This is a genomic window from Cupriavidus alkaliphilus, assembly GCF_900094595.1.
Taxonomy (GTDB): domain Bacteria; phylum Pseudomonadota; class Gammaproteobacteria; order Burkholderiales; family Burkholderiaceae; genus Cupriavidus; species Cupriavidus alkaliphilus.
Genome location: NZ_FMAD01000002.1, coordinates 622,016 through 676,964, shown reverse-complemented (window position 1 = coordinate 676,964; position 54,949 = coordinate 622,016). Strand labels below are relative to the sequence as shown.

Genomic DNA, 54,949 nt, shown 5'->3' with positions numbered 1-54,949 from the left:
AGCCCGGCCAGGCGGCACGAATAAAAGCACAAAGACATGATAAGAACCCGTCAGGGACCCAGTACACAACGTTCCAAGCAGGATCAAAACCACGGAGGTCTAACAATGCAGAAGCAGTACAAGCCGGCGCTCAAGCTGGCGGCGGTAGCGGCTACCCTTTTTACCGGCGCGGCCATGGCCCAGTCCAGCGTCACGCTGTACGGCCAGGCTGACATGTTCGTCGGCGGCGTGAAGAGCCCCGGCTCGGGCGAGCGCGCCTGGGTGGCCAATTCTGGCGGCATGCAGACGTCTTACTGGGGCATCAAGGGCACCGAAGACCTGGGCGGCGGCACCAAGGCCATCTTCGACCTGAACGGGTTCTTCCGCACGGACGCCGGTCGCAGCGGCCGCTTCGAAGGCGACTCGATGTTCAGCCGCAACGCCTATGTCGGGCTGCAGAACGACAAGGCCGGCACCATCAAGCTGGGCCGCAACACCACGCCGTACTTCATTTCGACCATCCTGTTCAACCCGCTGGTCGACTCGTACGTGTTCTCGCCGACCATCTTCCACACCTACTTCGGCGCGGTCAGCGGCGCCGTCGCCGATCCCGGCATCATCGGCGATTCGGGCTGGAACAACTCCGTGGTGTACAGCACGCCGACCTTCGGCGGCCTGACCGCCAACTTCATCTACGGCTTCGGCGAGCAGCCGGGCGCCGCCGGCAAGCAGAAGTTCGGCGGCAACGTCCTGTACTTCAACGGTCCGTTCGCCGCGACCGTGGCCTACCAGCAGGTGCGCTTCAACAGCGTACCGACCGACATGTCCGACATCGGCCTGTCGCGCCAGGACGCCGCGCAGATCGGCCTGTCCTATGACTTCAAGGTGGTCAAGCTGTTCGCGCAGGGCCAGTACATCAAGACCCGCGCCACCACCGCGCCGTCGGGCGACATCAAGCACATCGACGGCCAGTTCGGCGCCTCGGTGCCGATCGGCGCCGGCAACCTGCTGGCGTCCTACGCCTACGGCAAGGTCGACAACTCGCTGGGCGACTTCAAGCGCAATACCTTTGCCGTCGCCTACGACTACAACCTGTCCAAGCGCACCGACGTGTACGCCGCCTACTACTACGACAAGATCACCGGCATCGAGCACGGCGATACCTTCGGCGTGGGCGTGCGCCACAAATTCTGATGCGCTGAACGCGTCACCGGCAGCACTGAAGCCCGCCTTTCCGGCGGGCTTTTTCATTAGGCGGCGAGGCGCAGCGCGCGCCACCCGCGCCCCGCCGCAATGCTGCGCTGCGCCACATCACGCGCGGTCCCGGGCCGGATGAGAAACAGCCGCCCCATAGGCGGATTCAATTGGAAGGCCTTCGGCGCGCTTCCTAGATTGGTGTTCCAGGCCTCAAAAACCCATGACAGCGAGGTGACACATGCGGCGATACGCGAAGACCCGGTCTGAACTCATGGCCATCCTGAACCAGTGCCTCGACAACAACCCCGAGTGCGGAGAATGCGAACTGCACGCGGTGCGAATGCACCAGCCTGACCATACCGGATGCAACTGGAGCGCCGAGGTCGATTTCCCGCAGGAGTCCGTCGACAACCTGGGCCACCAGCTCGCCGCGGCAAAATCAATTATCGTGGTCATGCGCGAGCAGTACAACGTGCTGCAATAAGCACCAACCCAACCGCCCCCTGGCCGCGCGAATGCGGCGGGGCAACAAACAAAAAGGCCGGGTCATTGACCCGGCCTTTTACATGGCGAAGGCTTCGCGGTGGCTCAGCGCACCGCGTTGCACTCGGCCACGGCGACGGCCGTCATATTGACGATCCGGCGCGTGGTGGCCTGCGGGTTCAGGATGTGCACAGGCTTGGCCGCGCCCAGCAGGATCGGGCCGACCGTCACGCCCTGGCCGCCCGTGATCTTGAGCAGGTTGAAGGCAATGTTGGCGGCATCCAGCGTCGGCATCACCAGCAGGTTGGCGCTGCCGGCCAGCTTGGTCGACGGCAGGAAGTGGCGGCGCACGTCCTCGACCAGCGCGGCATCGCCCTGCATCTCGCCTTCGACTTCCAGGTGCGGGGCCTCGCGCGCGAGGATCTGCGCGGCCTCGCGCATCTTGCGCGCCGACGGGCGCGTCGACGAGCCGAACATCGAGTGCGACATCAGCGCCACCTTCGGCTGCAGGCCGAAGCGCGCGATTTCTTCCGCGGCCAGCTGTGCGATGGCCGCGAGCTGTTCCGCGCTGGGGTCGTCGTTGACGAAGGTGTCGGTGATGAACAGCGTGTACTTCTCCAGCATCAGCGCGTTCATCGCGGCGAACACATGCGCGCCCGGCGCCAGGCCAATCACGTCGCGCACGTGCTCGAGGTGGGCCTCGAAGCGGCCCACGGTGCCGCACAGCAGCGCGTCGGCGTCGCCCATGTGCATCAGCATGGTGCCGATCAGCGTGTTGGAGCGGCGCAGCGCCACCTTGGCCATGTCCGGGGTCACGCCGTCGCGGCCGCGCAGCGCGTGGTAGGCCTCGTGGTAGGCGCGGTAGCGCGGATCGTCCTCGGGGTTGATCAGCTCGAAGTCCACGCCCGGCTTCAGGCGCAGGCCGGCCTTGTCGATGCGCATCTGGATCACGTGCGGACGGCCGATCAGGATCGGACGCGCCAGGCCTTCGTCGACCACCGACTGCACCGCGCGCAGCACGCGCTCTTCCTCGCCCTCGGCATAGGCCACGCGCTTGGGCGCGGCCTTGGCGGCCGAAAACACCGGCTTCATGATCAGGCCGGTGTGGTAGACGTAGGTCGACAGCTGCTGGCGATACGCCTCCAGGTCCTGGATCGGGCGCGTGGCCACGCCGGACTCTTCGGCGGCCTTGGCCACCGCCGGGGCGATCTTCTCGATCAGGCGCTGGTCGAACGGCGTCGGGATGATGTAGTCGGGGCCGAACTTCAGCTCGCGGCCACCGTAGGCGGCGGCCACGGCGTCGTTCAGCTCGGCCTCGGCCAGCTCGGCGATGGCCTTGACGCAGGCGAGCTTCATCGCTTCCGTGATCTTGGTCGCGCCGCAATCGAGCGCGCCGCGGAAGATGTACGGGAAGCACAGCACGTTGTTGACCTGGTTCGGGTAATCCGAACGGCCGGTGGCGATGATGCAGTCCGGGCGCGCGGCCTTGGCCACTTCCGGGCGGATCTCGGGCTCGGGGTTGGCCAGCGCCAGGATGATGGGCCGCTCGGCCATGGTCTTGACCATCTCGGCGGTCAGCACGCCGGCGGTGGAGCAGCCCAGGAAGACGTCGGCGCCGTTGACGATGTCGGCCAGCGTGCGCGCCGAGGTGTCCTGCGCGTAGCGGGCCTTGTTGGCTTCCATGTTGGCGTCGCGGCCCACATAGATCACGCCCTTGGAATCGACCACCGAGATGTTCTCGCGCTTCACGCCCAGGCTGACCATGGTGTCGAGGCAGGCGATCGCGGCAGCGCCGGCGCCCGACACGGCCATCTTCACCTTGCCGATGTCCTTGCCGACCACCTTCAGGCCGTTCAGCAGCGCTGCCGCCGAGATGATCGCGGTGCCGTGCTGATCGTCGTGGAACACGGGAATGTTCATGCGCTCGCGCAGCTTCTGCTCGATGTAGAAGCACTCGGGCGCCTTGATGTCTTCAAGATTGACGCCGCCCAGCGTGGGTTCCAGCGCGGCGACGATCTCGACGATCTTGTCCGGGTCGCGCGCGTCGAGCTCGATGTCGAACACGTCGATGCCGGCGAACTTCTTGAACAGGCAGCCCTTGCCCTCCATCACCGGCTTGCCGGCCAGCGGGCCGATGTCGCCCAGGCCCAGCACCGCGGTGCCGTTGGTGACCACGGCCACCAGGTTGGCGCGCGAGGTGTACTCGGCGGCGGTGGCGGGATCCTTGGCGATTTCCTCGCAGGCGTAGGCTACGCCCGGCGAATAGGCCAGCGACAGGTCGCGCTGGTTGGACAGCGCCTTGGTCGCGGTGACCTGGATCTTGCCCTTGGTCGGGCTGCGGTGGTATTCCAGCGCGGCGAGGCGCAGCTGCGCTTCAGGACTGTTCGGGGCATGTTGCGGTGCATCACCGCCGTTCTTGCTGCTCATTGGCTCGTCCGGAAAATGGCCCGGACCGGAAGCGCCCCTCTCCCGCCATGGTTCGACCCGGCTCATGCGACAAGCCGGCAGCGAAGGACAAGCTCTGGCAGCGAAACTGACGACTCCGGCAGCCAGGCCGGAAAAATCGAGCAGCTATTCTAGCCCACGCGCCCGCGCAAAGTACCACCGCGGCACGCCTGCAGGCCGGATTTTGCGCGGATTCCGGCCGTTAAACAGCTTTTACCATTGGGTATGCAATGGCGGTGCAGAAGCATGCTCCTGCATGCATCCGCACGCATCGGGCTGCCGGGCCCGGGTCGGCGGTGGTGGCTGGTTGCGGCCGCCCTACCTGGCGTTCTTTTCCACCTCCAGCGTCACCCGGCGCGGACGGCCGCTGTCGGACGGGAAGTCAGTGAAGGCGCTGCGGATCAGGTACGGCATCATCGCCGGCAGGCTGCCGCTCTCGGCCTGGTTCTGCGCGGTGACCTGGTAGACCCGCTTGCCGCTGGCCGCTTCCTTGAAATACACCCGCAGGCTGGAGAACGTCACCGGCACGTCGCGCACCACCGTCTGCGGCGGCCAGTAGCCCGGACCCCACGGGCCCCATGGCCCCCAGGGGCCCCACGGCCGGTAGTAGCCAGGGCCCCAGTAAGGAGGTCCCCAGGGGCCGTACCACGGGTCCGGATAGACCGTCTCGGCCACGCGCACCAGCCCCGGCGCGGAGTCATAGTCCATGCTGACCAGATAGCGTGCCTGCCGGGCCGGCACCTGCTCGAAGCCGACGCCCGCCAGCGTCGCCGCCAGCCACTGCTCATAAGTCTGCCGGTCGAGCTGGGCCGCCTGCTCGGCGCTGCGCTCGAAGCTGTAGGTGCGCGGCGCGTCGTTTTGCCAGCCGGGCTGGCGGAACGCCGTGACATCGGTGGTCACGGTGCTGGCGCACCCCGTCAGCAGCAGCGCCGCCAGCAGCGCCAGCGCGCCCCACATCCTGCGCAGCCCCGGCCACCGGCCCGCTGCCCCGTCATTGCCGACACCGCCTGCGCGCTGCCACATAGTGCTACCTCGCTCGTCTGTCCACTGAAACCCTGCGTGTCTCTGAGACCACGCCGGCGGCGCGGAATTCCCGCGGCGGCTTGGTGCGGCGCCCGTCAGACCGCACCCCCACCCCTTGGCTACAATGAGGACTTCAGCGCCATGCCTTGCTTGCACGCGCCTGGCCGCCCCCTTTTCCTAACGGTCTTCCGAAGACAGGATCCCCCATGCTGCGCACCGACACGCCCGTTACCGTCTATCGCAAGGACTATACCCCGCCGCCGTTCGCCATCGACCACGCCGCGCTGGTGCTGGAGCTCGATCCCCAACGCACCGTGGTCACCAGCACGCTGCGCTTCGCGCGCACGGCCGGCGCCCCCGACGCGCCGCTGGTGCTGGCCGGTGAAGAACTCGAACTGATCGGCGTCAGCCTGGACGGCAAGCCGGTGGCCAACGCCACCCAGGACGGCGGCACGCTGACGCTGCCGGGCCTGCCGGCGCAGGGCACGCTGGAAATCACCACCGCGTGCCAGCCCGCGGCCAACACCACGCTGTCGGGCCTCTATGTGTCCAACGGCAACTTCTTCACCCAGTGCGAGGCCGAGGGCTTTCGCCGCATCACCTATTTCCTCGACCGCCCCGACGTGATGGCGACCTACCGCGTCACGCTGCGCGCCGACCGCGCCGCCTATCCGGTGCTGCTGTCCAACGGCAACCTGGTGAGCCAGCGCGAACTGCCCGATGGCCGCCACGAAGCCGTGTGGGAAGACCCGTTCCCCAAGCCGTCCTACCTGTTCGCGCTGGTCGCGGGCAAGCTGGAATGCATCGAGGAACGGATCCGGTCCGCGTCCGGCAAGGACAAGCTGCTGCAGGTGTGGGTCGAGGCGCGCGACCTCGGCAAGACCCGCCACGCGATGGATTCGCTGGTCCATTCGATCCGCTGGGACGAGCAGCGCTTCGGCCTGGAGCTCGATCTCGACCGCTTCATGATCGTCGCCGTGGGCGACTTCAACATGGGCGCGATGGAGAACAAGGGCCTGAACATCTTCAACACCAAGTACGTGCTGGCCAATGCGGAAACCGCCACCGACACCGACTTCGCCAATATCGAGGCGGTAGTCGGCCACGAGTACTTCCACAACTGGACCGGCAACCGCGTGACCTGCCGCGACTGGTTCCAGCTGTCGCTGAAGGAAGGCCTGACGGTGTTCCGCGACCAGGAGTTCTCGGCCGACATGATGGGCTCGGAATCGGGCCGCGCGGTCAAGCGCATCGAGGACGTGCGCGTGCTGCGCCAGGTGCAGTTCCCCGAGGACGCCGGCCCGATGGCGCATCCGGTGCGCCCCGACAGCTACGAAGAGATCAACAACTTCTACACCGTCACGGTGTACGAGAAAGGCGCCGAGGTGGTGCGCATGTACCAGACCCTGCTAGGCCGCGAGGGCTTCCGCAAGGGCATGGACCTGTACTTCCAGCGCCACGACGGCCAGGCCGTGACCTGCGACGACTTCCGCGCCGCCATGGCCGATGCCAACGGCCGCGACCTGAGCCAGTTCGGCCTCTGGTACAGCCAGGCCGGCACGCCGGTGGTGACCGCGCGCACCGCGTGGAACGGCGACGACGGCAGCCTGACGCTGACGCTGACACAACGCTGCCCCAAGGTCGGCATCGAGACCCGCGCCGGCACGCCCGACAAGCAGCCCTTCCATATCCCGTTCGCGCTCGGCCTGCTGGGCGCCGACGGCAACGACCTGCCGCTGCAGCTTGAAGGCGAAAGTGCGCCCGCCGGCACCACGCGCGTGCTCGACTTCACGCAGGCCGAGCAAAGCTTCCGCTTCATCAACCTGCCGCGCGGTGCGCAGGCCCCGCTGCCTTCGCTGCTGCGCAATTTCTCCGCGCCGGTGATCGTCGATGCCGAGTACACCGACGCGCAGCTGACCTTCCAGCTGTCGCACGACAGCGACGCCTTCAACCGCTGGGAAGCCGGCCAGCGCCTGGCCACGCGCGCACTGCTGCAACTGGTGGCCGACGTGCAGGCCGGGCGCGAGCTCAGCCTCGACCCCGCGCTGGTGCGCGCCATGCGCGCGGTGCTGACCGACGATACGCTCAACCCCGCCTTCCGCGAGCAGGCCCTGGTGCTGCCGGCCGAAGCCTACCTGGCCGAGCGCATGGGCGTGGCCGATCCCGCCGCCATCCACCGCGCCCGCCAGTTCATGCGCGAAGGCCTGGCGCGCGCGCTGCAGGCGGACTGGCTGGCCGCCTACGAAGCCAATGCGACGCCGGGCGCGTATTCGCCCGATGCCGCCTCGGCGGCGAAGCGCGCGCTGCGCAACCTCGCGCTCGGCTACCTGGCCGACAGCGGCGACCCCGCGATGCAGGCGCTGGCCGACCAGCAATACCAGCAGGCCGACAACATGACCGACCGCTTCGCCGCGCTGTCGGCACTGGTCAACAGCTTCGCGCCCGGCCGCGAGCATGCGCTGGCGGACTTCTACCAACGCTTTGAAGACGATGCGCTGGTGATCGACAAGTGGTTCTCGCTGCAAGGCATGCAGCGCGGCAGCGTCGGGCCGCAGCCCGGCGGCCCGCACGCCGGCAAGCGCACCATCGACACCGTGCGCGCGCTGATGGAGCATCCCGCCTTCAACCTGCGCAACCCCAACCGCGCGCGCTCGCTGATCTTCAGCTTCTGCTCCGGCAACCCGGCGCAGTTCCACGCCGAGGACGGCTCGGGCTACCGCTTCTGGGCCGACCAGGTGCTGGCGCTGGACGCCATCAACCCGCAGGTGGCGGCGCGCCTGGCGCGGGTGATGGACCGCTGGCAGAAGTACGAACTGGCGTTGCGCGACCGCATGCGCGCCGAGCTGGAGCGTGTCGCCGCGTGCAGCACGCTGTCGCGCGACGTGCGCGAGATCGTCGGCAAGGCGCTGGCTGGCTGAGCGTGCCGGCGACGGGACCGGCAGCCCGGCCCACGCCCCCGATGCCCGGCCGCGCGCGGCCGGGCATGTAGAATTGCGGCCATCCAAGGAGAACCAACCATGACTCGCATCAGCCTGACCCGCTACCTGGTCGAGGAACAGCGCAAGCACAACACCATCCAGCCCGAACTCCGGCTGCTGATCGAAGTGGTCGCGCGTGCCTGCAAGGCCATTTCCAACGCCGTCAGCAAGGGCGCCCTCGCCGGCGTGCTGGGCTCGGCCGGCACCGGCAACGTCCAGGGCGAAACCCAGCAGAAGCTGGACGTGATCGCCAACGAAGTGCTGCTCGACGCCAACGAATGGGGCGGCCACCTCGCCGCGATGGCGTCGGAAGAAATGGAATCGTTCTACGAGATTCCCAACCGCTACCCGAAGGGCGAATACCTGCTGATGTTCGACCCGCTCGACGGCTCGTCGAACATCGACGTCAACGTCTCGATCGGCACCATCTTCTCGGTGCTGCACATGCCCAAGCCCGGCCAGACCGTGACCGAGGCCGACTTCCTGCAGCCCGGCACGCACCAGGTCGCCGCCGGCTACGCCGTGTACGGCCCGCAGACCACGCTGGTGCTGACGGTCGGCAACGGCGTGCACATGTTCACGCTGGACCGCGAGGCCGGCAGCTTCGTGCTGACCCAGTCCAACGTCACGATTCCCGAAGACACCAAGGAATTCGCCATCAACATGTCGAACATGCGCCACTGGGCCCCGCCGGTGCGCAAGTACATCGACGAGTGCCTGGCCGGCGACGAAGGCCCGCGCGGCAAGAACTTCAACATGCGCTGGGTGGCCTCGATGGTCGCCGACGTGCACCGCATCCTGACCCGCGGCGGCATCTTCATGTACCCGTGGGACAAGCGCGAGCCGGAAAAGCCCGGCAAGCTGCGCCTGATGTACGAAGCCAACCCGATGGCGATGCTGGTCGAGCAGGCCGGCGGCGCCGCCACCAACGGCGAACAGCGCATCCTCGACGTGCAGCCGGAAAAGCTGCACCAGCGCGTCTCGGTGATCCTGGGCTCGAAGAACGAGGTGGAGCGCGTCACGCGCTACCACCAGGAAGCGCAAGCCAAGGCCTGATCCCGGCCCGACTCGCTTGAAACGGGGCGCACTGCGCCCCGTTTTTCCATGCCGGCGCCGGTGGCACCGGCGACACAAAGGGCTTCACAAGGCCGGAAAACGCTGCTACTATTGCGGGCTGTTCCAGATCGCCGGAACATGTTGCCGAAGTAGCTCAGTCGGTAGAGCAGCTCATTCGTAATGAGAAGGTCGGGGGTTCGATTCCTCTCTTCGGCACCACCAGAATTCAGGGCCCAGCCCGCGCAAACCCGGACAGCGTCACGCTCTCCGGGTTTTTTGTTGCGCGCGTTCTGGAGAAGAAGGCGGCGAAGGCAGCGGCAATGGCACCGGCTGGCGCCCCAGCCGTTGTGCCCACCAGTAGCGGAAGGGGTGATCCAGATCGGGATAGAGCACCGGCTGGCTGAAGCAGCCGGCACGCTTCATCAGGAGATAGGCGGCAAGCATGGCCGCCCAGAAAGCTAGCAGTTCCACGATCACGGCCGCCGCGGATGTCGGGGTGGCCGTTTTCATTATAGGTAGCCGCTACAGCATGGGGCCGATGGCGCACCCCGTGGATACCCTAGGCGCCGGGCATCGCTCAGTACACCTCCGGCACGATCATCTCCCTCGGCACCGGCTGGCGCACGTAGTCCTCGTGGCGCTCGCGGCCGGGCAGCACGACGGTGGGGGCTTCCACTTCGGCATATGGCACCAGGCTCAGCAAGTGATGGATGCAGTTCAGGCGCGCGCGCTTCTTGTCGTCGGCCTGCACCACCCACCACGGCGCCTCGGCGATGTGGGTGCGCTCGAGCATGATCTCCTTGGCGCGAGTGTAGTCTTCCCAGCGGCGCTGCGATTCCAGGTCCATCGGGCTGAGCTTCCACTGCTTGAGCGGATCATGGATGCGGCTGAGGAAGCGCAGGCGCTGTTCGTCGTGCGTGATCGAGAACCAGTACTTGATCACCTGGATGCCGGAACGCACCAGCATCTTTTCGAACTCGGGCACCGAGCGGAAGAACTCTTCGTACTGGTCGTCGGTGCAGAAGCCCATCACGCGCTCGACGCCGGCGCGGTTATACCAGCTGCGGTCGAACAGCACGATCTCGCCGGCGGCGGGCAGGTGCGCGACGTAGCGCTGGAAGTACCACTGGGTGCGTTCGCGGTCGTTGGGCGCGGGCAGCGCGGCAACGCGGCAGACGCGCGGGTTCAGCCGCTGGGTGATGCGCTTGATCACGCCGCCCTTGCCGGCGGCGTCGCGCCCCTCGAACAGGATCACGACCTTGTGCCCGGTAGCGGCGACCCAGCTCTGCAGCCGCACCAGTTCGCCCTGCAGCCGGAACAGCTCGCGGAAGTATTTCCGGCGGCTGTCCTGCTCTGCCTGGTCGTCCAGGTGCACAGGATCGCCGAAGGCCTCGCTGGCCTCGCGGTCGTCCAGTTCCAGTTCGATCTCTTCGTCGTAGTAGTCGGCCACCTCGTTGTGGATGCGCCGCACCAGCTCTGCTTCACCCGGTCTCATCTGCTTGCTCTCCCTGTGGATACAACGCGGTCGCGGCGATGCTGGCATGGCCGTATTGCAGCCGCGTGAAGGCGGAGCAGGTCGCCCTGCCCCGCCCCGCCACGCGATACGCCGTTCAGCCCGCGGGATTGATGTTGTGGTTATGGCGGAACAGGTTGTCGGGATCGTAGCGCCGCTTCACTTCCACCAGCCGGTCGTAGTTCGGCCCATAGGCAGCGCCGACGCGGTCGGCCTCCTCCTGCGTGAGGAAGTTGACATAGACGCTGCCCAGTGCGAACGGCGCCGCCGCACGGAACACCTCGCGCGCCCAGCCGATGCACCGGTCGTCGTCCGCGGGGCTGTCCCAGCGCCCGTGCAGGTTCATGATGAACTTGGCGTCGCGGTTGGCGTAGGCGGTGGCGTCGGGCGCGACGCGGTTGGTCTGCCCGCCCATCGCGCCGATAAAGACTTCGCATTGCGGCGACGGCAGCTTGCCGATCTGCTCGATCAGCATCGCGATCAGCCCGTCGTCGAGGCCCGCGAAGTTATGCGACTTCCAGTAGTTGCGCGCACCCGGCGTCAGCAGCGGATCGAAGGCCTGCTGCCACGCGGTGAGCGGCATCGGCCCCAGGTGCTCGCCATACGGGGTGCCGAGCCGGCGCAGCGGCTCGACCAGTTGCGGCCCCTGCTCCGGCGGACCGATATAGCAGATCGCCAGCGCCGCCACCGGCTTGCCGTGCACCTCGGGCGGCAGGAACGGCAGCGGCGGCGCCTGGCGCAGCACCACCCACACGGTCAGCTCGTCGGGCATCGATTCATACAGTTCGCGATAGGCGGGCAGCACGCTGGCGGCCTGCTCCAGCGGATAGACGATCAGTCCGCCATAGACCTGCGGCCCGACCGGATGCAGCCGGAACTCGAACATCGTCACCACGCCGAAGTTGCCGCCGCCGCCGCGCAACGCCCAGAACAGGTCGGCGTTCTCGTCGCTGCTGGCGCGCACCAGCCTGCCATCGGCGGTAACGACCTGCGCCGACACCAGGTTGTCGACCGTGGTGCCGAACTTGCGGCTGAGCCAGCCGAAACCGCCGCCCAGCGTCAGCCCGGCGACACCGGTGGTGGAGTTGATGCCGAGCGGCGTGGCCAGGCCCTGCGCCTGCGCTTCATGGTCGAAATCGCGCAGCGTGGCGCCCGGCTCCACCCACGCGCGTTGCGCGTGGGGATCGACGCGCACCGAGCGCATCTGCGACAGGTCCAGCACCATGCCGCCCTCGCAGATCGCCAGCCCGCCGATGTTGTGGCCGCCGCCGCGTACCGCCAGCAGCACGCCATGCTCGCGCGCGAAGTTCACCGCCGCCACCACGTCGGCAGCACCCGCGGCCTGCACGATCCACTGCGGGTGGCGATCGATCATTGCGTTCCAGATCCTGCGCGCATCGTCATAGCCGCTGTCCTCCGGGCGCAGCAAGCGTCCGCGCAGCTGCGCCTTGAGTGCCTCAATGTGTTCTTGCGATGGCTGGGCCATGATCTGCCTCCCGATGCTGGTTGGAAACATCGGACGACACGCGGCGTCAGGAGCAAAAAAATGGCCACGAGGACCGATGACTTCATCATTTAAGGCAGGCACCGCGGGAATGTAAATGCGCGCCGCGCGCGGCGCATTCCGCGGGTGGGCCAAATCCTGCCATGGCCGCGCGGCCTATCATGAAGGCACGGCGGCACGGTGCCCGCGCGCCGTGCGCCTGCACAATGGACCCTGCCAGCCAACCTCCCCTGTTCCTGTGCGGCGATGTGATGACCGGTCGCGGCATCGACCAGATACTGGCGCATCCCAGCCAGCCGCTGCTGCATGAATCGTATGTGCATTCCGCGCTCGACTACGTGCGCCTGGCGGAACGCAGGGCCGGCCCGATCGCGCGCCCCGCCGGGCCGGACTATCCGTGGGGCGATGCGCTGGCGGAACTGGCAAGCCGCGCCGCGCGGCCCTGCATCGTCAACCTGGAAACCGCCATCACCACCAGCGACGATGCCTGGCCCGGCAAGGCCGTGCACTACCGCATGCATCCGCGCAACGTCGATTGCCTGCAGGCCGCCGGCATCGACTGCGCGATGCTCGCCAACAACCATGTACTGGACTGGGGCCGCGCGGGCCTGGCCGATACGCTGGACGCGCTGGACGGCGCGCAGATCGCCCACGCCGGCGCCGGCCCCGACGAGGCCAGCGCCGCACGCGCCGCGGTGCTGGCGCGGCCGGGCGGTGGTCGCGTGGTGGTAATGGCCTTCGCCATGCCGAATGCCGGCACGCCGGCGGCGTGGCGCGCCACCGCGGGGCACTCGGGCGTGAACCTGCTGGACGACTGGTCCGCGGCCTCGCAGCAGCGCATTGCCGCGCAGGCCCGGCAACTGCGGCGCCCCGGCGACGTCATGGTGCTGTCGATCCACTGGGGCCCGAACTGGGGCTACCACATCGATCCCGCGCAACGCGCCTTCGCCCGCGCGCTGGTCGAGCACGCCGGCATCGACATCGTGCACGGGCATTCCTCGCATCACCCGCTGGGCATCGAGCTGCATGCCGGCAAGCCGATCCTGTACGGCTGCGGCGATTTCATCAACGATTACGAGGGCATCGGCGGATACGATACCTACCGCCCGGACCTGGCGCTGATGGCATTCGTCGGCTTCGATGGCGGCGGCAGCGCGGACCTGCGGCTGGTGCCCTTGCGGCGCAGCCACTTCCGGCTGGCGTATGCGCGCGAAGTCGACATGGCATGGCTGCAAGCCATGTTCGAAACACAGGGGCGCGCGCTTGGGACACGCGTGGCGCGCAGCGGACTGCACGAGTTGCGGCTTTGGGCGGCATGAGCGCATGCCCGTCCTGCCACGATTCCGGTACTTGCGAAACGGCCGGCGCCAAAACAGAAAGGCCAGCGCGATGGCTGGCCTTCCCGTTCATTCAAGTGCCACGTGTGTCGGTTCGGTGTAACGCTTCCACAGAGTGCTGATCCGCTTCTGCATTCATTGCCCAACGCTAGCTCAGTCGCCCATCCTGCGGCACCCCAGGACATATCTGCAGGATAGTACAAATCCCCTCGAATCAAAGCGGGATCGAGCAAGCGCGCGATTCAGCCGACGGTGATACGGTCATCGAGCAGCCGGATCTGGCCGCCGGGCTTGTCTTCCATCACTTTGAGCACGCGGCTGCCCACCTGCAGCGTGACCCCGCCATGGATGCGCCGCGGGGCGTCGATGACCGCTTCAGCGGCGGGCTGCATCTGCTGCCCCAGTTCGGTCAGGCGCGCCTCCAGCCCGAACAGGTCGCGCGACAGCTTAAACAGCGTCGCGCGCGCCTTTTCGCGCAGGTCGCCGACGGCGCGCTCCGGGTGCTTGGCAAAGAAGTCCACCAGCTGCCTGACCTTGTTCTGCTCCTCCAGCATGCGCCGGCGCTCAGCCTCGAGCGCGGCGCGCTGCGCGTCGGCAAAGGGATTCAGGCCCACCTGGATGCTGGTGGCGGTGCCGGCCGGCGCGCCCAGCACCGCGGCGCGCACCGCCAGCAAGGCGCGGCTGCGACCGCCGCTGATGCTGCCCTGCACGCCGGTGCCACCCACCACGATGCGCTGGCCCGCGGCGACATCGCTCTGGCGGATGCCGCTGTCGACGGTGACTTCGGTGCCGGCCTCGACCACCGCATTCTCGATGAAGCGCGCCTTCACCGCGCCCTTGCAGCGCACGCTGGCGCGGCTGATACCGCCTTCGGCATGGGCACTTTCGGACTTGCCGATAATGCCGCCCTTGACGATGACGTTGCCACCGGCCTCGACACTGGCGGCTTCGATGGTGCCTTCGACCACCACGTCGCCACTGACATTGACCGACATGCCGGTGCGGATGTCGCCCGACACGCGCAGCGTGCCGTCGAATGCCACGTTGCCGGAATGCAGGTCCACCGACTCCACCTGCACCACCGGACTGACGGAGATGCCGTAGACGCCGACCACCGGCGATCCGGCAATCACCGCGCGCAGCAGTCCAGGGTCGTCCGCATCCGCCGCCGCGCCGGTCAGGCCCTCGGCAAACGGCGGGTCGTCGACCGCATCGGCGGCAATCGGCTTGCCGAACACATCGACACCGGCATGGCCCGGCACCGCCGCAATGCGCCGCATCAGGGGCGTGCCGGGGCTGACCAGCAGCAGGTTGCCCAGCTCGCGCAGGTCGACCTTGCCGGCATCGTCGTCGCTGTGCGCCGGCTTGCGCGGCTCCAGCAGGTTGATAAAGCGCGCCGGCTCGCCCTGCCGCGGCGCAAGGCCTGCGGCGATGGTCCGCAATTCGCAGCCGCCTTCGGCCAGTGCGGCGTCCAGGGCGAGCGACTGGATCGGCGCCACCACGCCGCGCTGCGCCACGGCGCGGCGGATCTCGTCCGCGCTCACCGGCCGGCCGCCTTCCGGCGGCATCAGCGTCAGCCGCACGGCCAGGCCGTCGGCGGTGATGTCGAGCTCGAACGCGCCGTCGATCAGCGCGCCGATGGTGGCATCGATCTCATGCTCGGCCCGCTGGCATTGCGCCAGGAACTGCCCCACCGCACGCGCATCCAGCCGCGCGCCGGACCAGCCCAGCCCCTCCAGGCACTGCTGCAGGGCAGCCGGGTCCGGCGGCAGCCGGCCCGGCTGCGGCGTGTAGCGTGCATGCACCTGTTCGCCCGGCTGGGCAAGCTCCAGGCTCAGTCCCGATTCATGCATCATGCGTCCCCTGAATCGTCTGGCGGCGACGGCGATTGCCGGCGCTCTGCTTGTTATCGATACATCACCAACGGCCGGCGCGCCGGGAACTTTAGCGCACAACATTGCCGTGTCAGGTACCGGGCGACTTTTCGGTAAACTGTCGCCATTCCGGGGCGCGCCGCGCCCCGCCGCCTGTGCAGTCCCTCAATGTCAAATACCCACGAAATCCGCCCCGGCCAGTCCATCGAGCTGCTCAAGGAACTCCATATCCTGACGCGCGACGGCAAGATGAACCAGGACAGCCGGCGCAAGCTCAAGCAGGTCTACCACCTGTTCCAGTTCATCGAACCGCTGCTGCAGGAGGTCAAGGCCGCGCGCGGCCGCGTCACGCTGGTGGACCACGGCGCCGGCAAGTCCTATCTCGGTTTCATCCTGTACGACCTGTTCTTCAAGGCGCTGCAGGACGACTCGCACATCTACGGCATCGAGACCCGTGAAGAACTGGTGAAGACCTCGCAGGCGCTCGCCGCGCGGCTGGGCTTTCCGGGGATGTCGTTCCTGAACCTGTCGGTGGCGGACTCGATCATCTCGCCGCAGCTGCCGCCCACCGTCGACGTGGTCACCGCGCTGCATGCGTGCAATACCGCCACCGACGACGCCATCCGCTTCGCGCTGGCCAAGCGCGCGCAGCACATCGTGCTGGTACCCTGCTGCCAGGCCGAGGTGGCCAGCGTGCTGCGCAAGCACAAGGGCAAGCTGCTGGCGGGCAATCCGCTGACCGAGATCTGGCGCCATCCGCTGCATACGCGCGAGTTCGGCAGCCAGGTGACCAACGTGCTGCGCTGCCTGCAACTGGAGGCGCACGGCTACCAGGTCAACGTGACCGAACTGGTGGGCTGGGAACACTCGATGAAGAACGAACTGATCATCGCCCAGTACAAGGACCTGCCGCGCCGCCGCCCGGCCGAGCGGCTGGAAGAGGTGCTGGAGCGGCTGGGACTGGAAGAGCTGCGCGAGCGCTTCTTCACCGCGCCGGCAGAGGTGGCGTAACTACGCCTTGCCGGGCTCGGACCCGGGCTCGGACCCGGGCTCATCCTCGCCCGCCATCCAGCGTCGCCAGCCCTCGTGGCCGAGGCGGCGCATGACCGCCTGGTTGCGCTCGTAGATGTCCGCCGCATCGGGAAACGCCGCCGCCGCGCGCGCGATCGAGTCCTCGCGCAGCAGGTGCAGGATGGGGTACGGGGCGCGATTGGTGTAGTTCTCGATATCGTCCGGCTCGGTCCCGGCAAACTGGTACTGCGGATGGAAGCTGGCAATCTGCAGCGTGCCGTCCAGCCCCAGGCTGGCGAGCAGGCGCTCGGCAAAGTACAGCAGGTCGTTGAAGTCGAGGAAATCGGCCACCGCGTGCGGCAGGATCAGCAGGGTGGTGTCGATCCGCGCCGGGTCGGCATCGGCCAGCAGGCGCAGTTCGCGCTCCAGGTCGTCCATCACGTCTGGCGCCGCGGTGACGGGGCTGACCACGTAGCGCACCTGCTCCTTCACATACACGCTCTTGGCGAACGGGCACAGGTTGAGCCCGATCACCGCGCGTTCGAGCCAATGGCGGGTGGCGGCGATGACCGCCGCATCGGCGTCGGCGGGCTGACTGGCGGAGTGCGTGACGGAAGACATGATGGCAAGGCGGGGCAAAGCATCATTCTAGCGCTGCCGCAGGCTCTATAATCCGCGGCGGAAACACCCCCGCCCTGCCGAGCCCCGCCAATGCCCTCTACCACCACACCCACCTCTGCCCCAGCCACTCCCGACGTTGCCGTCATCGGCGGCGGCCCGGCCGGGCTGATGGCGGCCGAAGTGCTGGCGGCGCAGGGCGCCCGCGTGGCGGTCTATGACGCGATGCCGTCGGTCGGCCGCAAGTTCCTGATGGCCGGCAAGGGCGGCATGAACCTCACCCATGCCGAGCCGGAGCCGGCCTTCCTGGGCCGCTACGGCGCACGCACCGGTCAACTGGCGCCGATGCTGGCGGACTTCGGCGCGCAGGCGCTGCGCGACTGGGTCCATGGTCTCGGCATCGACACCTTCGTCGGCAGCTCCGGCCGCGTCTTTCCTACCGACATGAAGGCCGCGCCGATGCTGCGCGCGTGGCTGCACCGCCTGCGCGAGTCGGGTGTGCAGTTCCATATGCGGCATCGCTGGCTGGGCTGGGAGGATGGCGACGGCGTACCGCATGCGCTGCGCTTTGCCACGCCGCACGGCGACACGGTCGTCCGCGCACGCGCCGTGGTGCTGGCGCTGGGCGGTGCCAGCTGGGCCAGGCTCGGTTCCGATGGCGCCTGGGTGCCGCGCCTGGCCCAGCGCGGCGTCGAGATCGCGCCGCTGCGGCCGGCCAATTGCGGGTTCGACGTGGCATGGAGCGAGGACTTTTCCACGCGCTTTGCCGGCGCGCCGGTCAAGCCGGTGGCAATCGCGCTGAATGACCGTGACGGACACCTGAACTACCGCCAGGGCGAATTCGTGATCAGCCGCGACGGCATCGAAGGCAGCCTGGTCTACGCGCTGTCGGCACCGATCCGCGACCGCATCGAAGCCGATGGCGAGGCCACCATCCACCTCGACCTGCTGCCGTCGCACAGCGCCGAACAGGTCAGCGCGCAGGTCGAGCATCCGCGCGGCTCGCGTTCGTTGTCGAGCCATCTGCAAAGCCGGCTCGGCATCACCGGCGTCAAGGCCGGCCTGCTGCGCGAATGCCTGTCCCGCGACGCCATGCTCGATCCCGGCACGCTGGCCGTGTCGCTGAAGGCGCTGCCGCTGCGCGTGCTGCGCCCGCGCCCGATCGACGAGGTCATCAGCAGCGCCGGCGGCGTGCGCTTCGAAGCGATGGATGCCAGCCTGATGCTGCGCGCCCTGCCCGGCGTATTCTGCGCGGGCGAGATGCTCGACTGGGAAGCGCCCACCGGGGGCTACCTGCTGACGGCCTGCTTCGCCAGCGGCCGCACTGCGGCGCTGGGGGCCGCGGCTTATCTGACGCGGGCTTGACTACAGAAGACCGGAAGCAGACCGCTACGTCATTCCGCTGCGTCCGCGCGATCGATCCGAACAGGCACGCCGCCCTCAGTCGAGCCGGTGTGCCGCCAGCTCCAGCCTTTCGTTGGCCCGCTCATAGCGCGACGTGAACTCCGCCGTGAACAGTACCACCCGGCCGAGCTCGGGTGCATACCAGACGACCGCCTTGTACGGAACCGAGCCGGTTCCGTTTGCGCCAAAGCCATAGAAGGGACGCTGCACGTAACCCTCGTAGGTAATACGGATAGCGCGGTAGGCACCGGCGGCCACGCGTACGGTCGACTCACCGGTGGCCACGCCATCGAGCTGCGTCTCGAAGCCGGTACCGGCCTGACGATACGACACTCGCCAGCGGTTGCCGGCCTTCACATTGGCCGGCACCCAGCCACCCGGCGGCGCGGCCGAGTCAAACTCGCCGCCTGCCGGCGTGGCAATGCGATCGACACGGCCATCCATCAGTTCGATCCGGCCGCCCTGGTTGAAGATCACGCGATCATTTTCGATCCGGTCCACGCGATACCGCACCTCCTGGCGCGTGCCGGTCAGGGTGTCGGTCAGCTGATAGCGCCATTCCTCGCCGACGCGCGGCGAGCCCGCGTTGCCGCCGACCGGCACGCCCACGGCAGAGGACGGTTGCGCCGCGGCGGCTGCCGCAGTCAGTGCCGTCGCAGACGCCGAGGCAGGTGCCGCGGGCCGGTAGCTCGCCAGCGCTGCGGCGCCGCGCGCGCGGATCTCCGGAATCCACGACGCAGGCACTGCCGCCTGGCGCAGTTGGGCCGGCGCAGGGGCCGGCCCAACTGCGCCAACCAGGATGCCGACCAGGCGCCCGGCCTCGTCGAACAAGCCGCCTCCGGTCGCGCCATCCTCAGGCGCAACGGATGCCTCGATGCGGTCGAGCTTGCCGTTGGCAGCGGCTTGCAGGCCCGCCACGGTCGCCTGGCGCAAACTCACCGCGGTGCTCGCGACCGAGGCAGCCCACACCTTCTGACCGAATCCCGGCGCTGCCCCGGACGCGATCTGCGCGGCAGGCGCGCTCAGGTTGGGTACCTTGAGCAGGCACAGGCCGCGCTCGACGTCGGGCGCCTCCAGCGAGGCGCCGTAGCTGACGTTCTCGCGCCGCACTGCGATCGAGCGCGCGCCGGCCAGCACCTGGCAAGCGGTCACCACCTGCCCCGGCGCAATCACCACGCCCAGCCCCGCGCGCAGCGGCGCTTCCTGCTGGCCGTAGGTGCGCACGGCAAAGATGCTCTGGGAAACGGTGGAGAGCAATGGCTCGGGCCCTACCGCGATGGCAGGCGTGGCAACGATACAAAGCAGGCCGACAGCAGCAGGCAGACAACGTAGGCGCATGGATATGGCTGGGAAACGGAGCAACAATGAGGGCGATGAAGGGCGACAACCAGGACAACCTGGCACCGCGAACCTCAGCGCGGCGGCAACAGATGGCGCAGGTCGTCCATGGCCACCGGCTGTGCGCTGCGCGCCTCGGCCTGCACGGCGACGCGCGGCGCCGCTGACGCGACCGGTTCCTTGGCGTCAGTGCCAGGCAGACCGCCCGACGCGCCAGAACCCGGCACCGCCGTGGCCGGCTTTTCGGCATTGGCTGCGATCAACGTCGCCGGGGCCACGTCGCGCGCATTGATCACAACGGTCTCGCCCATCCCCACGCGGATCAGTTCCGGATAGTCATAGGCTGCGCCGGACGAGGCGTCCACAGCCACACCGATCGCGCCGCCAAAAAGGATATTGCCGAACGCCAGCGCCTTGGTGGCCGATACCACCGTGGCCTGGCCGGTTTCCATGCCATTTTTGTCACAGCGAACCGTCAGGTCGCCGTATGCCCGGCCGACCGTTGCCGTGCCGGGCGTGGTCACATGGAAGGTGCCTTTGCTGTTCACCATCTCGCATCGTGCGCCGGTGACAGGGCTTTGGGACTGGTGGGTTTCGACGGAGACTACCTGGGTCGTGCCACCCACAATCGACGCACAACCGCTCGCCAGACAGGTGCTGACGAGGACCAACGACAAAGATGACCGCATGTTCCCGTAAATTTTGATTTTTTTGGGCGTCTTGTTCTTGTGCCTGGCGTCTTGCAAGCGGCAGGGCGCCGCTAATGTAGCGCGGCGGCCCGTATCGAGCTGCCCCTGCTTTGGTGGGGTAGCCGCCTCGCGGTACCGCTCGTCACGCGCCTGACCGCCAGGACGCCGCCGCTTGCATGCCCGCACGACGCGATGCGGCGCTGACCGGTGCCAGCCGACCGGCATGGCGCGTGGCCACGCCGCCCCAACGGCTGATTATCGACGCAGCGCGACTGCCTTTAGCCGCCGGCGCCGCCCGCGATGCTGAGCGCCACCGCTTCGGCCACTTCGATGCCATCGATCGCCGCGGAATAGATGCCGCCCGCATAGCCCGCGCCTTCGCCCGCCGGATACAGGCCCTTGACGTTGATGCTCTGGTAGTCGTCGTGATTGCGGCGGATGCGCAGCGGCGACGAGGTGCGTGTCTCGACCCCGGTCAGCACCGCGTCGTGCAGTGCAAAGCCGGGCAGCTTCTTGTCGATCTCGGGAATGCCTTCGCGGATCGCCTCGATCACGTAGTCGGGCAACGACGTGCTCAGGTCCGTCGGGGTCACGCCCGGCTTGTAGGAAGGCTCGACCGAGCCCAGCGACGTCGACGCGCGGCCGGCGATAAAATCGCCGACCAGCTGGCCAGGCGCGTTGTAGTTGCCGCCGCCCAGTTCGAACGCGCGCTCTTCCCACTTGCGCTGGAACTCGATGCCGGCCAGCGGGCCGCCCGGGTAATCCTCCGGCGTGATGCCGACCACGATGCCGGCATTGGCATTGCGCTCGGCGCGCTTGTACTGGCTCATGCCGTTGGTCACCACGCGGCCCGGCTCCGATGCCGCGGCCACCACCGTGCCGCCCGGGCACATGCAGAAGCTGTACACCGAACGGCCATTGCTGCAGTGGTGCACCACCTTGTAGTCGGCCGCGCCCAGCAGCTTGTTGCCGGCGAACTTGCCGAAGCGGCTGCGGTTGATCAGCCCCTGCGGATGCTCGATGCGGAAGCCCAGCGAGAACGGCTTGGCCTCCATGAACACGCCGCGCTCGTGCAGCATCTCGAAGGTATCGCGCGCGCTGTGGCCCACCGCCATGATGACGTGGTCGGCCTCGAGATACTCGCCGTTGGACAGCTTCAGGCCGCGCACCTGGCCGCCATCGATATCGATATCGTCGACGCGGGTCTCGAAGCGGATCTCGCCGCCCAGCTCGATGATCTCCGCGCGCATCTTCTCGACCATGCTGACCAGGCGGAAGGTGCCGATATGCGGGCGCGCCTTGTACAGGATGTCTTCCGGCGCGCCGGCGCGCACGAACTCGTTGAGCACCTTGCGGCCATAGTGCTTGGGGTCCTTGATCTGGCTGTACAGCTTGCCGTCAGAGAAAGTGCCTGCGCCGCCTTCGCCGAACTGCACGTTCGACTCCGGATTGAGCACGCTCTTGCGCCACAGGCCGAAGGTGTCCTTGGTGCGCTCGCGCACTTCCTTGCCGCGCTCGAGGATGATGGGGCGGAAGCCCGATTGCGCCAGGATCAGGCCGGCCAGCAGGCCGCACGGCCCCATGCCGATCACCACCGGGCGCGGATGCGTGCCGCCCTGCGGCGCGCGCGCGACGAAGTGGTACGCCATGTCGGGCGTCACGCTCCAGTTCGGCTTGCCGGCCATGCGGCGGATGGCCGCGGCCTCGTCGCGCACCTCGATATCGATGATGTAGGTCAGCTTGATATCGGAGCGCTTGCGCGCATCGTGGGCGCGGCGGAATACGGTATAGCCGATCAGGCCGTCTCCCTTGACGCCGATCTGCGCGGCACCGGCGCGAACGGCGGCGTCGAGGTCGCTTTCGGTATGGTCGAGCGGGAGTTTGACTTCACTTAGACGTAGCATGGGGAACCCGGGAACTGCGGCCGGGGGGTTGGGCACACCAATGTGCCAGGCCGGCCGGAGCGCAATTTTATCGCCTTTGGCGCGCCGGGTCGGGAATCCGCAGCGGGACTGGCTGGGCGGCCGGACGCGCACGGTGCCAGGGCAACGCCAGCCGCGCCCGCAGCCGCGCCAGCCACCCCGGCGGCACCGTGACCGACAACGCTGCGCCCCGGCTCGCCGACACCGTCAGCCAGCCGCGCGCGGCAACGACCCAGGTGTCGCCCGCGCGCAGGTGCCGCTGCGGCACGTGGCAGTGGCCGGCGAGCCATTGCATCGGCCCGGCCAGCGCCATCTCGCCGGCGGCGGCATGCAAAACGGTGCCGGGCGCCACATGCAGCCGCAGGGCCTGGCCCGCCGGCAGTGGCATCAGGGTCGGGGTGTGGTCGAGATCGCTTGGCATGGCAGGACTCCGGTAGCTGGCACAGGACTCCAGCGTATCGACCGCCTCGCAAGCGCGGCAGGCACAAGGCCACATCGCGGCGACCGGAACAGCAACCGGGATTTCCGCCTGTTACGATACAGAGCCCCCGCCTCTGTATCTGTACCGATGCGGCCCCGCCACGCCACCATGCCCCCATGGAAACCACCCCGCTCTATCGCCAGCTTGCCGGCCATTACCGTCGCGCCATTGACTCCGGCACGCTTGCCGCTGGCGACCGCATGCCGTCGGTGCGCGCGCTGATGGCACTGCACGGCGTGAGCCTGTCGACGGCGCTGCAGGCCTGCCGGCAACTGGAAAGCGACGGCCTGCTCGAAGCGCGGCCGCGCTCGGGCTACTTCGTGGCCGCGCCGCGGCGCGCAGCGCTGGCCGCGCTGTCCGAGCCCGCCGCCGCGCTGCCCGACCCGGCCCAGTACGTCGGCATCCACCAGCGCATTTCCGGCCTGCTCGCGCGCGGCCAGCACGAGCACGTGCACACCAACCTGGGTGGCGCCTACTGCGCGCCTTCGCTGTACCCGACCGAGGCCCTGCGCGGCGCCGCGGCACGTGCGCTGCGCCGGCATCCGCAGCTGTTCGGCGAGGGCGTCGAGCCCGATGGCTACCAGCCGCTGCGCGCGGCGATCGCGCGGCAGGCGCTGCGCAACCGCGTGCAGCTGGCCCCGGAAGAGATCGTCATCACCAACGGCTGCACCGAAGCGCTGAACCTCGCCTTGCGCGCGGTCGCGGGCCCGGGCGATGTGATCGCGGTGGAGTCCCCTACTTACTACGGCCTGCTGCAGATCCTGGAAAGCCTGGGCATGCGCGCGCTCGAGATCCCGTGCAGCCCGCAGACCGGCATCTCGCTCGAGGCGCTGGAGCTGGCCGCGCAGCACTACGACAACATCCGCGCGGTTGCGGTGGTGCCGAACCTGCAGAACCCGCTCGGCTGCATCATGCCCGACGCGCACAAGGCGCGGCTGGTGCAATGGTGCGAGGCACGCGGCATCGCGCTGATCGAGGACGACTGCTTTTCCGCCACCGCCGACAGCGACGCGCCGCCGGCCGCGGCCAAGGCCTGGGATGGCAGCGGCAACGTGATCCACTGCGCTTCGCTGCACAAGGTGCTGGCGCCCGGCATGCGGCTGGGCTGGATCGCGGCGGGCAAATGGCAGGCTCGCGTCGAGATGCTGAAGTTCGGGCTGTCGCGGCCCAACGAGATGCTGTCGCAGATGGCCGCCGCCGACTTCCTGGCATCGGGCGCGCATGACCGCCACCTGCGTCGGCTGCGCACGCGGCTGCGCGCACAGCGCGAATGGTTCACGCAGGCCATCGCCGCCGGGTTTCCCGCCGGCACGCGCCTGGGCGCGCCGCGCGGCGGCATGCACCTGTGGGTGGAGCTGCCCGCGCAGGTCTCGTCCGAGGCGGTGTTCGACCAGGCGCTGCAGGCCGGCATCCGCGTCATGCCGGGCGTGATGTTCTCCAACGCGGGGCGCTTCGACCACTGCCTGCGCATCAACTGCGGCGCCCCGCGCTCCGCGCAGATCGAGCGCGCGCTCGGCACGCTCGCCACGATCGTGCAGCGGCTGGCGGGCTGAGCGCCGCGGCTGCCGCCGCCAGGCGCGGCGCCGATTTGCAACAACCTTCCCTTTTTGCCGGCGGCTCGCCTATCCTAGTGCGCTGGTGCGCAGGCGCCCGCCCGGCTGGTCCCCGGAGACCTGATTGCATCGGTTGCCCACGGCCGCCGCGCGCCTCCACGACAAGAACAAGGAGAATGGCCTTGACCAGTACATCCGTGGCGCCGTCCGCCGGACAGGGTAGCGGCGACCCTGCCCGCACCCTTCCCGACGATTACCAGGCCCTGTTCCAGCTGGCACCCGTGTCGCTGTGGCTGGAAGACTTCAGCGCGGTGCGCGAGTGTTTCGCGCAATGGCGGCAGCAGGGCATCACCGACGTGCGCGCGCACCTGCGCGCCGACCCGCGGCGGGTGGCGCAGTGTTCCGCGCTGATCCGCGTGATCGCGGTGAACCGGCGCACGCTGGAGCTGTTCCGCGCGGCCGACCTCGACGACCTGGTGAACAACCTCGACACCGTGTTCCGCGACGACATGTTCGAGCAGCATGTCGAAGAACTCGGCCAGCTGTGGGACGGCGCCAACGGCTTTGCCAGCCAGACCGTCAACTACGCGCTGGACGGCGCGCGGCTCGACATCCAGCTGGAGGCCACGGTGATGCCGGGCCACGAACAGACCTGGGAACGCGTGCTGCTGTCGATCGAGGACATCACCCCGCGCCTGCGCACCGAGCGCGAGCTGCGCCGCAGCGAGCAGTATGCGCTGGGCCTGTTCGAGCATTCGCCGGTGTCGCTGTGGGTCGAGGACTTCAGCGCGGTCAAGGTGCTGATCGACGAGGTGCGCGCCGCCGGCATTACCGACTTCCGCACCTTCCTCAACGTCCATCCCGATTTTATCTCGCGCTGCATGCAGGAAATCCGCGTGCTCGATGTCAACCAGCAGACCCTGCTGATGTTCGGCGCGGACAGCAAGGCGACGCTGCTGTCGCGGCTCGGCGACGTGTTCCGCGACGACATGCGCATCCATTTTGCCGAGCAGCTGATCGACCTGTGGCATGGCCGGCTGTGGCAGCAGCGCGAGGTCATCAACTACGCGCTCGACGGCCGCGCCGTCGACGTGTTCATGCAGTGGTCGGTGTTTCCCGGGCGCGAAGCGGACTGGGACCAGGTGCTGGTGTCGCTGACCGATATCACGGCGCGCAAGAAGGCCGAGGCCTATGTCGAATTCCTCGGCAAGCATGACGTGCTGACCAAGCTCTACAACCGCGCCTACTATGAGGACGAACTGGCGCGGCTGGGCCGCAAGGGCCCGTGGCCGGTGAGCGTGGTGGCGGTCGACCTGAACGGGCTCAAGCTCGTCAACGACCAGTTCGGCCACGCCGACGGCGACAGCCTGTTGCGCCGCACCGGCGAGGCGCTGAAGAAAGCCGTGGGTGAGCAAGCCTGCGTGGCGCGCACCGGCGGCGACGAGTTCATGGTGCTGCTGCCCGGCCGCGACGAGCGCGGCGCCGCCACCGTGGTCGAGCAGATCGGCAAGGTGGTCGAGCTGAACAACCAGTTCTACCCCGGCACGCGGCTCAGCTTCTCCATCGGCCACGCCACCTGCCAGGAAGGCGAACGCCTGGGCGACATCGTCAAGCTGGCCGACAGCCGCATGTACCAGGCCAAGCGCGACCACTACGCCGCGCTTGCCAACGAACGCCGCCGCGACTGAAGGCCGGGCGCTATTGCGAGATGCTCAGCCCGGCGTGCACTCGCCGCGCATCAGCGCCCATTCCTCGCACTGCTTGCCCGACGGGAAGGTGCAGATGCCGGTCTGGCCCGCCGGCGTCGTCACGATCTGCAGCTTGCCGCCGCGCTGCGCGCAGTTGACCGAGGCAGGGTTGGCCATGCCGACGGCGGCCCCGCTGCTGGCCGGGCTGGCGGGGCGCTCGGCAGGCTTGGTGGTGCAGGCGGCCGCGGCAAGGCTGGCAGCCAGCCCGAGGGCTACGGGAAGAAAGCGCATCGGCATCTCCGGCAGGAAGCAAACAGGTCCGCAAAACGAAAGAGCCGGCTGGCGCCGGCTCTCTTGCTGCTTACAGGTAGACGATCAAACCCACGCCCAGCACGATCAGGCCGAACTTGGCCACGTAGTAGAGCTGGCGGTTCCAGGCCTTGAAGCGGCGGCGATACTGGCCGCCCAGCCAGACAAAGCGGAACAGCCGGTTGATCATGCCGGTCTGGTCGTGCTCGTCGTTGGGCGAGCTGGCCGCGGTCATGACCTTGCGGCCCATCCAGTGGTTGAATTTCGCGGCCCAGCCATAGCGCATCGGGCGCTCGATATCGCAGAACAGGATCAGCCGGTTGGCGTCGCTGCGGTTCTCGGCCCAGTGCAGGTAGGTCTCGTCGAACACCACGCCCTCGCCGTCGCGCCAGCTGTGGCGCTCGCCATCGACCTCGATAAAGCAGCGGTCGTCGTTCGGCGTGGCCAGGCCCAGGTGATAGCGCAGCGAGCCGGCAAACGGGTCGCGGTGCGGATTGAGCTTGCCGCCCGGCGGCAGCTCGGCGAACATCGCCGCCTTGACGGTGGGCAGCTCGCGCAGCAGCGCGACGGTCTTGGGGCACAGCTGCTCGGCAGACGGGTGCTGGGCCTCGTACCACTTCAGGTAGAAACGCTTCCAGCCGTACTTGAAGAAGGAATTGAAGCCGGCGTCGTCGTTCTTGTCGGCGGCCTTGATCTTGCGCATCGCCGCCAGTGCCAGGCCTTCATCGCGGATCTCGGGCCAGGCGGCGCGCAGTTTTTCCAGGTCAGGGAAATTGTCGACCGGGATATACGGGGTGCGCGGCACGCCCGAGAACGCGTACATGAAGCAGTTGATCGGGGCCACCAGGGCCGAATGGTCCAGCAGCTGGCGCCACAGGCGCAGGCGCACCTTGCCGCGGAAGTGCACATACAGGATGGCACCGAGGTAGCCCGCGACGATTATCCACTTGATCACCGAAATCCTCCTGGTCAGCCGCCTGCGCCGCACGGCGTGCCGCGGCCCGGCTGGGTGAAAACCCGCATTTTAGCGAAACGGCGCGGGCACCGCAGCTTGCGCCGGCTGCGGCACATGACAGGCCCGGCGGCATTGCCGGGCGGACCACGCCTCAGGCGCCGCCGCGCGACTGGCGGGCGATGCGCTCGATCAGCGCGCGCGCGTCGTCGGGCTGGCCCTTCAGCGTCAGCAGGCGCGCGTTCAGGACCAGGTTCTCCAGCACCAGCTTGGCGGTCGAAGCCCACATCGTGGCCAGCAGCGCCTCCACCGGCAGGCCGGACGCTTCCAGCTCGCTGGAGCGTTCGGCGATCAGGCGGCAGGCCAGCCGGCGCAGCGCGGCGTCGTCGAACGGCAGGTCGGCGTAGTCGATCGGATCTTCCTTTTCGACTTCCGTCATCAGTTGCAGCAGGGTGTCTTCGGTCATGGGCAGACTCCTGGCGGGGGGACGTCACACTACACGCGGAAATCGGCGGCCATGTCGGCGTCGGTGCGCGCTTCCAGGCGCCCCGAGCGACAGGCGGCGACAAACTGGTCGTAGTCGCGCTCGACCTGGTCGGCATAGCCATTGGCATAGCCTACCATCACGTCGGCCATGCGGTCGCTGCGGCCCAGGTAGCCGCTGACTTCCGCGGCCAGGCCGCTGGCCTTGGCGTGGGCCCGTGCCAGCACCCAGCCGCACAGCGCGGCATAGCGGCCGAGCAGGTCGGCATCCATCAGTTCGATCTGTGCCGACAGCTTCATGTCGCGCAGCTGCCGCATATAGAAGTGCCGCCCGCGCGGGCCCTTGGTCCAGCCCAGAAACAGGTCGCTCGCCGCCTGCATCAGGCGCTGGCCCTCGACCACGCGGCGGCCCTCATGCGCGCACGGCGCGCTCTTGTAGTAGCGCGCCACCACCGAGCGGGTCGCCTCCTTCACCTGCAGGAACAGCGGCTTGTCATGCTGGTCCACCAGCAGCTGGATCAGGCAGCGGGTGCCGACGCTGCCCACCCCCACCACCTTGAAGGCCTGGTCATGGCGGGTGAAGTGCTCCAGCAGCCGGCGCCGGTCCGGCGCCAGCGTCGACAGGTACTCCTTGAACGCCTGCGCAATTGCCTGTTCCGGATCGGCCAGGGTCATCCAGTCGTCGCCCGCTTCGAACAGGGTCTGCCTGCCGTGCACATGGAACACGGCGGGCGGCGCGTCGAGGATCTTCCAGCGCTCGCCGATGCGCTCGGCAAGCTTGGGCAGCAGCGATTCATGGGTGCGGTCGGCGGCGCGCTCCATGCCGCGCCGGATGCGTTTCTGGATCTCGGGCGAGGTCTCTTCCTCGATCAGCCGGTCGAAGGTGATGCGGTCGTACCAGGTGTCGAGCATGCCCATCCCGGCGTAGGCGGCCATGCGCCGCCGATAGCTGCCGACGGCCGCGCGCACCGCGTCTTCCGCCACCCCGGGGCCGTGCCGCAGGTGGCGCACCGCCACCACGAAGCTTGCGCACAGGCGCTTCAGATCCCACTCCCACGGACCGGGGCTGGTTTCGTCGAAATCGTTGAGGTCGAACAGCAGCGCGCGCTCGGGCGTGGCAAAACCGCCGAAGTTGGCCAGGTGGCAGTCGCCGCAGATCTGCATGAGCAGGCCGGAATCGGGCGTGCCGGCGAGATCGTGCGCCTGCAGGATGGCGCTGCCGCGGAAGAAGGCAAACGGGGACTGGACCATGCGGCCGTAGCGCAGCGGCACCAGCCGGGGCACCCGGCCCTCGCTGCTGAGCTGCAGCAGCGCGACCGGATCGCGGTCGACCTGGCCGATGGCCTCGTGCGCGCCGCGCGGCACCTGCTGGCGCAGCGCCTTGCCGCGCTCGCGCCGGGTTTCGACCGGCGTGGCATCGGCATCCGGTGCCGGCGCCGAGGGGCTTTCCTGACGTATCGCCACATTGCCTCCCATGCCGGCGCCGCCGGCCGTTGCCAGATGTGCAGTCGCTGCAACAGAAGCTAATGCAGCGCGCGCCGGCTTGTCAATCGACAAGCCGGCGCGCTGCGCTCAGACGGGCAGGCGGGACAGCGGCTTCAGAGCGCCGGCGGCTGGCGGCGGAAGCCGACGCCGAAGCGGTTCCACGCGTTGATGGCCGCGATCAGCAGCGTCAGGTCAGCCATTTCCTTTTCGGAGAACTGCTCGCGCAGGGCCTGGTAGTCGGCATCCGGCGCCTGGCTTTGCGGCAGCAGCGTCAGCGCCTCGGTCCACGCCAGCGCGGCGCGCTCGCGCGGGGTGAACCAGCTGACTTCGCGCCAGGCCGGCAGCAGGTTCAGGCGGCGCTCGCTTTCACCGTGCTTGCGCGCGTCGGTCACGTGCATGTCCAGGCAGAAGGCGCAGCCGTTGATCTGCGAGGCGCGGATCTTGACCAGTTCCTTGAGCGTGGTTTCCAGCGAGCAGCGCGCCAGGTAGACCTCGACGCCGACCATTGCCTTGTAGGCGTCGGGGGCCACGTCTTGCCAGTTCATCCGTTCTTCCATGATCGATCTCCTTAAGCAGGTTCAGCAAGTTGAGCAGGTTGGATTCGGGTTCGATGCAGCGGGCGCTGGTCTGGCGCCCGACGGAATGAAAGATAGACGCCTGCATTGGCTCCGTACACTGCCAATTTTTGGCAAAATCAGTAGACCAATCGAGATCGACGCCATACGCCATGGAACTGCACCTCGCCCTGGACCACGCCGGCGACCTGACCGCGCAGATCGTCCACCACATCCGCGACGCGATCCAGGGCGGCCGGCTGGAAGCCGGCGCGCGCATGCCGCCGTCGCGCCTGCTCGGCACGCAGCTGGGCGTGGCGCGCAAGACCGTGACCACCGCCTACGAGCGGCTGGTGGCTGAAGGCTGGCTGCACGCGCGCGTCGGCGACGGCACCTATGTCTCCCAGGGCCTGGCGCGGCCGGCGGTGCGCATTGCCGCGGCGCCGGTGCTGCCGCCGGCGGTGCAGCGCTGGCTGGCCGTGCCGACGCCGTTCCTGGCCCCGACGAGCGGCGCACGCTACGCCTTCCAGCCCGGCCAGGCCGAGACCACCCGCTTTCCACATGAAGCCTGGGCGCGCTGCGTGCGCGCGGCGCTCGCGGCCGAGCGCACGCGCACACCCGGCCCCGCCGATGCCGCCGGCGAGATGCCGCTGCGCCAGGCGATCGCGCGCCATATCGCCTTTACCCGCGGCGTGCAGAGTGCGCCGACCGACATCCTCGTCACCAGCGGCGCGCAACAGGGCATCGACCTGCTGGCGCGGCTGCTGCTCGGGCCGGGCGCGGTGGTGGCGATGGAGGACCCCGGCTACCCGATGGCGCGCGCCTTGTTCCAGGGCCTCGGCGCGCGGGTCATGCCGGTGCCGGTCGACGACGAAGGGCTGGTGGTGGCGGCGCTGCCCAACGACGCCACCCTGGTCTATGTCACGCCCTCGCACCAGTCGCCGCTGGGCGTGCCGATGAGCCTGTCGCGGCGCCAGGCCCTGCTCGACTGGGCCGCGCGCCGCCATGCGGTGATCCTCGAAGACGACTACGACAGCGAGTTCCGCTACGGCGGCCAGGCGCTGGATGCGCTGCAGACGCTGGACCGGCACGGCCGCGTGGTCTACCTGGGCACGTTCTCCAAGACCCTGGCGGCCAACCTGCGCGGCGGCTACGTGGTGGTGCCGCCGTGGCTGATGCCGGCGGCGCGCAAGGTCAAGCATCTGATGGACTGGTACACACCGACGCTGCTGCAGCAGGCGCTGGCGCGCTTTCTGGCGGAAGGCCACTTGCTGCGCCATATCCGGCGTTCGCACGCGCGCCATGCCCAGCGCCGCGCGCGCTTGCTGGCGCGGCTGCAGGGTGACCTGTCGCCGTGGCTGGAGCCGCTGCCGGCGGTGGCCGGCTTCCACCTGGCGGCACGGCTGCGGGTGCCGGTGGCCACCGAGGCGCTGGTGTCGATGGCACGGCTGGCGGATCTGGAACTGGCCACGCTGGACCCTTGCTATGCCAGCCCGCCACCCAGTTGTGCCGGGCTGCTGCTGGGCTTCGGCGCGATCGACCTGCTGGATATCGACCCTGCCCTGGACCGGCTGGCGATGGTACTCTCTGCCTTGGCTCCCGCCCCGCCGCGCCCCGCGTGATGCGGCCGGCACCGGGAGACGTCAGCCACGCACGGCAGGCAGGTGACCCACCTTCGACATGGCGCCTCAGTCATGCTTGCCGGGTGAATTTGCTGTGAACAAAACGGATGTCCGAAAGTCTCATTCGCACTTCCAAACAACCCGAGTCGCGTTCATGACCAAGCGTTTGTTGTCCGCCATGCGTCAGTACGCATGGTTTGCAGGGGTGAAGCACCATGTCGTGCAGGGCGTCGAAGCCCTGGCCGAGCTGCTCAAGTCCCCGTCCGCCGCGGCGCGCGCCGTCGCGGCCATCGTTGCCGAAACCGAGCAGGGCGTACAGGTCTGGGTCTCGTACTTCGGCAAGCCGCTGGACCCGCACACCAACTATGTGCTGTGGCCGAACCGGGCGCTGCGTCCTGCGCGACGGCGCATCCAGCCCTCCCCTATCGAACTGTTGCAAAGCCAGCGGCGGCGCGACAAATAGCCGCCCCCCGCATCCTGGTCAAGGCAGCGCCGCGCGCCCTGGTGGGCGCCGGCAGCGCTCAGGCGTCGGCCCAGCGCCGCAGCAGGTTGTGATAGACGCCGGTCAGGCCGATCACCGATTCGTGCGCCTGGCCAAGTTCCTGCGCCACCTGGCGGATACGCCCGTCGAGTTCGAACAGCATCGCGCGCTGACCGTCGTCGCGGACCATGCTCTGGATCCAGAAGAACGACGACACCCGCGCCCCGCGCGTGACCGGCGTCACGTGGTGAATGCTGGTGGCCGGGTACAGCACCATGTGCCCGGCCGGCAGTTTCACGCGCTGCTGCCCGTAGGTGTCCTCGACCACCAGCTCGCCGCCGTCGTAGTCTTCCGGTTCGGTCAGGAACAGCGTCGCCGACAGGTCGCTGCGGATGCGAAAGCTGGTGCCGCGCAGATAGCGGATCGCGTTGTCGACATGGTTGGCAAAGGTATGCCCGCCCTCATAGCGATTGAACAGCGGCGGATAGACCTTCAGTGGCAGTGCCGCCGAGAAGAACAATGCATGGTTGCCCAATGCGTCCTGGATCAGGTCGCCGACCTGCCGCGCCGCCGGCGAACCCTCGGGCAGCTGCAGGTTGCGCTTGGCCAGCGCTGACTGGTAGCCCGAGGTTTCGTTGCCGTTGGCCCAGGGCGCCGCGTCGATGATCTCGCGCACTTGCGCGACCTGGGCTTTGGTCAATACGTCGGGGATCTGCAGCATCATGGTGGCTTCTACGTCGGGATAAATCGGCAAGCGCCCATTTTATGGGAACCCCGCACAGGGCCCGAACAAGAATCATTATTGTTTGATCCCGCGCAGGCGGTGCCTTCACTACAATGGTTGGTGTATGCCGCCATCGACAAGGAGAAGACATGTCCGAACCGCTACACGACGAAGCGCTGGTCAATCTCTACCTGGAACGCATCTCGGCCCTTTCGGTCAGCGCCTTCGATGGCGCCGACGTCAGCGGCGAACTCGATGCGGTGATGCGCGAAGCCGTGACCAAGTGCCAGGCCGCCGGCGGGCCGCAGGCACAGGGAACGCTGACGGTACTCGCCGCGCGCTTGCGCGATCGCGCCGATGCCGCCGAACGCGAAGACCAGCCGCTGGTGCGCGATACCTTCAGGCTTGCGGCGGAACGCGTGCCGGCATGACGTTGATGCGCTGCGATTCCATGCGTGCAGTGGCCGCATTGGCATCGATGTCAAAACACTAAGGGAAGCTGGCCGGACGGCCTGGGGAACAACGCTTGAGGGATCGTGGCGGTTGCCGCGGCTGGCTGATGCCAGGTGTTGGTTGCGGGGGCAGGACTTGAACCTGCGACCTTCGGGTTATGAGCCCGACGAGCTGCCAACTGCTCCACCCCGCGTCTGAAGGAGATGGATTATGGGTGATCCGACGGCGCATGGCAAGCACTATTTGCGTCGGCGCATCAAATCATTCGCCACCGGGGCAAGCCGATACATCACAACATGATATAAACCGCTGCGCGTGCAATGACGTGCCACACTTATTCGGCAGGTCCCAGCAGGCGATCGACCAGCGCATAGCCGGCACCGAACGCAGCCACCTCGGCCGCATGGCGCGTGGCGAACTGCTGTGGCCCGCTGGCGAGCAGTTCGGTATCGCCGGCATCGGCCGGATCGGCACCTTCCTGCGACACGCGCACCTCGTAACCCCAACGACCGATGCTGCCCTGCCCCTGCGGCGACACCAGGACGTAGACGTCCATACCGCGATATGCCTCGACGCGCCAGTCAGCGTTGCCCATGCGAGCGACTCCCGGATCCGTGATGGTTCTTCGAGACTAGGAGGCGACACGCGCGACCGCAAGGCATAACGCGCGCGCGGCAAGACGGCGCACACACCTGAACGGCAAAACCTGAACGGCAAAACCTGAACGGCAAAACCTGAACGGCAAAGAAAAAGGGCTTCCGTTTCCGGAAGCCCTCTTCTTTCTGCATAGGTGGCGCGGCTGGCAGGATTCGAACCCACGACCCCTTGGTTCGTAGCCAAGTACTCTATCCAACTGAGCTACAGCCGCACGCGAGAAAAAGATTATAACCCAGTTTTTGTTTTTGTGAAGCCCCCTTCCAACTTTTTTGTGATCTTTATCGGGGCGGGTCGAGGCAGGCCCGCCGTGGCGCGGCCTGCCAGCGGGCTTTTCCTATAATGGCAGACTGAAGAAGTGATCCGGACCATGAACAAGGCATTTGTCAAAGAGTCCTCGGGCGACGAGGACGACGATCTTCCCGAAGGCGCAGCGCCGCTGCCACCCGGCACCAAGAACTACATCACTGCGCAAGGCTATGCGCGCCTGCGTAATGAGTTGATGCACCTGATCGATGTCGAGCGGCCCGACGTGGTGCAGATCGTCTCGTGGGCGGCGTCCAACGGCGACCGCTCCGAGAACGGCGACTATCTCTATGGCAAGAAGCGCCTGCGCGAGATCGACCGCCGCATCCGCTTCCTGACGCGCCGCCTGGACAAGGCCGAAGTGGTCGACCCGTCCCTGCAGGGCGACAACGACCAGATCTTCTTTGGCGCCACCGTCACCTACGCGCACGCGTCGGGCGAAGAGACCACCATCACCATCGTCGGCATGGACGAGGTCGACCTCGACCACAACCACGTCAGCTGGATCTCGCCAATCGCCAAGGCGCTGCTCAAGGCGCGCGAAGGCGACACCGTGGCGTTGCGCACGCCGGCCGGCGTCGAGCAGATCGATATCCTGGAAGTCCGCTACCCGGCGCGCGGGCAGTAAGCCGGCGCCGGCGCCTCAATTATCGTTGCGGTCGCGGAAGATGCGGATGACGTCGGGGTTGCGGCGCAGCCCGCGCATCACGTTGGCCAGGTGCAGGCGGTTCTGCACCTGGATGATGAACTGCATGTAGGTGGCTTCCTGCTGGCCGGCGTCCTGCTGCTCCATCGCCACGTGGGCAACGTTGGCGTCGGCCGCGGTCAGGTCCGCCGCCACGCGCGCGACGATGCCCTTGACGTTGCGCACCATCACCTTGATCGACACATCGAAGGCGCGCGTGGTCTTCTTGGCCCACATCACGTCGATCCAGTGCTCGGGATCCTTGCTGTGCAGGCGCTTGGCGATCTTGCAGTCCTGCACGTGGATCTGCAGCCCTTCGCCCTTGCCCAGGTAGCCGACGATCGAATCGCCGGGGATCGGGCGGCAGCATGCCGAGAAGATCATCGACATGCCCTCGTCGCCGGTGATCGGCACCGCGGGCGCTTCCTCGCCGGCAAAGGTCTGCACCGCCGCCAGCAGCGCGCTGTCGACGTCGCCGGACAGCTCCTGCAGCAGGATCTCCATGCGCTTGGCCACCACCGCCGGCACGCGCCGGCCCAGCGCCAGGTCGGCGAAGATGTCTTCGCGCTGCTTGTTGCCGGTCCACTGGATCATGCGGTCCCACACCGACTGCGGCACCGCCTTCAGTTCGATGCCGAGCTGGCGCGCCGACTGCTCCAGCAGGCGCTCGCCGAGCTGGATCGCCTCGTCCAGCTTGGTGGTCTTCAGGTAGTGGCGGATCGCCGCGCGCGCCTTGCCGGTGCGCACGAACGACAGCCAGGCGGGGTTGGGCTTGGAGTAAGGGGCGGTCACCACCTCGACGATGTCGCCGCTCTTGAGCTCGGTGCGCAGCGGCAGCATCTCGTTGTTGATCTTGACCGCGACGCACTGGTTGCCCAGGTCGCTGTGCACCGCGTAGGCAAAGTCCAGCGCGGTGGCGCCGCGCGGCAGCGCGCGGATATGGCCCTTGGGCGTGAACACGTAGACCGCGTCGGGGAACAGGTCGATCTTGACGTGCTCGAGGAATTCCTGCGAATCGCCGGTCTGGCTCTGGATATCGAGCAATGACTGCAGCCACTGGTGCGCCTGCTGCTGGATATCGTTGGCGTGGTCGGCCTGGTGCTTGTACATCCAGTGCGCGGCCACGCCAGCCTCGGCGATCTGGTGCATGTCGCGCGTGCGGATCTGGAACTCCACCGGCGTGCCGAACGGACCGACCAGCGTGGTGTGCAGCGACTGGTAGCCGTTGATCTTGGGGATCGCGATGTAGTCCTTGAACTTGCCGGGCATCGGCTTGTACAGGCCATGCAGCGCGCCCATCGCCATGTAGCAGTGCATCTGCGTTTCCACCACCACGCGGAAACCGTACACGTCCAGCACCTGCGAAAACGACAGCTGCTTGTCGTGCATCTTGCGATAGATGCTGTACAGCGTTTTCTCGCGGCCGGACAGTTCGGCCACGATGCCGGCATCGGCGAGTCCCTTCTGCGCGGCCTCGAGAATGCGCTTGACCACCTCGCGCCGGTTGCCGCGCGCGGCCTTGACGGCTTTTTCGAGCGTGGCGTAGCGGAACGGCGAGCCGACCTTGAACGACAGTTCCTGCAGCTCGCGGTAGATCGTGTTGAGACCGAGACGGTGCGCGATCGGCGCATAGATCTCCATGGTCTCGAGCGCGATGCGGCGGCGCTTCTCCGGCGGCACGAAGTCGAGCGTGCGCATGTTGTGCGTACGGTCGGCCAGCTTCACCAGGATCACGCGCACGTCGCGCGCCATCGCCAGCAGCATCTTGCGAAAACTCTCCGCCTGCGCCTGCTCGCGGCTCTGGAATTCGAGCTTGTCCAGCTTGGTCAGGCCATCGACCAGTTCGGCGACCTTGGGGCCGAATTTCTCGGCCAGCTCGCTCTTGGTGATGCCCTGGTCTTCCATCACGTCGTGCAGCAGCGCCGCCATGATGGACTGCACGTCCAGCTTCCAGTCCGCACACAGCTCGGCCACCGCCACCGGATGGGTGATGTAGGGCTCGCCGCTCTGGCGGTACTGGCCCAGGTGGGCCTCGTCGGAAAACTGGAAGGCCTCGCGTACGCGCGCCAGGTCGGGCGCCTTCAGGTACGCGAGCTTCTCCATCAGCCGGGTGATGGAGATGACTTGCTGGCGCGGCGGCACCGCCGGCTGCGAGGTCGGGCCGAAGAAGTGCCGGTATGACTGCGCCAGCACTGCATCGATAAACAGGCTGTCGGCTGCCGGCGGCGCCACTTGCTGCGCCGCGGCCAGTTCATCCTGCACCGCCGCGCCGCGCGCCTTGCCCGGTGCCAGCGCGGGCGCGACGGCGCGCTCGCCGACGACATCGTCGCCGAGCGGATCGGGAAGATTGGGAGCGCCGGTGCGCGCGTTCACGGAAGACTGGCCCGGAATGGTGCGCTTACGCGCCGCGGGCGGGGCTGCATCGCCAGGCGCCGGCACGACGGCGGTCGGCGACGGCTGGGATGGAGGCTTGGAGGGCGGATGCGGCGATGGCATGGCGGCGGCCCGGGGAATCCGGCTGGAGAGCCTGGAACAGTGCTGGCACGATGCAGGGATGAGCCATGGGCCGCCTGGTCGATCAGGTCGGGACCTTTTTCAGCATCTCGATGCCGACCTGGCCCGACGCGATCTCGCGCAGTGCCACCACGGTCGGCTTGTCCTTGGCTTCGACCTTGGGCGTGTGGCCCTGCACCAGCTGGCGCGCACGGTACGTGGCCGCCAGGGCGAGCTCGAAGCGATTCGGGATGTGTTTCAGACAATCTTCGACGGTAATACGCGCCATATCAAATCCACCTTGGGACAAAACCTGTTGGGTTGCTATTTTACAGCACGCGGCGGAAAACGCCGGCGGCGCCTGCGCTCGCGTGCCTCGGCTCAGTGGATGCCGAGCTCGATGAACAGCTCCGCGTGCCGTGCCTTTTGCGACGAAAAGCGCAGACGGGTAGCCCGAACAACGTTGCGCAGCTCTTCCAGCGCATCGTCGAAGACCTCGTTGATGATGACGTAGTCCGACTCCGACGCATGCGACATCTCGCTGCCCGCCGCCAGCAGGCGGCGCACGATCACGTTGGGCTCGTCCTGGCCGCGCTTCTTCAGGCGCTCTTCCAGCGCGGTCAGCGACGGCGGCAGGATGAAGATCTCCACCGCGTTGGAAAAGCGCTGGTGCACCTGCTGCGCGCCCTGCCAGTCGATCTCCAGCAGCACGTCGTTGCCTTGCGCCATCTGCTGCTCGATCCACACGCGCGAGGTCGCGTAGTAGTTGCCGTGCACCTCGGCCCATTCCAGGAAGTCGCCGCGGTCGCGCGCGGCGCGGAAGGCATCGACGGTGACGAAGTGGTACTCGCGCCCGTCTTCTTCGCCCGGGCGTGGCGCGCGCGTGGTGTGCGAGATCGACAGGCGGATGGCCGGGTCTTGCGCCAGCAGCGCGTTGACCAGCGTCGACTTGCCCGCGCCCGACGGTGCAACGACCATGAAGAGGTTGCCGGGATAGACGGTGTCGATGGCCTTGTGGGGGGCCGTGCGGGTGGCCGATGGAGAGGTTTGGCTCATGATGATTCTGTGACTGTCTTACTCTAGATTCTGGACCTGCTCGCGCATCTGCTCGATCAGCAGCTTGAGCTCCATCGAGGCATCGGCCAGCTCCTTGGCGGCGGCCTTGGAGCCCAGCGTGTTGGCCTCGCGGTTGAGCTCCTGCATCATGAAGTCCAGGCGCTTGCCCACCTGGCCGCCCTTCTTCAGGATATGGCGCGTTTCGTTCAGGTGCGCCTGCAGCCGCGACAATTCTTCGGCGATATCGATGCGGATGCCGTAAACGGTGGCTTCCTGGCGGATGCGCTCGGCGATCTCGTCGCGGCTCATCGACGGCATGCCGTTGGGCGCGGCCAGGTTGAAGGCTTCCTGCAGGCGCTCGGTCAGCTTTTCCTGGTGATGCGCGATCAGCTGCGGGATGGTCGGGGTCAGGCGTTCGACGATCGCCAGCATGGCGTCGATGCGCTCCGTCAGCGTGGCCTTGAGCGCGTCGCCCTCGCGCCGGCGCGCTTCCAGCAACTGGGCCAGCGCCTCGCGCGCGGCGCCGAGCACGGCCTCGCGCAGCGCCTCCTGCGACAGCTCCGGCTCGACCAGCACACCGGGCCAGCGCAGGATCTCGCCCATGCGCAGGGTGCCGGCGCTGCTGAAGGTGGCAGCCACGGTGGTTTCGAGTGCGCGGATCTGCGCCAGCAGCCCGTCGTTCAGCGCCAGCGTGGCGCCGCCCGCATCGGTGCGCTGCAGGTTGATGCGGCATTCCAGCTTGCCGCGCGACAGCTCGGCCATCAGCATCTCGCGCAACGCCGGCTCGAAGGCGCGGCACTCCTCGGGGGCCCGGAACAACAGGTCGAGGAAACGCGAATTGACAGTGCGGAATTCCACCGAAACGGACGCGGTGCGCCCGCTGGGCTCGCCCTGCGCGTTGGTCAATGGCGCCTGGCGCGTCGCCAGGCCGTAGCCTGTCATGCTGTGGATCATTGGTTGTTCTCGTGAATGGCGCCGCGCCGACCCGAAGCGGCCGCGGCCTGCCGGCGGACACCCGCCCGGCAGCCGCGCGGCACAGCCTGTGGGGGCGCCCTCAAAACGTTGAAAGGCGGGCAATAACGCCCGTATTTGTGTTCTTTACAAGTGACCGATTAGCCCGGACAATCCGGAGGCAAATCCGCGGGGGCAACTCCGGTCCTATTCCCATGACAGAGCCAAAGGGCACGCCACAACCGAAGAGTGCACCGCTGCCCGTCGGCACGCTGCTGTCCAACTATCGTATTGTAAAGAAGTTGGCCAGCGGGGGGTTCAGTTTCGTCTACCTGGCCACCGACGAAACCGGCGCGCCGGTCGCCATCAAGGAGTACCTGCCGTCGTCGCTGGCGCGGCGCAACCCCGGCGAACTGATCCCCGTGGTGCCCGAGGAAAACGCCGCGGCGTTCCGGCTGGGCCTGAAGTACTTCTTCGAAGAGGGCCGCTCGCTGGCCCGCATTTCCCATCCCAGCGTGGTGCGCGTGGTGAACTTCTTCCGCGAGAACGCCACCGTCTACATGGTGATGAACTACGAGCTGGGCAAGACGCTGCAGGAGCATGTGCTGGCGGCCCGGCAGCAGGGGCGCGCCAAGGTGCTGCGCGAGCATTTCATCCGCAAGGTCTTCCACGACCTGATGAGCGGGCTGCGCGAAGTGCATATCCACAAGCTGCTGCACCTGGACATCAAGCCCGGCAACATCTACCTGCGCGAGGACGAGTCGCCGATCCTGCTGGATTTCGGCGCCGCGCGGCAGACCCTGACCATGGAGGCGGCGCGCTTCCAGCCGATGTACACGCCCGGCTTTGCCGCGCCGGAACTGTACGGCAAGCACACTGACCTGGGCCCGTGGACCGACATCTACAGCCTGGGCGCGACGCTCTACGCATGCATGGCTGGACTGCCGCCGCAGGAAGCCAACCAGCGCGAGAAGGACGACCGCATGGGCGAGGCGCTGATGCGGCTGCGCAGCAGCTACACCAACGGCCTGGTCGACCTGGTCGAGTGGTGCCTGCGGCTGGAGCCCTCGGGCCGCCCGCAGAGCGTATTCCGGCTGCAGAAGGAATTGCGCGAGCAGACCAACGCGCTGGGCGAGCAGGCGCTGGCGCCCACGACCCAGGCGCCGGCACCCGCCCCCATGCCGCCGGAAAAAGCGCCCGCGACCTCGCGCTTTCTGACACTGCTGCGCCGGCGTGACGAGCCGGCACCGGGCGCAGGCGTCGACTGAATCACAAACCCGGCCGCAGCGCCTCCGCGCGCGCTGCCGGGCCATCGAACCCCAAGAAAGCCAACCAGCCAACATGCGATTCTCTGTCTACCAGGAAAGCAGGAAAGGCGGCCGCCGCATCAACCAGGACCGCATGGGCTATTGCTTCACGCGCGACGCGCTGCTGATGGTGCTGGCCGACGGCCTGGGCGGCCACGCCCACGGCGAGGTCGCCGCGCAGCAGGCGCTGCAGACGCTGGCGCGCCAGTTCCAGCTGCAGGCGCGGCCCGCGGTGCGCAACCCGGCCGAGTTCCTGCAGGACACCATCATGCTGGCGCACCGCGAGATCCACCGCTACGCCGAAGCCAACCAGATGGCCGACGTGCCGCGCACCACGGTGGTCTGCTGCCTGGTGCAGCACGGCCAGATCCACTGGGCCCACGCCGGCGATTCGCGCTATTACCTGCTGCGCAAGGGGCGGCTGCTGACGCGCACGCGCGACCACTCCAAGATCGAAAACCTGCTGCAGCAGGAGCGCGTGCTGCCGATGGAGGTGGCCAACCACCCCGAGCGCAACAAGCTCTACAACTGCCTGGGCTCACCCAACCTGCCGCTGATCGACCTGGGCGGGCCGGTGCGGCTGGAACCGGGCGACGTCGCCCTGCTCTGCTCCGACGGCCTGTGGGGCCCGCTGGACGAGCCGGTGCTGGTGGACAAGTTGTCGCGCTTGTCGGTGGTGCAGGCGGTGCCGGCGCTGATCGACCAGGCGCTGCAGCAGGCCGGCGAAGGTGCCGACAACACCACCGGCATCGCCATGATGTGGGAGCTGGACAACAACACCGCCGGCCAGGATGCGGTGATGACCGACACCCTGCCGCTCAATGCCTTCACCACCTCGATCCTCGAACGCAACGGCACCGAGAGCGACCTGCTGTCCGAGGAGGAAATCGAGCGCTCCATCGCCGAGATCCGCGCCGCCATCGACAAGACCAGCAACCTGATGCGGTGATGGCACCCGCAAGCGCCGGCCGGGGCGGCGCGCCAGCGCGCACCGGCCGGCAGCGGTAGAATCGCGGTCTCTTCCCTTCTACCCCTTGCGGACAAACCATCTCATGCGACCCAGCGGCCGCGCAGCCGATGCGCTGCGTTCCATCAGCCTTACCCGCCACTACACCCGCCACGCCGAAGGCTCGGTCCTGTGCGCCTTTGGGGATACCAAGGTGCTGTGCACCGCCAGCGTGCTGGCCAAGGTGCCGCCGCACAAGAAGGGCAGCGGCGAAGGCTGGGTCACGGCCGAATACGGCATGCTGCCGCGCGCCACGCATACGCGTTCCGACCGCGAGGCCGCGCGTGGCAAGCAGACCGGCCGCACCCAGGAAATCCAGCGCCTGATCGGCCGCGCCATGCGCTCGGTGTTCGACCTGGCGGCGCTTGGCGAATACACCCTCCACCTCGACTGCGACGTGCTGCAGGCCGACGGCGGCACCCGCACCGCGGCCATCACCGGCGCCTTTGTCGCCGCCCATGACGCGGTCACGACCATGCTGCGCGACGGCCTGATCGCCGCCAGCCCGATCCGCGACCATGTCGCCGCGGTCTCGGTCGGCATGGTCGACGGCGTGCCGGTGCTGGACCTCGACTACGCCGAGGACAGCAACTGCGACACCGACATGAACGTGGTCATGACCGGCAGCGGCGGCTTTGTCGAGGTGCAGGGCACCGCCGAAGGCGCGCCCTTCAGCCGCGCCGACCTCGATGCCATGACGCGCCTGGCCGAAGCCGGCATCGCCCGGCTGGTGCAGCTCCAGCGCGAAGCGCTGGGCTTGGCCTGAGCCACGGAGCCCGCGATGCAACGCCTGGTACTGGCCTCCAACAATCCCGGCAAGCTGCGCGAATTCGGCGCGCTGCTGGCCCCGCTCGGCTTTGACGTGGTGACCCAGGGCGAGCTCGGCATCCCCGAGGCCGAAGAGCCCTTCGCCACCTTCGTCGAGAACGCGCTGACCAAGGCCCGCCATGCCAGCCGGCTTGCCGGCCTGCCGGCGCTGGCCGACGACTCCGGCATCTGCGTGCAGGCGCTGGGCGGCGCGCCCGGGGTCTATTCCGCGCGCTATGCGCAGATGGCGGGGCAGGCCAAGTCGGATACGGCCAACAACGCCTACCTGGTCTCGCAGCTGGCCGGCAAGCTGAACCGGCACGCGTACTACTACTGCGTGCTGGTGTTCGTGCGCCACGCCGATGACCCGTGCCCGATCATCGCCGAAGGGGTGTGGCATGGCGAGGTCGTCGACGCGCCGCGCGGCGCAGGCGGCTTCGGCTACGACCCGCACTTCCTGCTGCCGGCGCTGGGCAAGACCGCGGCCGAGCTGCCGCCGGAAGAGAAGAACCGCGTCAGCCACCGAGCCCAGGCGCTGCGCGCCCTGGTGGCCCGGCTGCAGGCCGAGGCCGCGGAGCCTGCCACCCGATGATTCCGATCGTACCGGCCGCCGCGTCCGTGCCCGTGGACAGCAAGCAGCTGTGGCTCAAGCCCGGGCAGATCAGCCTGCCCGGTTCGCCGCCGCTGTCGCTGTACGTGCATGTCCCGTGGTGCGTGCGCAAGTGTCCGTATTGCGATTTCAACTCGCACGCCGCGCCCGGCGCAGACAACCACGAGATCCCGGAAGACCTCTACCTGGACGCGCTGCGCGCCGACCTGGAGCAGTCGTTGCCGCTGGTATGGGGCCGCCCGGTGCATACCGTCTTCATCGGCGGCGGCACCCCCAGCCTGCTGTCGGCGGCGGGCATGGACCGGCTGCTGTCGGATATCCGCGCCCTGCTGCCGCTCGACGCCGACGCCGAGATCACGATGGAGGCCAATCCCGGCACCTTTGAAGCCGACAAGTTCGCCAGCTACCGCGCCAGCGGCATCAACCGGCTGTCGATCGGCATCCAGAGCTTCAATGACCGGCACCTGCAGGCACTGGGCCGCATCCACGGCGGCGCCGAAGCGCGCCGCGCCATCGACATCGCCCAGGCCAGCTTCGACAACATCAACCTGGACCTGATGTACGCCCTGCCCGGCCAGACCCTGCAGGAATGCCAGGCGGACGTCGAAGCCGCACTGGCGTACGGCACCACGCACCTGTCGCTGTACCACCTGACGCTGGAGCCGAACACGCTGTTCGCGAAGTTTCCGCCGGCGTTGCCCGACGACGACATGGCATACGAGATGCAGGACTGGATCGAAGCGCGCACGGCCGCGGCGGGCTATCGGCACTACGAGACCTCGGCCTATGCGAAGCCGCATCGCGAGGCGCGCCACAACCTCAACTACTGGCGCTTCGGCGACTACCTTGGCATCGGCGCCGGCGCGCACGGCAAGCTGTCGTTCCCGCAGCGCGTGCTGCGCCAGATGCGGCACAAGCATCCGGCAACCTACATGGCGCAGGCCATGGCCGGCAACGCGGTGCAGGAAGCGCGCGACGTCGGCGCCGACGAACTGCCGTTCGAGTTCATGCTCAATGCGCTGCGCCTGACCGACGGCGTGCCGGCCTCGAGCTTCCACGACTACACCGGGCTGCCGCTGCACACCATCAGCAAGCAGCTGGCCGAAGCCGAGAAAAAAGGCCTGCTGGAAGCCGACCTGACCACGATCCGCCCCACCGAGCTGGGCCGCCGCTTCCTCAACGACCTGCAGGAGATGTTCCTGAAGGACTGAACGGCCCGCACGCCGGCAGCGTTAAAAAAAAGCCACGCTAGCGCGTGGCCTTTCACTTCTGGCAAACGTCAGGCTGGCAGGTCAGTACGGCGTGGCCATGTCATTGGCCACGCGCGCGCGCATGCCCACTTGCAGGCTGCCCAGGTTCGACTGCGTCACCGTGGCGAGGCGTCCGTCATCGAGCCGCACGTTCACGCGATAGACCGTCTGCGTATTGCTGCCAGCGCGCTTCTCGATCTGGTTGCCGGCCACGGCGCCGACCACGGCACCGCCGATGGTCGCCGCGGTCTGGCCGCGCCCGCCACCGATCTGGTGGCCCAGCAGGCCGCCCGCGGCGCCGCCGATCACGGTGCCGAGCAGGCCCGAGCTGCCTTGCGTGGTGGTGATCGGCTCGATCGATTCCACGCGGCCGTAGTAGACCGCGCCGGCCGGTGCCTGCGAGGTGTGGGGGGTCTGGTAGCCCGGGGGCGGCGCGTTGTAGCCCGTGTTGTAGCCCTGGTCGTAGCCGCTGCCGTACGGCGCCGCACAACCGGCCAGCGCAGCCGCCGCGGCCACCGGAACGATCAGCCATGTCTTGCTAGGGATTCGCATTTTGAGTTCTCCTCTGTTGCCAGGCGAAAGCCGGGGATGCGGCACACACCGCAGTGCCCGGTACGACAATATGAGCGATGGCGCGATATGAAGGTTCCGCCATGTCAGACAGAGCCCGACAGCGCAGCAGAAGATGTGGCAGGAAATTTACGCCTGCGCCCGTGCCCGCGGCGCAAGTCCCCATCGGGGCGCGCGGGCCTTGTATAATGCGCGGCCAGACCGTTGCGTCTGCATGCGGCAATGCGCCGGAGGCCCCGCCCTTTCGCGCTACAATGCCCGCACTTTTCCGGAAGCGTGGCCGAGTGGTTTAAGGCAGCAGTCTTGAAAACTGCCGATGGGGTGACCCATCCGTGAGTTCGAATCTCACCGCTTCCGCCAGACAAGAAAACGGCCCGCACCAGCCACTGGCGCGGGCCGTTTTTCATTCGGCGTCGTCGATCCCCCGTTTCAGCAAACGGTAGGCCTCGGCCTCGGAAATCCCTAGCCGGTACTTGGTGGCCAGCACGCGCGCCAGCCCGCGGGCGGCGCCCGGAGGGCTGTGCCGCAGCTGCTCGCGGTAGGCCTCGACCTCATAGCGCAGGCGCCAGCGCCGGCTGGCCAGGTAGAGCACGCCCATCAGGCCCCAGCTGCGCCAGAACTGGCGCACGTGGACCTTCTCGTGCTCGATCAGCGCCTGGGTTGCGCCGGGGCGCAGCAGGATCAGCGGGCCGGGCGTGAAGCCGTCAAACCCGCGCGGGATCAGCCAGCGGGTTTCGATGACCAGGCACAGGGGCGAGCGGCAGTAGCGGAGCATGCCTTTAGCATAGCGCGCCGGCCCCGCTCGTGGCGTACGGAGTCGGTTGCCCGATCAGGCGGCCGCGCGCAGCGGCGCGGCGGGTGCGTCCGGGGTCGCCGGCGCGCCGGCCTGGCCGCGCGAGCGGCCCGAGCTCAGGTAGCCGGCGATCGATTCCTGCGTGACCTCGCCCAGGTAAGCGCCGTCGGCGCCCATCACCGGCAGCCAGCTGGTGTTGTGCTGGTACATGCGCGACAGCACGATGCGCAGGTGCTCGTCGAACGCCGCGGTGGCGGCGAACGGGCGCATCACGTCGCTGCATGTGCCCTGGCCCGAACGCGCGTCGCGGCGCGTGACGTAGCCCAGCGCCACCTGCGCGTCGTCCACCACCGGCAGGTGGCGCACGTCGGCGTCGTCCATCACGCCCAGCGCCTCGGCCAGCGGCATGCCGGGGCGGCAGCTCGGCGGCATGGTGGCGGCATCGCCGGCGCGCACCAGCAACAGGCGCTTGAGCGTGTTGTCGTGGCCGACGAAGGCCTGCACGAACTCATCGGCCGGGTGCGCCAGCAGCGCGTCGGGGTGGTCGAACTGCACCAGCTTGCCGCGGCGGAACACCGCGACCTTGTCGGCCAGCTTGATCGCTTCGTCGATATCGTGCGAGACCATGATCACGGTCTTGCCGAGCTGGCGCTGCATCTGCAGGAATTCGTTCTGGATGCTCTCGCGGTTGATCGGGTCGACCGCGCCGAAGGGCTCGTCCATCAGCAGCAGCGGCGCGTCGGCCGCCAGCGCGCGGATCACGCCGATGCGCTGCTGCTGGCCGCCGGACAGCTCGCGCGGATAGCGCGACAGCAGCCGGCTGGGGTCCAGCTGCACCATCGCCATCAGCTCGCGCGCGCGTTCGCGGCACTGCTTTTTGTCCCAGCCCAGCAGGCGCGGCACCACCATGATGTTCTCTTCGATGGTCATGTTGGGGAACAGGCCGATCTGCTGGATCACGTAGCCGATCTTGCGGCGCAGGGTCACGCCGTCGAGGCCGCGCGTGTCCTCGCCCTCGATGCGCACCGTGCCCGAGGTCGGCTCGATCAGCCGGTTGATCATCTTCAGCGTGGTGGTCTTGCCGCAGCCCGAGGGGCCCAGGAAGACGCAGATCTCGCCGCGTGGCACCGTCAGCGACACGGCGTCGACGGCGCGCGTCTCGGTGCCGTCTTTCTGCGGGAAAGACTTGGTGAGTTGGTCGAGTTCGATCATAGCCGGATTCCTTTCGGCGTCAGCGCCCGCTGCAACCACTGCAGGAAAGCGTCCGCCACGATGGCGAGCAGGCTGACCAGGACCGCGCCCACGGCCAGCTTGCTCATGTTGCTCTGGCTGATCGCCTGCAGGATCAGCACCCCAAGGCCACCCGCGCCGATGATGGCGGCAATGGTGGCAACCCCGATATTCATCACCACGGCGGTGCGCACGCCGCCCAGGATCACCGGCACCGCCAGCGGCAGGTCCACCAGCCGCATCCGTTGCCAGGTGGTCATGCCGATGCCGCGGCCGGCCTCCTGGATGCCGGGGTCGACATTGGCCAGTGCGGTATAGGTGTTGCGCATGATCGGCAGCAGCGAGTACAGGAACACCGCCGTCACCGCCGGCACGTAGCCGAGCGCATGGCCGAAGCGCGCGAAGATCGGGATCATCAGCCCGAACAGCGCGATCGACGGCAGCGTCAGCACGATCGTCGCCAGCGCCAGCAGCGGCGTCGCCAGCGCGCGGAAGCGCGTGATCAGGATGCCCAGCGGCACCCCGATCAGGATCGCCAGCCCTACCGCCGAGCCCACCAGCGCGAGGTGCTCGCCGGTCAGCTTCAGCAGCGTGGGCCAGCTGTGTTGCAGGTATGCGAACAAGTCCATGCGGCCCTCCTCAGATCAGTCCGTGGCCGCGCAGGAAGTCCTCCGCCACCTTGTCCACCGGCTGCTGGCCGATGTCCACCTTGTAGTTCATGTCGGTCATGCTCTGGTTGTCGAGCTTGGCCGCGAGCGCGTTGAGCAGGCCCGCCAGTTCCGGATGCCGGTCGAGCACGGGCTTGCGCACCACCGGCGCCGCGTTGTACGGCGGGAAGAAGTGCTGGTCGTCCTCGAGCAGCACCAGGTCGAAGCCCTTGACGCGGCCGTCGGTGGCGTACACCAGCCCCAGTTCCACCTGGTTGTTCTTCAGCGCGGTGTAGACCAGGCCCGGATCGAGCTGGATCACGTCGCGGCGCGAGAACGGCAGCTGGTACAGCGCCTTGAGCGGCTCCAGCCCGTCCGGGCGCGCGGCGAATTCCATGTCGACGGCGAACGGATGGCTGGCGTCGGCGCCGGCCTTGCGCATCTGCTCGGCAAAGGCCGACAGCGTGGTCGCGCCGCTGGCGGCCGCGCGCTCCTTCGGCATCGCCAGCGCATAGGTGTTGTTGATGCCCGAGGCATCCAGCCACACCAGTCCGCGCGCGCCGTCCATCTGCTTGACGCGCGCATAGCTTGCCTGGGCGTCCAGCTTCTCCTCGACCTTGTTGAACACGATCAGCGCGGTGCCGGTGTAGTCCCACACCACGTCGAGCTGGTCGTTCTCCATGGCCTGGCGCATCAGCGTGCTGCCCAGGCCGGCGGTCAGCTCGGCATCGAAGCCCTTGGCACGCAGGTACCGGGTGGTCATCGACGACAGCAGCAGCTGTTCGGTGAAGTTCTTGCCGCCCACGCGGATGGCGGCACCCGCGGCGCGAGCCTCGGGCGCGGTGGCCAGCGCCAGGCCGGCGGCGAAAGCGGTGACCGCAGCCACCAACAGCACGACCCGGCGCGCACGGCGGCGGATGTATTGCATCTGCTTTTCCATTTCGGTGTCCCCCAGTTCAGCGCGCCAGGCCGCGGCGGCGCAGGTACAGCTGGCCGGCGGCGGCAAACAGTGCATCGAGCGCCAGCGCCAGCAGCGCGGTGGCGGCGGCGCCCAGCAGCAGCAGCGGCTGGTTGTTCAGGTAGATGCCCGGGAAGATCAGCTCGCCCAGGCTGTTGGCGCCGATCAGGAATGACAGCGGCACCGTGCCCACGTTGATCACCAGCGCGATGCGGATGCCGGCCAGCATCACCGGCAGCGCGTTGGGCAGCTCCACCCGCACCAGGCGCTGGGCCGGGGTCATGCCGATGCCGCGCGCCGCTTCGAGCAGCGTGGGCGAGACATTGCGCAGACCCTCGTAGGTGTTGCGCACGATAGGCAGCAGCGAGGCCAGCCACAGCGCCAGGATGGCGGGCCGCTCGCCGATGCCGAGCACGGCCAGCGCCAGGGCCAGCACCGCCAGCGACGGCACGGTGTTGCCGACGTTGAAGACCTGCATCAGCCGGTCGGCCCAGCGCCGCATGCACGGGCGGCTCAGCGCGACGCCCGCCGGGATGCCGGTGGCCAGCGCCAGCGCCATCGACAGCACCACCAGCCGCAAGTGGTCGGCGACGTCGTAGAGCAGGCGCTCCTGGTACTGGCGAATCACATCGACGCCGATCCACGCCACCAGTGCGGCCAGCGCGGCAAGCGTCAGTCCTGCCCAGGCCAGCGCCCGTGCCGGTTGCTTTGACATACTCTCCCCTTCTCCGGGCCAAAAAAAGCGCGCAGCACGCCACTTTCCGGCGACGGAAAACAATATGGGCTGGTGCGTGCGGAGGTAGGGCGCCACCAGTCCCGGTTCAGATTGCATTGCCGCCATGACCGGCACGATTGCCGGCGGACGGTCTGTGGATTCGTCCGCCGTGGGCGGGGAATCTCGATTGACGGGATGCCGTGTTGGCGGCGGTCCCTGAAGCGGCGCAACCGGCGGTGCAAGCACATCGCGAGCGGTTGGCCAGTGGCAGCGCAAGTATTGAAGTTTTCCGACGCGCCGCCGGTCCATCGGCCGTTGACTGGCAAGGGCTGGCGGGACTTTCCCCACCCTGCTTCTCGCATCAACGGATGACAAAGAGAGCGCTATTATAGCGATCTTCATCGATCTTGTCATCTTTGGCCTTCGCGGAGGCGATCTGGCAGCGATTTCCGGCCTTTATCCGGCTCTTGCGTGAGGCCCCGGACGCGGCACATGCGGCGCCGCGATCGTTCCGAAAACGGCTTAGCGAGTGGCGGGATTTGATGCACTAACAGAACAATCTGTTGCCCGTGCGCCCTCTACTCTTTCCCCGCCAAACCACTAAATTGACGAGGTAGCTGAAACGCCGGACCGGCCGGCCATCGCCGCGCCGGACCGCCCCACAGGAGCAAGACATGGATACCCGTAGCATCGCCACCGTTCCGGCCACCGCCGCGGAAAGCGTGCAGCGCTCGCGCACCGTCGACCGCGTGGTGCGCGGCATCGCCACCGCGGATGGCGCCGGCGTCAAGCTGACGCGCGTGCTGACGCAGAACCTCCAGCGCCGGCTGGACCCGTTCCTGATGCTCGATGCCTTCGGCACCGACAGCAAGGACGACTACATCGGCGGCTTCCCCGATCACCCGCACCGCGGCTTCGAGACCATCACCTACATGCTGGCCGGGCGCATGCGTCATCGCGACAGCGCCGGCAACGAGGGACTGCTGCAGAACGGCGGCGCGCAGTGGATGGTGGCGGGCGCGGGCGTGGTCCACTCGGAAATGCCCGAGCAGGAAGACGGTCGCATGGAAGGCTTCCAGCTGTGGCTGAACCTGCCGGCCGCCGACAAGATGACGGCGCCTTGGTACCGCGACCTGCCCGCCGCCGAGATTCCGACGGTGGCGCTGGAGCATGGCGCCACGGTGCGCGTGCTGGCCGGTGCCAGCCATGGCGTGGCGGGCGCGATCACGCGTCCGGTGACCGAGCCGGTCTACCTGGACGTTGAGCTGCCGGCCGGCCAGGACTTCGCGCAGGCGCTGCCGGCCGGGCACAACGCCTTTATTTACGTGTACCGGGGCGAAGTCTCGGTCGGCGCGGGCGATGACCGCGCCGTGGTCGAGGCGCAGCGCATGGGCGTGCTGGACAACGCCGGCCAGGCGGACGGTGTCATCGTCAGGGCCGAGGCCGACGCGCGCTTCCTGCTGATCGCCGGCCGCCCGCTGAACGAGCCGATCGCGCAATACGGCCCGTTCGTGATGAACACGCAGGAGCAGATCTACCAGACCCTGGCGGATTTCCGGGATGGGAGGTTCGCGACTGCTACGGGCGCGTAATCCGCGTACGGTTTGCTTGCAGCGTCACAAGACCGCCGCCTCCGGCAAGGAGGCGGCGGTTTTTTTCGTGCTGCCGCCGGCATGCGACTTGCAACCACCCCGCAACCGTTGCACAGACTGGACACCGGCCCGATTCGGGCCTTCCGGACCCCGCGCACTTATATAATTCGTCACCAATATCCGGCATCACGAACCCATGATGAATGCTGCAATGCGTCGCGGCGATGCTGCGCCACGCACTGCCGCGCTTTGCCGCATCCCCGTTGCTGCCACAACAACAACCCGAGCCGCCTCAGTGACATCACAACTCCCTCCCCGGCTGGCGCTGGCCCATATCAGCAAGCGTTACCCGGGCGTCGTCGCCAACGACGACGTCAGCCTCAGCGTTGCACCCGGCGAGATCCATGCCGTGCTGGGTGAAAACGGCGCCGGCAAGTCCACCCTGATGAAGATCATTTTCGGCGCCGTCCGTCCGGATGCCGGCGAGATGCACTTCAACGGGGCGCCGGTCAGTATCGGCAGCCCGCACGACGCCCGCAACCTGGGCATCGCCATGGTGTTCCAGCATTTCTCGCTGTTCGACACGCTGACCGTGACGGAGAACATCGCGTTGGGCCTGCCGGCCGCGCAGCAGGGCAACATGAAGCAGCTGGCCGAGCGCATCCGCGCCACCGCCGAACGCTACGGCCTGCCGCTGGAACCGAACCGCCATGTGCACACGCTGTCGGTTGGCGAGCGCCAGCGCGTCGAGATCGTGCGCGCGCTGCTGGCCAGCCCGCAACTGCTGATCCTGGACGAGCCCACCTCGGTGCTGACGCCGCAGGCGGTGGAAACGCTGTTCGTCACGCTGCGCCAGCTGGCCGCCGAAGGCACCAGCATCCTCTACATCAGCCACAAGCTCGACGAGATCCGCGCGCTGTGCCATCACGCCACCGTGATGCGCATGGGCAAGGTCACTGGCGTGTGCGATCCGCGCCAGGAAACCGCGGCGTCGCTGTCGCGCCTGATGATCGGCGGCGAGCCGCCGCGCGAGCCGCGCGTGGCCGCGCAGCGCGGCCCGGTGCGGCTGAGCGTGCAGGGCCTGTCGCTGCCGCGCGCACACGCGTTCGGGACCGAGCTGAGCCAGGTTTCGCTCGATGTCCACGCGGGCGAGATCGTCGGCATCGCCGGAGTCTCGGGCAACGGCCAGCAGGAGTTGCTGGCCGCGCTGTCCGGCGAGGACACGCGCGCCGACGCCACCTCGGTGCAGCTGGCTGGCAAGCCGGCGGGCCGCCTCGATGCGCGCCAGCGCCGCCGCGCCGGACTGGCCTTCGTTCCGGAAGAGCGCCTGGGCCGCGGCGCGGTGCCGGGCATGAGCCTGGCCACCAATATCCTGTTGTCGCACCAGACCCCGCCCTATGTCCGGCAAGGCATGATCTCCCCCGGTGCCGCCAGCGGGCTGGCGTCGGCGGTGATCGGCCGCTTCCGCGTCAAGGCCAGCGGGCCGCAGGCGCTGGCGCGCAGCCTGTCGGGCGGCAACCTGCAGAAGTTCATTGTCGGCCGCGAAATCGAAAGCGGCCCGAAGGTGCTGATCGTGGCGCAACCCACCTGGGGTGTGGACGTCGGCGCCGCGGCGCAGATCCACAACGAGATCCTGGCGCTGAAGGCCACCGGCTGCGCCATCCTGGTGGTGTCGGAAGAGCTCGACGAGCTGTTCGCGATCTGCGACCGGCTGCACGTGATCGCCAAGGGCCGGCTGTCGCCATCGGTGGCGACCGAGACCGCCACGCGCGAGCAGGTCGGGCTGTGGATGAGCGGCTTGTGGGAAGGCGGCCCGGCCCAGGCCCATGCCGGCACGGAGGTGGCAAGCCATGGCTGATGTGCGTACCCTGATGCCCCGTTCCCCCCTCACGCTGGCGCCGCGCGGCATGCCCTCGCGCGCGATGGCCTACGCTTCGCCGGTGCTGGCGCTGGCGCTGACGCTGCTGTTCGGGGCACTGCTGTTCCTCGCGCTCGGCAAGGATCCCGTGGCCGCGCTCAAGGTGTTCCTGGCCGATCCGCTGCGCGACAAGCGCGCAATCGGCGAGGTGCTGCTCAAGACCGTGCCGCTGGTGCTGTGCGCGCTGGGCCTGTCGGTGTGCTACCGCGCCAACGTGTGGAATATCGGCGCCGACGGCCAGCTGATTGCCGGCGGCATCTGCGCCGGCGCGGCCGTACTGTATTTCGATGTGCCGGGACAAGCGATGAACGGCACCGTGGTGCTGGTGCTGGCGTCGCTGGCCGGCATCGCCGGCGGCATGGCGTGGGCGTCGCTCACCGCGCTGCTCAAGGACCGCTTCAACGCCAACGAGATCCTGGTCTCGCTGATGCTGACCTATATCGCGCAGCAGCTGCTGCTGTGGGTGGTCAACGGGCCGCTGAAGGATCCCAACGGCATGAACTTCCCGCAATCGAAGGTGTTCTCGTCCGAATACCTGCTGCCCAACCTGATGTCGGGCTCGCGGCTGCACGCCGGCTTTGTGGTGATGCTGGTGCTGGTGGCGGTGATGACGGTGTTCGTGTTCCGCAGCTTCGCCGGCTACCGGCTGCAGGTCGGCGGCACCGCGCCGGCGGCGGCGCGCTATGCGGGTTTCTCGGCGCGCAGCGCGCTGTGGAGCGCGTTGCTGATCTCCGGCGCCACCGCCGGCCTGGCGGGCGCGTTCGAAGTGGTCGGGCCGATCGGGCAACTGCTGCCGTCGATCTCGCCGGGCTATGGCTTCACCGCCATCATCGTCGCCTTTATCGGCCGGCTGCATCCGGTCGGCACCGTGTTCGGCGGCATCATGATGTCGCTGTTCTATATCGGCGGCGAGATGGCGCAGTCGCGGCTGGGCCTGCCTTCGGCCATCGGCTGGGTGTTCCAGGGCATGCTGCTGTTCTTCCTGCTGGCGTGCGACACGCTGATCGACAACCGCCTGCGCTGGCGCGCCACCACGGCCTGAGCGGAGCACACCAAGAACATGGAACAACTCGCCCCCCTCATCGCCACCGCCATCAACGCCGGCACGCCGCTGCTGCTGGCGGCGCTGGGCCTGCTGATCAACGAACGCTCGGGCGTGCTCAACCTGGGCGCCGAAGGCATGATGCTGGTCGCCGCCGTGGCCGGCTTCATGGTCGGCTACCAGACCCAGTCGCCGCTGCTCGGCTTTGCCGCCGGCGCCCTGGCCGGCATGCTGATGGCCACGCTGTTCTCGTGGCTGGCGCTGGTGCTGGCCACCAACCAGGTCGCCACCGGGCTGGCGCTGTCGATCTTCGGCACCGGCCTGTCGGCCTTCATGGGCCAGCGCTTCGTCGGCTACGCCATGCCGGCGCAGGCCAAGGCCGTGCCGGGACTGGCCGACCTGCCCTTCGTCGGTCCGGCGTTCTTCCAGCATCACTGGATGGTGTATTTCAGCCTGCTGCTGTGCTTCGCCATCATGTGGTTCCTGTTCCGCACGCGCGCCGGGCTGACGCTGCGCGCGATCGGCGAATCGCCCGAATCCGCGCACGCGCTGGGCTACCCTGTGCGCACCATCCGCTTCGGCGCGCTGCTGTTCGGCGGCGCCTGCTGCGGGCTGGCGGGCGCCTACCTGTCGCTGGTCTATACCCCGATGTGGGTCGAGAACCTGGTGGCGGGCCGCGGCTGGATCGCGCTGGCGCTGACCACCTTTGCCACCTGGCGCCCGGGCCGCGTGCTGGTGGGCGCGTGGCTGTTCGGCGCCGTGACCATCCTGCAGTTCTACCTGCAAGGCGTGGGCGTGTCGGTGCCGTCGCAGTTCCTGTCGATGCTGCCCTACGCCGCCACCATCGTGGTGCTGGCGCTGATCTCGCGCAATCCGGCGTGGATACGCCTGAACATGCCGGCGTCGCTGGGCAAGCCGTTCCGCCCCGGCAACGCCTGATCGCTTTTTCTGACGGAAATCCCCGAGCTACCCACAATTCACACAAGGAGAAATCATGATCGTCACGCGCAGGAAGACCCTGGCGGCGCTGGCCGCCACCGCAGTGCTGGCCCTGGCCGGCTGCGGCAAGAAAGAGGCCGACAAGCCCGCCGAACCCGCCGGTGCCGCTTCCGCGCCCGCCGCCGGGCAGGCGGCCGAGCCGCTCAAGGTCGCGTTCGTCTATATCGGCCCGGTCGGCGATGCCGGCTGGACCTTCGCGCATGA

Annotated in this window: 51 protein-coding genes and 4 tRNA genes (1 of these 55 only partly in view); 25 read left to right on the top strand and 30 right to left on the bottom strand. The window is 68.0% G+C overall.

Features of this window, described 5'->3' with window-relative positions:
• The first annotated feature begins 105 nt into the window (after positions 1-105).
• Together GA0116996_RS06630 and GA0116996_RS06625 are read left to right on the top strand one after the other, a co-directional pair.
• Positions 106-1,173: a porin gene (locus GA0116996_RS06630; protein WP_092308359.1), complete on the top strand. Its 1,068-nt coding sequence runs from the start codon at positions 106-108 to the stop codon at positions 1,171-1,173.
• Between the two features lie 241 nt (positions 1,174-1,414).
• Positions 1,415-1,660 carry a hypothetical protein gene (locus GA0116996_RS06625; protein ID WP_012352285.1) on the top strand — a complete coding sequence of 82 codons (246 nt, stop codon included), beginning with the start codon at positions 1,415-1,417 and terminating at the stop codon, positions 1,658-1,660.
• 104 nt (positions 1,661-1,764) lie between these two features.
• Here GA0116996_RS06625 and GA0116996_RS06620 read toward each other — a convergent pair whose 3' ends face one another.
• Both GA0116996_RS06620 and GA0116996_RS06615 read right to left on the bottom strand, forming a co-directional pair.
• Positions 1,765-4,086, bottom strand: a complete 2,322-nt coding sequence (locus GA0116996_RS06620) for an NADP-dependent malic enzyme (RefSeq protein ID WP_092308357.1) — start codon at positions 4,084-4,086, stop codon at positions 1,765-1,767.
• A 336-nt stretch (positions 4,087-4,422) separates the two neighbouring features.
• Positions 4,423-5,061, bottom strand: a complete 639-nt coding sequence (locus tag GA0116996_RS06615; protein ID WP_208601236.1) for a DUF4136 domain-containing protein — start codon at positions 5,059-5,061, stop codon at positions 4,423-4,425.
• A 272-nt stretch (positions 5,062-5,333) separates the two neighbouring features.
• Here GA0116996_RS06615 and pepN point away from each other — a divergent pair, with 272 nt between their 5' ends.
• The 3 genes from pepN (at position 5,334) to GA0116996_RS06600 (ending at position 9,380) form a co-directional block, all read left to right on the top strand.
• A complete protein-coding gene (gene pepN, locus GA0116996_RS06610) occupies positions 5,334-8,045 on the top strand; it encodes an aminopeptidase N (protein WP_092308355.1) in 2,712 nt (903 codons plus the stop codon).
• A 99-nt stretch (positions 8,046-8,144) separates the two neighbouring features.
• Positions 8,145-9,161 carry a class 1 fructose-bisphosphatase gene (locus GA0116996_RS06605; RefSeq protein ID WP_012352281.1) on the top strand — a complete coding sequence of 339 codons (1,017 nt, stop codon included), beginning with the start codon at positions 8,145-8,147 and terminating at the stop codon, positions 9,159-9,161.
• Positions 9,162-9,304: 143 nt separating this feature from the next.
• Positions 9,305-9,380, top strand: a tRNA-Thr gene (locus tag GA0116996_RS06600).
• Between the two features lie 39 nt (positions 9,381-9,419).
• On the opposite strand, the gene GA0116996_RS06595 is transcribed toward GA0116996_RS06600, so the two are convergent.
• The 3 genes from GA0116996_RS06595 to GA0116996_RS06585 all read right to left on the bottom strand — a co-directional run bounded on the left by GA0116996_RS06595 (position 9,420) and on the right by GA0116996_RS06585 (position 12,160).
• Positions 9,420-9,671, bottom strand: coding sequence for a hypothetical protein (locus GA0116996_RS06595; RefSeq protein WP_092308353.1), 252 nt, complete (start codon positions 9,669-9,671; stop codon positions 9,420-9,422).
• A gap of 67 nt (positions 9,672-9,738) precedes the next feature.
• The gene (gene ppk2, locus GA0116996_RS06590) at positions 9,739-10,656 is read right to left on the bottom strand and encodes a polyphosphate kinase 2 (RefSeq protein WP_092308351.1); all 918 of its coding nucleotides are present in this window, start codon (positions 10,654-10,656) and stop codon (positions 9,739-9,741) included.
• A 115-nt stretch (positions 10,657-10,771) separates the two neighbouring features.
• On the bottom strand, positions 10,772-12,160 hold the full coding sequence (locus GA0116996_RS06585; protein ID WP_092308350.1) for an FAD-binding oxidoreductase: 1,389 nt from the start codon (positions 12,158-12,160) through the stop codon (positions 10,772-10,774).
• Positions 12,161-12,339: 179 nt separating this feature from the next.
• On the opposite strand from GA0116996_RS06585, the gene GA0116996_RS06580 reads away from it, so the two are divergent.
• On the top strand, positions 12,340-13,497 hold the full coding sequence (locus tag GA0116996_RS06580) for a CapA family protein (protein WP_092308426.1): 1,158 nt from the start codon (positions 12,340-12,342) through the stop codon (positions 13,495-13,497).
• Between the two features lie 260 nt (positions 13,498-13,757).
• Here the strand turns inward: GA0116996_RS06580 and GA0116996_RS06575 are convergent, their stop codons facing one another.
• On the bottom strand, positions 13,758-15,371 hold the full coding sequence (locus GA0116996_RS06575) for a DUF342 domain-containing protein (protein ID WP_092308348.1): 1,614 nt from the start codon (positions 15,369-15,371) through the stop codon (positions 13,758-13,760).
• 186 nt (positions 15,372-15,557) lie between these two features.
• Here GA0116996_RS06575 and GA0116996_RS06570 point away from each other — a divergent pair, with 186 nt between their 5' ends.
• Positions 15,558-16,400, top strand: a complete 843-nt coding sequence (locus tag GA0116996_RS06570) for a class I SAM-dependent methyltransferase (RefSeq protein ID WP_092308346.1) — start codon at positions 15,558-15,560, stop codon at positions 16,398-16,400.
• On the opposite strand, the gene GA0116996_RS06565 is transcribed toward GA0116996_RS06570, so the two are convergent.
• Positions 16,401-17,021 (bottom strand): DUF1415 domain-containing protein, encoded by a 621-nt coding sequence (locus GA0116996_RS06565; protein WP_092308345.1) that lies wholly within the window; start codon positions 17,019-17,021, stop codon positions 16,401-16,403.
• Between the two features lie 90 nt (positions 17,022-17,111).
• On the opposite strand from GA0116996_RS06565, the gene GA0116996_RS06560 reads away from it, so the two are divergent.
• Complete coding sequence (locus GA0116996_RS06560) at positions 17,112-18,383, top strand: TIGR03862 family flavoprotein (protein ID WP_092308343.1); 1,272 nt, start codon at positions 17,112-17,114, stop codon at positions 18,381-18,383.
• A 75-nt stretch (positions 18,384-18,458) separates the two neighbouring features.
• On the opposite strand, the gene GA0116996_RS06555 is transcribed toward GA0116996_RS06560, so the two are convergent.
• The 4 genes from GA0116996_RS06555 to GA0116996_RS06540 form a co-directional block, all read right to left on the bottom strand.
• A complete protein-coding gene (locus tag GA0116996_RS06555; RefSeq protein ID WP_165835195.1) occupies positions 18,459-19,679 on the bottom strand; it encodes a S1 family peptidase in 1,221 nt (406 codons plus the stop codon).
• Positions 19,680-19,834: 155 nt separating this feature from the next.
• On the bottom strand, positions 19,835-20,674 hold the full coding sequence (locus GA0116996_RS27930) for a hypothetical protein (RefSeq protein WP_141693717.1): 840 nt from the start codon (positions 20,672-20,674) through the stop codon (positions 19,835-19,837).
• 53 nt (positions 20,675-20,727) lie between these two features.
• Positions 20,728-22,353, bottom strand: coding sequence for an NAD(P)/FAD-dependent oxidoreductase (locus GA0116996_RS06545; RefSeq protein WP_092308338.1), 1,626 nt, complete (start codon positions 22,351-22,353; stop codon positions 20,728-20,730).
• A 67-nt stretch (positions 22,354-22,420) separates the two neighbouring features.
• Positions 22,421-22,792, bottom strand: a complete 372-nt coding sequence (locus GA0116996_RS06540; RefSeq protein ID WP_092308336.1) for a hypothetical protein — start codon at positions 22,790-22,792, stop codon at positions 22,421-22,423.
• Positions 22,793-22,968: 176 nt separating this feature from the next.
• On the opposite strand from GA0116996_RS06540, the gene GA0116996_RS06535 reads away from it, so the two are divergent.
• Both GA0116996_RS06535 and GA0116996_RS06530 read left to right on the top strand, forming a co-directional pair.
• Complete coding sequence (locus GA0116996_RS06535) at positions 22,969-24,405, top strand: aminotransferase-like domain-containing protein (protein ID WP_092308334.1); 1,437 nt, start codon at positions 22,969-22,971, stop codon at positions 24,403-24,405.
• A gap of 176 nt (positions 24,406-24,581) precedes the next feature.
• Positions 24,582-26,093, top strand: a complete 1,512-nt coding sequence (locus GA0116996_RS06530; RefSeq protein WP_244159769.1) for a sensor domain-containing diguanylate cyclase — start codon at positions 24,582-24,584, stop codon at positions 26,091-26,093.
• Positions 26,094-26,117: 24 nt separating this feature from the next.
• On the opposite strand, the gene GA0116996_RS06525 is transcribed toward GA0116996_RS06530, so the two are convergent.
• The 5 genes from GA0116996_RS06525 to GA0116996_RS06505 form a co-directional block, all read right to left on the bottom strand.
• On the bottom strand, positions 26,118-26,384 hold the full coding sequence (locus GA0116996_RS06525; RefSeq protein WP_092308332.1) for a putative hemolysin: 267 nt from the start codon (positions 26,382-26,384) through the stop codon (positions 26,118-26,120).
• A 70-nt stretch (positions 26,385-26,454) separates the two neighbouring features.
• Entirely contained in the window at positions 26,455-27,357 is a 903-nt protein-coding gene (gene lpxO, locus GA0116996_RS06520) for a lipid A hydroxylase LpxO (protein WP_092308330.1), read from the bottom strand.
• A 151-nt stretch (positions 27,358-27,508) separates the two neighbouring features.
• Positions 27,509-27,820 carry a hypothetical protein gene (locus tag GA0116996_RS06515; RefSeq protein WP_092308328.1) on the bottom strand — a complete coding sequence of 104 codons (312 nt, stop codon included), beginning with the start codon at positions 27,818-27,820 and terminating at the stop codon, positions 27,509-27,511.
• A 29-nt stretch (positions 27,821-27,849) separates the two neighbouring features.
• Complete coding sequence (locus GA0116996_RS06510; protein WP_092308326.1) at positions 27,850-29,313, bottom strand: DUF2252 domain-containing protein; 1,464 nt, start codon at positions 29,311-29,313, stop codon at positions 27,850-27,852.
• Between the two features lie 122 nt (positions 29,314-29,435).
• Entirely contained in the window at positions 29,436-29,879 is a 444-nt protein-coding gene (locus GA0116996_RS06505; RefSeq protein ID WP_092308324.1) for a carboxymuconolactone decarboxylase family protein, read from the bottom strand.
• 170 nt (positions 29,880-30,049) lie between these two features.
• Here GA0116996_RS06505 and pdxR point away from each other — a divergent pair, with 170 nt between their 5' ends.
• Both pdxR and GA0116996_RS06495 read left to right on the top strand, forming a co-directional pair.
• Positions 30,050-31,498, top strand: a complete 1,449-nt coding sequence (gene pdxR, locus GA0116996_RS06500) for a MocR-like pyridoxine biosynthesis transcription factor PdxR (RefSeq protein WP_092308322.1) — start codon at positions 30,050-30,052, stop codon at positions 31,496-31,498.
• 154 nt (positions 31,499-31,652) lie between these two features.
• Positions 31,653-31,961 carry a hypothetical protein gene (locus tag GA0116996_RS06495; protein ID WP_092308320.1) on the top strand — a complete coding sequence of 103 codons (309 nt, stop codon included), beginning with the start codon at positions 31,653-31,655 and terminating at the stop codon, positions 31,959-31,961.
• A gap of 58 nt (positions 31,962-32,019) precedes the next feature.
• Here the strand turns inward: GA0116996_RS06495 and GA0116996_RS06490 are convergent, their stop codons facing one another.
• On the bottom strand, positions 32,020-32,703 hold the full coding sequence (locus GA0116996_RS06490; RefSeq protein WP_092308318.1) for a Fe2+-dependent dioxygenase: 684 nt from the start codon (positions 32,701-32,703) through the stop codon (positions 32,020-32,022).
• A gap of 149 nt (positions 32,704-32,852) precedes the next feature.
• Between GA0116996_RS06490 and GA0116996_RS06485 the strand changes: the two genes are divergently transcribed.
• Entirely contained in the window at positions 32,853-33,134 is a 282-nt protein-coding gene (locus GA0116996_RS06485; protein ID WP_092308316.1) for a hypothetical protein, read from the top strand.
• 139 nt (positions 33,135-33,273) lie between these two features.
• Here the strand turns inward: GA0116996_RS06485 and GA0116996_RS06480 are convergent.
• The 3 genes from GA0116996_RS06480 to GA0116996_RS06470 all read right to left on the bottom strand — a co-directional run bounded on the left by GA0116996_RS06480 (position 33,274) and on the right by GA0116996_RS06470 (position 34,024).
• Positions 33,274-33,349 (bottom strand) — tRNA-Met (locus tag GA0116996_RS06480).
• Between the two features lie 141 nt (positions 33,350-33,490).
• The gene (locus GA0116996_RS06475; RefSeq protein WP_092308315.1) at positions 33,491-33,751 is read right to left on the bottom strand and encodes a hypothetical protein; all 261 of its coding nucleotides are present in this window, start codon (positions 33,749-33,751) and stop codon (positions 33,491-33,493) included.
• Positions 33,752-33,947: 196 nt separating this feature from the next.
• Positions 33,948-34,024 (bottom strand) — tRNA-Arg (locus GA0116996_RS06470).
• A gap of 156 nt (positions 34,025-34,180) precedes the next feature.
• Between GA0116996_RS06470 and greB the strand changes: the two genes are divergently transcribed.
• Positions 34,181-34,744, top strand: a complete 564-nt coding sequence (greB, locus tag GA0116996_RS06465; RefSeq protein ID WP_092308313.1) for a transcription elongation factor GreB — start codon at positions 34,181-34,183, stop codon at positions 34,742-34,744.
• 15 nt (positions 34,745-34,759) lie between these two features.
• On the opposite strand, the gene GA0116996_RS06460 is transcribed toward greB, so the two are convergent.
• From GA0116996_RS06460 to GA0116996_RS06445, 4 genes are all read right to left on the bottom strand, one after another.
• Entirely contained in the window at positions 34,760-37,174 is a 2,415-nt protein-coding gene (locus GA0116996_RS06460; protein ID WP_092308311.1) for a RelA/SpoT family protein, read from the bottom strand.
• A 205-nt stretch (positions 37,175-37,379) separates the two neighbouring features.
• Positions 37,380-37,583, bottom strand: coding sequence for a DNA-directed RNA polymerase subunit omega (gene rpoZ, locus GA0116996_RS06455; RefSeq protein WP_006578656.1), 204 nt, complete (start codon positions 37,581-37,583; stop codon positions 37,380-37,382).
• Between the two features lie 92 nt (positions 37,584-37,675).
• A complete protein-coding gene (gene gmk, locus GA0116996_RS06450; RefSeq protein ID WP_092308310.1) occupies positions 37,676-38,350 on the bottom strand; it encodes a guanylate kinase in 675 nt (224 codons plus the stop codon).
• An 18-nt stretch (positions 38,351-38,368) separates the two neighbouring features.
• The gene (locus GA0116996_RS06445) at positions 38,369-39,304 is read right to left on the bottom strand and encodes a YicC/YloC family endoribonuclease (RefSeq protein WP_092308308.1); all 936 of its coding nucleotides are present in this window, start codon (positions 39,302-39,304) and stop codon (positions 38,369-38,371) included.
• A gap of 212 nt (positions 39,305-39,516) precedes the next feature.
• On the opposite strand from GA0116996_RS06445, the gene GA0116996_RS06440 reads away from it, so the two are divergent.
• From GA0116996_RS06440 to hemW, 5 genes are all read left to right on the top strand, one after another.
• The gene (locus GA0116996_RS06440; RefSeq protein ID WP_092308307.1) at positions 39,517-40,569 is read left to right on the top strand and encodes a serine/threonine protein kinase; all 1,053 of its coding nucleotides are present in this window, start codon (positions 39,517-39,519) and stop codon (positions 40,567-40,569) included.
• A 73-nt stretch (positions 40,570-40,642) separates the two neighbouring features.
• The gene (locus GA0116996_RS06435; protein WP_092308305.1) at positions 40,643-41,557 is read left to right on the top strand and encodes a PP2C family protein-serine/threonine phosphatase; all 915 of its coding nucleotides are present in this window, start codon (positions 40,643-40,645) and stop codon (positions 41,555-41,557) included.
• Positions 41,558-41,660: 103 nt separating this feature from the next.
• On the top strand, positions 41,661-42,380 hold the full coding sequence (rph, locus tag GA0116996_RS06430) for a ribonuclease PH (RefSeq protein ID WP_092308303.1): 720 nt from the start codon (positions 41,661-41,663) through the stop codon (positions 42,378-42,380).
• A 15-nt stretch (positions 42,381-42,395) separates the two neighbouring features.
• Positions 42,396-43,013 carry an RdgB/HAM1 family non-canonical purine NTP pyrophosphatase gene (gene rdgB / locus GA0116996_RS06425; protein WP_092308301.1) on the top strand — a complete coding sequence of 206 codons (618 nt, stop codon included), beginning with the start codon at positions 42,396-42,398 and terminating at the stop codon, positions 43,011-43,013.
• Entirely contained in the window at positions 43,010-44,242 is a 1,233-nt protein-coding gene (gene hemW, locus GA0116996_RS06420) for a radical SAM family heme chaperone HemW (protein ID WP_092308299.1), read from the top strand. Before rdgB ends, hemW begins: the two co-directional genes overlap by 4 nt.
• An 81-nt stretch (positions 44,243-44,323) precedes the next feature.
• On the opposite strand, the gene GA0116996_RS06415 is transcribed toward hemW, so the two are convergent.
• Positions 44,324-44,833 (bottom strand): outer membrane lipoprotein, encoded by a 510-nt coding sequence (locus GA0116996_RS06415; protein WP_092308297.1) that lies wholly within the window; start codon positions 44,831-44,833, stop codon positions 44,324-44,326.
• A gap of 288 nt (positions 44,834-45,121) precedes the next feature.
• Here GA0116996_RS06415 and GA0116996_RS06410 point away from each other — a divergent pair.
• A tRNA-Ser gene (locus GA0116996_RS06410) sits at positions 45,122-45,211 on the top strand.
• A gap of 43 nt (positions 45,212-45,254) precedes the next feature.
• On the opposite strand, the gene GA0116996_RS06405 is transcribed toward GA0116996_RS06410, so the two are convergent.
• From GA0116996_RS06405 to GA0116996_RS06385, 5 genes are read right to left on the bottom strand one after another with little or no spacing between them, the layout of a single operon-like run.
• Positions 45,255-45,626: a hypothetical protein gene (locus GA0116996_RS06405; RefSeq protein WP_092308295.1), complete on the bottom strand. Its 372-nt coding sequence runs from the start codon at positions 45,624-45,626 to the stop codon at positions 45,255-45,257.
• A 54-nt stretch (positions 45,627-45,680) separates the two neighbouring features.
• Positions 45,681-46,856 (bottom strand): osmoprotectant ABC transporter ATP-binding protein OsmV, encoded by a 1,176-nt coding sequence (locus tag GA0116996_RS06400; RefSeq protein ID WP_092308293.1) that lies wholly within the window; start codon positions 46,854-46,856, stop codon positions 45,681-45,683.
• The gene (locus tag GA0116996_RS06395) at positions 46,853-47,503 is read right to left on the bottom strand and encodes an ABC transporter permease (RefSeq protein ID WP_012352190.1); all 651 of its coding nucleotides are present in this window, start codon (positions 47,501-47,503) and stop codon (positions 46,853-46,855) included. The genes GA0116996_RS06400 and GA0116996_RS06395 overlap by 4 nt, the downstream gene beginning before the upstream one ends.
• A gap of 10 nt (positions 47,504-47,513) precedes the next feature.
• Positions 47,514-48,449 carry a glycine betaine ABC transporter substrate-binding protein gene (locus tag GA0116996_RS06390; protein ID WP_092308422.1) on the bottom strand — a complete coding sequence of 312 codons (936 nt, stop codon included), beginning with the start codon at positions 48,447-48,449 and terminating at the stop codon, positions 47,514-47,516.
• A gap of 28 nt (positions 48,450-48,477) precedes the next feature.
• The gene (locus tag GA0116996_RS06385) at positions 48,478-49,194 is read right to left on the bottom strand and encodes an ABC transporter permease (protein ID WP_092308291.1); all 717 of its coding nucleotides are present in this window, start codon (positions 49,192-49,194) and stop codon (positions 48,478-48,480) included.
• Positions 49,195-49,868: 674 nt separating this feature from the next.
• Between GA0116996_RS06385 and GA0116996_RS06380 the strand changes: the two genes are divergently transcribed.
• From GA0116996_RS06380 to GA0116996_RS06360, 5 genes are all read left to right on the top strand, one after another.
• Positions 49,869-50,786: a pirin family protein gene (locus tag GA0116996_RS06380; protein WP_092308289.1), complete on the top strand. Its 918-nt coding sequence runs from the start codon at positions 49,869-49,871 to the stop codon at positions 50,784-50,786.
• Between the two features lie 295 nt (positions 50,787-51,081).
• Positions 51,082-52,644: an ABC transporter ATP-binding protein gene (locus tag GA0116996_RS06375; RefSeq protein ID WP_092308288.1), complete on the top strand. Its 1,563-nt coding sequence runs from the start codon at positions 51,082-51,084 to the stop codon at positions 52,642-52,644.
• Positions 52,637-53,746, top strand: coding sequence for an ABC transporter permease (locus GA0116996_RS06370; protein WP_092308286.1), 1,110 nt, complete (start codon positions 52,637-52,639; stop codon positions 53,744-53,746). Before GA0116996_RS06375 ends, GA0116996_RS06370 begins: the two co-directional genes overlap by 8 nt.
• An 18-nt stretch (positions 53,747-53,764) precedes the next feature.
• A complete protein-coding gene (locus GA0116996_RS06365) occupies positions 53,765-54,685 on the top strand; it encodes an ABC transporter permease (RefSeq protein WP_062797452.1) in 921 nt (306 codons plus the stop codon).
• Between the two features lie 55 nt (positions 54,686-54,740).
• Positions 54,741-54,949, top strand: partial view of a BMP family ABC transporter substrate-binding protein gene (locus tag GA0116996_RS06360; RefSeq protein WP_092308284.1) — the beginning only. It continues 937 nt past the right edge of the window; 209 of the gene's 1,146 nt are visible here — the first part of the coding sequence; the start codon lies at positions 54,741-54,743; its stop codon lies beyond the right edge, outside the window.

Excerpts from the sequence above, each read along its gene's own strand:
- GA0116996_RS06630 (WP_092308359.1), top strand. The coding sequence starts at position 106 with ATGCAGAAGCAGTACAAGCCGGCGCTCAAGCTGGCGGCGGTAGCGGCT.
- GA0116996_RS06625 (WP_012352285.1), top strand. The coding sequence starts at position 1,415 with ATGCGGCGATACGCGAAGACCCGGTCTGAACTCATGGCCATCCTGAAC.
- GA0116996_RS06620 (WP_092308357.1), bottom strand. The coding sequence starts at position 4,086 with ATGAGCAGCAAGAACGGCGGTGATGCACCGCAACATGCCCCGAACAGT.
- GA0116996_RS06615 (WP_208601236.1), bottom strand. The coding sequence starts at position 5,061 with ATGTGGGGCGCGCTGGCGCTGCTGGCGGCGCTGCTGCTGACGGGGTGC.
- pepN (WP_092308355.1), top strand. The coding sequence starts at position 5,334 with ATGCTGCGCACCGACACGCCCGTTACCGTCTATCGCAAGGACTATACC.
- GA0116996_RS06605 (WP_012352281.1), top strand. The coding sequence starts at position 8,145 with ATGACTCGCATCAGCCTGACCCGCTACCTGGTCGAGGAACAGCGCAAG.
- GA0116996_RS06595 (WP_092308353.1), bottom strand. The coding sequence starts at position 9,671 with ATGAAAACGGCCACCCCGACATCCGCGGCGGCCGTGATCGTGGAACTG.
- ppk2 (WP_092308351.1), bottom strand. The coding sequence starts at position 10,656 with ATGAGACCGGGTGAAGCAGAGCTGGTGCGGCGCATCCACAACGAGGTG.
- GA0116996_RS06585 (WP_092308350.1), bottom strand. The coding sequence starts at position 12,160 with ATGGCCCAGCCATCGCAAGAACACATTGAGGCACTCAAGGCGCAGCTG.
- GA0116996_RS06580 (WP_092308426.1), top strand. The coding sequence starts at position 12,340 with ATGAAGGCACGGCGGCACGGTGCCCGCGCGCCGTGCGCCTGCACAATG.
- GA0116996_RS06575 (WP_092308348.1), bottom strand. The coding sequence starts at position 15,371 with ATGATGCATGAATCGGGACTGAGCCTGGAGCTTGCCCAGCCGGGCGAA.
- GA0116996_RS06570 (WP_092308346.1), top strand. The coding sequence starts at position 15,558 with ATGTCAAATACCCACGAAATCCGCCCCGGCCAGTCCATCGAGCTGCTC.
- GA0116996_RS06565 (WP_092308345.1), bottom strand. The coding sequence starts at position 17,021 with ATGTCTTCCGTCACGCACTCCGCCAGTCAGCCCGCCGACGCCGATGCG.
- GA0116996_RS06560 (WP_092308343.1), top strand. The coding sequence starts at position 17,112 with ATGCCCTCTACCACCACACCCACCTCTGCCCCAGCCACTCCCGACGTT.
- GA0116996_RS27930 (WP_141693717.1), bottom strand. The coding sequence starts at position 20,674 with ATGCCGGTCGGCTGGCACCGGTCAGCGCCGCATCGCGTCGTGCGGGCA.
- GA0116996_RS06545 (WP_092308338.1), bottom strand. The coding sequence starts at position 22,353 with ATGCTACGTCTAAGTGAAGTCAAACTCCCGCTCGACCATACCGAAAGC.
- GA0116996_RS06540 (WP_092308336.1), bottom strand. The coding sequence starts at position 22,792 with ATGCCAAGCGATCTCGACCACACCCCGACCCTGATGCCACTGCCGGCG.
- GA0116996_RS06535 (WP_092308334.1), top strand. The coding sequence starts at position 22,969 with ATGGAAACCACCCCGCTCTATCGCCAGCTTGCCGGCCATTACCGTCGC.
- GA0116996_RS06530 (WP_244159769.1), top strand. The coding sequence starts at position 24,582 with ATGGCCTTGACCAGTACATCCGTGGCGCCGTCCGCCGGACAGGGTAGC.
- GA0116996_RS06525 (WP_092308332.1), bottom strand. The coding sequence starts at position 26,384 with ATGCGCTTTCTTCCCGTAGCCCTCGGGCTGGCTGCCAGCCTTGCCGCG.
- GA0116996_RS06515 (WP_092308328.1), bottom strand. The coding sequence starts at position 27,820 with ATGACCGAAGACACCCTGCTGCAACTGATGACGGAAGTCGAAAAGGAA.
- GA0116996_RS06510 (WP_092308326.1), bottom strand. The coding sequence starts at position 29,313 with ATGGGAGGCAATGTGGCGATACGTCAGGAAAGCCCCTCGGCGCCGGCA.
- GA0116996_RS06505 (WP_092308324.1), bottom strand. The coding sequence starts at position 29,879 with ATGGAAGAACGGATGAACTGGCAAGACGTGGCCCCCGACGCCTACAAG.
- pdxR (WP_092308322.1), top strand. The coding sequence starts at position 30,050 with ATGGAACTGCACCTCGCCCTGGACCACGCCGGCGACCTGACCGCGCAG.
- GA0116996_RS06495 (WP_092308320.1), top strand. The coding sequence starts at position 31,653 with ATGACCAAGCGTTTGTTGTCCGCCATGCGTCAGTACGCATGGTTTGCA.
- GA0116996_RS06490 (WP_092308318.1), bottom strand. The coding sequence starts at position 32,703 with ATGATGCTGCAGATCCCCGACGTATTGACCAAAGCCCAGGTCGCGCAA.
- GA0116996_RS06485 (WP_092308316.1), top strand. The coding sequence starts at position 32,853 with ATGTCCGAACCGCTACACGACGAAGCGCTGGTCAATCTCTACCTGGAA.
- GA0116996_RS06475 (WP_092308315.1), bottom strand. The coding sequence starts at position 33,751 with ATGGGCAACGCTGACTGGCGCGTCGAGGCATATCGCGGTATGGACGTC.
- greB (WP_092308313.1), top strand. The coding sequence starts at position 34,181 with ATGAACAAGGCATTTGTCAAAGAGTCCTCGGGCGACGAGGACGACGAT.
- rpoZ (WP_006578656.1), bottom strand. The coding sequence starts at position 37,583 with ATGGCGCGTATTACCGTCGAAGATTGTCTGAAACACATCCCGAATCGC.
- gmk (WP_092308310.1), bottom strand. The coding sequence starts at position 38,350 with ATGAGCCAAACCTCTCCATCGGCCACCCGCACGGCCCCCCACAAGGCC.
- GA0116996_RS06445 (WP_092308308.1), bottom strand. The coding sequence starts at position 39,304 with ATGATCCACAGCATGACAGGCTACGGCCTGGCGACGCGCCAGGCGCCA.
- GA0116996_RS06440 (WP_092308307.1), top strand. The coding sequence starts at position 39,517 with ATGACAGAGCCAAAGGGCACGCCACAACCGAAGAGTGCACCGCTGCCC.
- GA0116996_RS06435 (WP_092308305.1), top strand. The coding sequence starts at position 40,643 with ATGCGATTCTCTGTCTACCAGGAAAGCAGGAAAGGCGGCCGCCGCATC.
- rph (WP_092308303.1), top strand. The coding sequence starts at position 41,661 with ATGCGACCCAGCGGCCGCGCAGCCGATGCGCTGCGTTCCATCAGCCTT.
- rdgB (WP_092308301.1), top strand. The coding sequence starts at position 42,396 with ATGCAACGCCTGGTACTGGCCTCCAACAATCCCGGCAAGCTGCGCGAA.
- hemW (WP_092308299.1), top strand. The coding sequence starts at position 43,010 with ATGATTCCGATCGTACCGGCCGCCGCGTCCGTGCCCGTGGACAGCAAG.
- GA0116996_RS06415 (WP_092308297.1), bottom strand. The coding sequence starts at position 44,833 with ATGCGAATCCCTAGCAAGACATGGCTGATCGTTCCGGTGGCCGCGGCG.
- GA0116996_RS06405 (WP_092308295.1), bottom strand. The coding sequence starts at position 45,626 with ATGCTCCGCTACTGCCGCTCGCCCCTGTGCCTGGTCATCGAAACCCGC.
- GA0116996_RS06400 (WP_092308293.1), bottom strand. The coding sequence starts at position 46,856 with ATGATCGAACTCGACCAACTCACCAAGTCTTTCCCGCAGAAAGACGGC.
- GA0116996_RS06395 (WP_012352190.1), bottom strand. The coding sequence starts at position 47,503 with ATGGACTTGTTCGCATACCTGCAACACAGCTGGCCCACGCTGCTGAAG.
- GA0116996_RS06390 (WP_092308422.1), bottom strand. The coding sequence starts at position 48,449 with ATGCAATACATCCGCCGCCGTGCGCGCCGGGTCGTGCTGTTGGTGGCT.
- GA0116996_RS06385 (WP_092308291.1), bottom strand. The coding sequence starts at position 49,194 with ATGTCAAAGCAACCGGCACGGGCGCTGGCCTGGGCAGGACTGACGCTT.
- GA0116996_RS06380 (WP_092308289.1), top strand. The coding sequence starts at position 49,869 with ATGGATACCCGTAGCATCGCCACCGTTCCGGCCACCGCCGCGGAAAGC.
- GA0116996_RS06370 (WP_092308286.1), top strand. The coding sequence starts at position 52,637 with ATGGCTGATGTGCGTACCCTGATGCCCCGTTCCCCCCTCACGCTGGCG.
- GA0116996_RS06365 (WP_062797452.1), top strand. The coding sequence starts at position 53,765 with ATGGAACAACTCGCCCCCCTCATCGCCACCGCCATCAACGCCGGCACG.